Raw genomic sequence first — 57,671 nt, forward strand, 5'->3', positions numbered from 1 at the left:
CGAGTTTTTCCGCCACAAGTGTAGCCCGGCATAGAGCCTGTCAACATAGCCCATCCAGCGAAGGAAAGGTAATCTGGTCTGAACGGGTATGGGATATTCATAAAAAGTTACATGCGATTGCCCTGATTTTCAGTGCCAATAAATTTATTGACACCTCCTTGATAAGGGGGTATTTCAATATAAGCAGATCCTTGGGATAGAAAAATGTCAAATCATTGACACAATGAGCCGACACTAGACGTTAATGGGGTAAAACATGTTGACCACGACATCCGGCATACCTTCTGTAACTGGATACCAGATTCAACTTGATACATCCACCAGCCGCCCCCCATCAACCACACAACCCCCTTTTTCAAACCGCCAGGAAACCGATGACACAGTCAATATCTCCCGCAAAGCAAAAGATCTTCAACAAGACTATCAGAAAAAAAAAACCATTGTGGAACAAAATTACACCAGTGACAAGCAACAACTGGAAAGAGCCTATCACCTGGAAAAAAACAAGCTGGAAAGAGAACTGAATCAAAAAAAACAGGCCCTGGAAATCAACACTTACGCCTGACAGACCCCTGCAGGGTGAGCCTTTCCTACCCTACCCCCCCTTTTTTTTTTACTGCCGCCATGATATTTTTCATCAGCAAAAAGAGGCTGCTCAGAAAAAAAAATTGTGACTATCCAGAACCCAGAATAAATTGGAGGTCACTATTCACCATCTCACTTAAACGCAAAACTTGGCTGTTGACGAATTGCGGGAACGAACAGATGAACGCTTTGAGATTGTTTTCTCTGTATTGGATAAACTTTTAGCAGATGATGAAAAGTCAAAAAAGAAAGTCAGAAACCCCAAAATAAAAAAGCCCTCAGAGAATCTCTGAAAGCCTTGTTATTAAGGTGGCGTCCCCAAGGGGATTCGAACCCCTGTCGCCGGCGTGAAAGGCCGGTGTCCTGGACCAGGCTAGACGATGGGGACGCAGTGTTTTTATTGGTGGTGGGCCGTGCTGGGCTCGAACCAGCGACTCTCTGCTTAAAAGGCAGATACTCTGCCAACTGAGTTAACGGCCCAAGGCCAATCAAAAACAAGGGATATCTATATGATTTGAAAAACAATGTCAATAGTTTTTTTAAACCCCATGAATATCCCCTATAATCTTTTGTCCATTTTACGACCCATAAACACCCTCGCTAAGCTCCCATTGCTGGGAATAAAGCGAGTATAATAGGTTTTTTGATACTATCTTTCTACAAAGGGATATCCATCCATATTATAAATAAGTTTGATTATCTTTTTATAAAAACCATTGGTGTCTCTATGGCAGATATAAACAATTCTTCCCAAATCACAAAAGCAACGGCAATCGTTGCCCATAAAACAAAAACCTACTGAAAAATATACTGGCATGGATATTGCTTTTTTTGGTTAAAGATGCCGAATTAAGGCCAAAGGATAGCCTTTTTTTCCGGGTTGTATATAAAATAGTCAAAGACATAATGAAAGGGGGGACGGAATCTTGACAACAATAAACATATGCCGCAAATGTCATTCAAACCATACTTCATGTTGTACACTGGAATCCGACAACAAGGGTAAAATGCTGATACCGCCGGTTTCAGACGCTGAGATAGAGCGAATACTCAATTTTTCAGGGTATAAAAGAAGAAACAAATTCTTTGTAGTCAAAGATAATTCAAGCTTTTTCATCCATCAGATGCTGAATATTTTTCCGGATATGGAAAAATCAGTCCTTAAAGCATACCCTGAAAATAAAAAGCACTTTGAGCTTAAAACAATCAATAATGCCTGCATCCTTTTAGGAAAGGACGGATGTAGGTTACCGAAAGACGTTCGGCCCCATTTCTGCAGGATTTATCCGTTCTGGTTTTTTGACGCGGAGCCCCAGATTTTTCAAGACCCTGATTGTCTTGCGCTGCGTAACAGCAAGACAATCCCCGAGGTGTTGCTTTCCCTGGGCACAAATCAGGATACGTTAAAACAGATTCATTCTCAAATTTGTCAAGACTGGGGACTTTTTCATTCCATATCACCGGTAAAAAGAAAACGTTCTTTTTAATATACATTTTAAACACTCTTTAGAATATATGCTGCTTGACAATAGACTATTTTTTTCGGCACCATACCTTTAAAACTTGAACTTCGTTTTCTTTGGGCACATAATATGAGCATGCAAATAAAATCATATTTCAAAGATGCTCTTCATGGTTCACAGGAACCTGCGGACACTTAACATAAGGAATTAGATACAATGTTTGACAATAAATCGATACTCATCACTGGCGGCACCGGCTCTTTTGGTAAAAAATTTACCGAGACCCTGCTGAAAAACCACCAGCCAAAACGAATTGTCATTTTTTCAAGAGATGAGCTGAAGCAATTTGAAATGCAGCAAAAGTTCAATCAGCCCTGCATGAGATATTTCATTGGAGATGTAAGGGATAAAGAGCGCCTAACCATGGCCATGAACGGCATAGACTATGTGATCCATGCCGCAGCACTCAAACAGGTCCCTGCGGCAGAATACAACCCCACAGAATGCATTAAAACCAACATTAATGGTGCCGAAAACGTTATCTATTCAGCTCTATATAATAATGTCGGCAATGTCATTGCCCTTTCCACAGACAAGGCAGCAAGCCCCATAAACCTGTATGGTGCCACCAAACTTTGCTCCGACAAACTCTTTGTCGCAGCCAACAATTTTGCAGGCGCTAAAAAGACTATATTTTCAGTTGTCCGCTATGGCAATGTTGTCGGTTCCAGAGGGTCTGTCGTCCCTTTCTTTCAAACCCTAATTGATGAAAAAAAAGACCACTTGCCCATCACCGATGAACGGATGACCCGTTTCTGGATAACCCTTCAACAGGGTGTGGATTTTGTGATCAAAAACTTCCAACGCATGTCTGGAGGTGAAATTTATGTACCGAAAATCCCTTCTGTAAAAATCACAGACCTGGCAACAGCAATGGCACCGGAAATTACTCAGAAGATTGTGGGCATTCGACCAGGGGAAAAACTCCATGAAACCATGTGCCCCGGGGATGATTCTCATCTTACCATTGAATTTGAAGATCATTTTATTATCCTGCCGTCCATCACCTTTCATGGCAGGAAAACAGATCCAACCACGAACAACCTTAGAGAGAAAGGGATTCCTGTCAGACAGGGGTTTGAATATAATTCAAATACAAATCAACGCTTTTTGACCATAGCTGAAATCCTTGACTATAATAAAGTTGGACAAAAATGATGCCCGATGGTGGACTGCTAAAAATTAAGATGTGAGGAAACTAACTGATGGGGAAACAAAAACTTTTAGTTTTAGGATCAACAGGATTATTGGGGCGATCTCTAATCAAGGTATTGTCAGAAGATTTTGAGGTTTATGGAATGGCCCATAAAAGTGCTGATTTTAATATTGATATCACTGATGATAATGCTCTAATTAAAGTTCTCAAAAAGGTTTCTCCTACAATAATTATCAATACTGTTGCAATAGTAGATCATTCTTATTGTGAAAGCAATCCAGCTGAAGCTTATATGGTTAACACGAGACCCATTACGATAATTAATGATTACATCAAAAACTCAGACTGTTATTTTATTCAAATTTCAACAGACCATTATTATAAAAACGATTTAAAAAAAAAACATACCGAACGTCACCCCGTCGTTCTAACAAGTGAATATTCAAAAACAAAATTTTTAGCAGAACAATTAACACTGCTTAACTCAAAAAGTTTGGTTTTAAGGACAAACATAGTCGGCTTTAAAAGAAACTTTACCCAGGCAAGTTTTGTAGATTGGGTTTTTGACAGTCTGAGCAACCACAAACAGATTACTCTTTTTGATGATTTTTACACTTCCAGCATTCATACTGTGCAATTGGCAAAAATATTAAAAAAAATTATTTCAAAGCGCATCCCAGGCATTTTAAATATTGCCTCATCTGAAGTTGTGAGCAAAAAAAAATTTATTGAAAAATTTGCATCCAAATTTGAATTATCATTAAAAAACACCCTAACAGGAAGCTGCAAAAATTTTAAAGATAGTAAAAAAAAGGGAGATTCGTTGGGATTAGACACAAGCAAAGCTGAAAAAATATTGGGTTATCCGTTACCCAATTTAGACGAGGTTATAGACAGTCTTTTTAATGAATATTTATCGCGCTTTGACAGGAGAAAGAAATGAAATTTCAAAAGGAAATATTTATTAATGACAGAAAAATAGGATTTAATTCCCCAACCTACTTTATTGCTGATATTGCAGCTAATCATGATGGAGATATCGAAAGAGCTAAAAGCTTGATTTATCTGGTAAAAGAGATGGGGGGTGATGCCGTTAAATTCCAGCATCATAATGTAGAAAAATATGTCAGTGACTTAGGGTTCAAAAGCCTTGGAAACAAATTTAGTCACCAAAAAAGCTGGAATAAAACTATTTTTGAAGTTTATAAGGATGCAGAGGTGCCTGTAGAATGGACACCAATATTAAAAAAATATTGCGATGAAATTGGTATCAGTTTTTTCTCAACGCCCTATGACCTTGATATGATAGATCACCTGAATCCTTATGTGTCGGCCTTCAAAGTGGGTTCAGGGGATATCAACAGAGATGATATGTTAATCAAGATGGCATTAACGGATAAGCCGGTATTATTTGCTTGCGGAGCATCTACCATGGATGAAGTAAAGCATGCCGTCAATACGTTAAGCGTCCATACCCCTAAAATCGTTTTAATGCAATGTAATACGAACTACACGGCCAGTATTGAAAACTTTAAGTATATTAATTTAAATGTGTTAAACTCATTTAAAAAACTATTTCCCGACTTGATTTTAGGATTAAGCGATCACACCCCTGGAAGTATTACTGCGCTTGGGTCCGTTGCGCTTGGTGCCAGGGTCATTGAGAAACATTTCACTGATGACAATGATAGACAAGGGCCTGATCATAAATTTTCCATGAACCCTAAAAGTTGGGCAGAAATGGTTAAAAATGTTAAAATATTGGAACAATCACTGGGGGATAGTGTAAAAAAAGTTGAAGAAAATGAAAAAGAAACCCTAATTTTACAGAGAAGGGCTATTAGAGTTATAAAAGATCTATCAAAAGGGACAGTCATCTCCAGACAGAACATAGAATTTCAACGCCCCGCACCGTCTGATTGCTTTAGCCCCAATGATTTTGACAAATTAAATAAAAAGCGCCTAAAACATGATATTAAAAAAGGCGACTATCTTAAATACGAAAATTTCGATTGGTAAACCGTGAAAAAAATTTCGATAATAATAAGTTCGTACAATTATGAAAAATATATTGAATCTTGTGTCTTATCCTGTTTGAATCAGGAGGGTTTTGATAATTTTGAAGTTATAGTTGTTGACGATGGAAGCCAGGATGCTAGTCTTGAAATTTTAAAAAAATATGCCCATCTCATCCGGCTTTTCAAGAACTCAAATCATGGACTGGAATATGAATTAAATTATGCCATAAGAAAAGCGGATGGGGACTATATCGTAAGGGTTGATGCAGATGACAAACTCGATAAGCGTTTTCTTAATCTCACCTATCCGAAGATCCATGGTTCTAAGTATGCATTTGTTTATCCTGAATATTCTTTAATAAATGAACAAGATGAAATTATTTCAGACGTAAAATTGCCGGATTTTAATGACGTGGAAATTAAAAAAAGAGGCGATTTTTTGGCAACCGGAACCTTATATAACAAAAAGCAAATAGCAAAAGTTGGGTTGTACAATGAAGCGGTAAAAAACTGTGGCCTTGAAAACTATGAACTTATTTTGAACTTGTTGTCCAATAACTGCAATGGATTGTGTATTCATCAAAAATTATTTTACTACCGGCAGCATAATACCAATTTGTCGATTAAAAGGAAGAAGGATATCATTGCCTATGGAAAAAAACTTGCTATCAAGTTTAATCTTTCAGGTTATCAAACAAATGAATTTCATCCCTGGGGATTAACAATATGAATTTTAAAAAAATATTGATTGTTGCAGCCCATCCAGATGACGATATATTGGGATGTGGGGGAACCATTGCAAAATATTCAAGCCAACAAGATATTCATTTCAGAATAATTTTCATCGCAGAGGGAAGCACATGCAGATATTCATACGACAAGATTGAGTCCATTGAAGCATTAAAAGAAATTAAAAAAAGAAACACTTGTGCAAAAAGCTCTTTGGCCGTTTTAAATATTTCAGACTATAAATTTTATAATTTGCCCTGCGGCAGACTTGATAAAACCCCTTTAATTGATTTAGGTAAAATAGTTGAAAATGAAATCAAGGCATACCAGCCTGACACCATCTTCACTCATAGCCATCGTGATGTTAATAACGACCATAAATTAGTTTTTCAGGCAGTATTGCAAGCTACCCGGCCCGGCGCACAGAATTTGGTCAAAAGGGTATATTCTTTTGAGATATTATCATCCAGTGAATGGGGCTTTATTAAAAATTTCAAACCCAATTTTTTTGTCTCATTGGACTTAGAACATGTAACGGCAAAAACAAATGCATTAAATGAATACACTACAGAAATCAAAGATTTTCCTTTTCCTAGATCCAGCGAGGGGATTTTAACGCTTGCCAAAAGGAGAGGAATGCAATCAGCAAGCCATTATGCAGAAGCATTTCAATTAATAAGGGAGATTATATAATGAGAATCGTATGTGTAAGTTATAGAAATTGGGCATTAAAAATTTATGACACGATTGTCCAGAATACTGACCATACTATATTAATAATCCGGTCGACCAATCAATACCATGAGCAAGCCATCAAAGATTTCAAACCGGACTTAATCTTATATTATGGTTGGAGTTGGATTGTAAGTGATGAAATGATAAACACTTATAAATGTATTATGCTTCACCCTTCCCCCCTGCCAAAATACAGAGGTGGAAGTCCCATACAGAACCAAATAATCAATAATGAAAAAGAATCAGCTGTTACACTCTTCTTGATGGATACGGGTATGGATTCCGGCGATATAATTTGTCAAAAAAAATTTTCATTAGAAGGTCATTTAGTGGAAATTTTTGAACGAATTACCACTATTGGAATTGATCTTACACAAAAATTATTAGATGGGGATTACACATTAATAAAACAACAGGAAAAAAACAAAACCGTATTCAAGAGAAGAACGCCTCAAGATAGTGAGATAACACTAGATGAGCTCCAAACTAAAACCGGAGAATACCTTTTTAATAAAATCAGAATGCTCGAAGATCCATACCCGAATGCATTCTACAAAACAATTGATAAGAAAAAGCTATTAATTAAGCTGGCAGAAATAAGTGATTGATATTGTAACCCATCAATCTTCGAAGGAAATAAGATGTCAAAAAAAGTTGCAATCATTACGGCAAGAGGTGGAAGTAAAAGGATTCCAAGAAAAAACATAAAAGAATTTTGTGGCAAGCCTATTATCGCTTATTCAATTGAGGCCGCAATCACATCTGATATTTTTGACGAAGTTATGGTATCGACAGAGGATGAAGAAATAGCGAAGATTGCGACTTCCTTCGGAGCTAAAATCCCTTTTCTCAGGTCGCAAAAAAATTCTGATGATTATGCAATGACAAGTGATGTTATAAAAGAAGTTATTCTCGAATATCAAAAAAAAAATCAGTCCTTTGAATATTTATGCTGTATTTATCCGACAGCACCATTTGTCACAGCAGAAAAACTAAAGAAAGCAACAAAAATTTTAATTGAAAATAATGTTGAGTGCGTTCTTCCCGTTGTAAAATACAGCTATCCGATTCAGCGGTCTCTGAAAATAGAAAATAACAGGGCGAAAATGCTGTGGCCGGAAAATTATTCAAAAAGATCACAGGATCTGGAATCCATTTATCATGATACAGGGCAATTTTACTGCTTAAAGACAAATAGTTTTTTAGAGCAGCTGGTATTGTTTCCTGAAAACACTTTGCCGTTAATTGTTCCAGAAAGCGAAGTTCAAGACATAGATGATGATGAAGATTGGAAAATTGCAGAAATGAAGTATAAGATTTTGAAAGGAGTTATATAATGCAAAAATTCAATACTGCTCAAGAAGACTTTTGGGCTGGTGAATTTGGTAATAATTATATCGAAAGAAACAAAAGCATAAAATATCTTGCCGCGAATATTGCGATGTTTTCAAAAATAATTAACAAAACAGAAAATATTTCTTCTGTAATAGAATTTGGCGCTAATGTAGGGATGAATTTAAAGGCAATAAAGATGCTTTTGCCTGAAATGATAGCGGAAGGAATTGAAATCAATAAAAATGCGTTTAATGAATTAAGCAAAAATTCTTATATAACCGCTATAAATAGCTCCATTTTTGATTATAAAATTGAAAACCAATTTGATTTAGCGCTTATCAAAACAGTACTCATTCATATCAATCCCGATTTTCTTCCAAAAGCATATGATATATTGTATCAATCCAGTAAAAAATATATTTTAATAGCTGAATATTACAATCCAACGCCTGTTGAGGTAACGTATAGAGGACATAAGGGCAAGCTCTTTAAAAGAGATTTTGCAGGCGAAATGATGGAAAAATACCATGATCTTAGCCTTATAGATTATGGATTTATTTATAAAAGAGACAAAAACTACCCTCAAGATGATATTAACTGGTTTTTACTGGAAAAAAAAGCGCTCCCTGGAAATGATAATGCAAATATTTAACCATGAGATTGATGCTCATGGTGATTTTGAATTTTGCAGTACCAGTCAAAGAAAATTAAATTATTCGATTACCATTCCCCCCCAAAAAACAGAAGGCCTTGTTGTTTATATTGCAGGATTCGGAGCCGATGCCGGATCCTACCGTGAGAATTTTCAAAAACACATCTCCAGCAACTATCCATTGGCCTGTCTAGCTGTTGATTACCATTGTTTGTTTGCACGGCCCCAAAATGGTGCAACTGTCAGTATAGAACCAAATATCATGAAACTTCTACGTTCAATCACGGACTGCATGACTGATGAGACGGTTGAGGAGGTTCTTTTAAAATTAAGTAAAATAAAAGCCAACCCCACAAAACCTCTCACGATTCCGGGAACCATATACCCTAAAAAAAACGAGTATCAAAATTTTGGTATTCTTCCGGCCCTGGATAATATTTATGCCATAAACGATGTCTTCAAAAAATATCCCACTATCCCTATAAAAATTTATGCCATTGGAAGCTCTTATGGTGGATATATAGCCAATTTAGTATCCAAATTCGCTCCTTCCACGCTGAATGCAGTATTTGACAATTCTTCCTGGGCTTCACCCAATGGTAGATATCTTATTGGACATGAACTTGGATATCCAGAGTATTCCCAAGTGCATTCTCCCAACATTATACTCGAATTGAATGTTATATCCCCCTGGTCTCATCTTCCATTCATGCCCAATGCTTTTTGCAAAAATAAAGTACTCATTCGATCTTTTCCCGAAAATCATATAGATATTATGAGTGACATCGGAAAACAAAAAACAATTTACCGTTTTGTTCATGCTGAAAATGATCCTATTGCAAACACAAGCCAAAAGGTTGCATTTGCGGAAAAATTAAAAAAATCAGGATTCAATGTCCAGATCAAGGTATACTCCAAAGCTGATATTGACGGGGTTTATATAAAAACAGCCGATCATGGAATGGGGCTTTCCATGAGAAAATTCTTTTCAAATTATTACGGCAGTACCCAAAAGGATATAAAAAAAGATCAAATGATAGACATTGATTTTGAGCATTCAATTCATTTTAAATGTGACGCACAAAAATATACAATTTCATATAATGGAAAATCTCAGCCTGTCTGTAGCATTTCCGATTGCCATTAGAATAAATCAAATAGCATCAGCATCCATAAAAAAAAATATAATTTTAAAGCAGACTGTTCAAATTCGCCCTGGCTTGAAAATTATCCGGCTTGAGTTCAAGAAATTGCTTATAATATAAAATGGCTTCATCAAGCATACCAACTTCTTGGCAGGCAGCCCCAAGATTATTTAATGCGTCTGCGTAACCAGGATCGATTTCAAGGATCTTTTTATATGAATCCATTGCTTCAAAAAATCTGTTTGATAAATGATAGGCATTGCCAAGGTTGTTTAATGCATTTAAAAAGTCAGGTTTGATTTCAACCGCCCTTTTATATAAAGCAATCGCCTCATCAATTTTTCCTTGATCCTGCAGCACTATCCCCAAATTATAATACGCCGGATAATATTCAGGAACGATTAACAGGGTTTGTTCATAACATGAAATTGCCCTGCTCAGTGCTCCCAGTTCTTTTAATGCAGTCCCCAGATTATGAATGACATATGGGTTAGCAGCATCCAGCAACAATGCTTTTTCATATTTTTTAGCAGCATCTTCAAATTTGCCCTGATGAAAAAACCGATCCCCCTCCCCGGTTAATTTCATACACGCTTCAGTCTTCTTTATTTCATCTGTCTTGTTGTATCTATCTCGGAGGGGACCTTTGATCTTTTTTTGATCTTCAAAAGATTGAGCAAACGCTTTATCAATTTCAAATGCTTTTTTATAATGGGAAACCGCTATATCATTTTTCCCCATATCAAAGAGCACTTCCGACAATAACAGATAATATTCGGGATTATCCTTAGAGCAGACAAGTGCCTTATGAAAATATTCAAAAGCCTTTAGCAACTCATTTGAAACTTGGAAAAATTTTCCACCGTTTTTGTAAAAACTGCCCATGGCCTGGCTGTTCAAATTATTGTACAAGTCCGGCTGATTTTGAAATATCTGCAGCCATTGATCCATAACAGGCGAAATATCTGCAAATTTTCCAGATTCAAACCGAAAATCAACCCCTTCCATATCTTTTTTCAAGATCTCGGATAATTCGACGTTTAACCTTGGGTGATCTGGGCAAAACCTTAACCCTTTTAAAATCATGTTTTTGGCACTGCTTTTATCCTTTTGCCAAAACTGGGTTGCATAAGCCAAGTATTCATTGCCAAGCTCAATCTTAAACCCATTGATTTTTTCTTTGAACTCTGGATCTTTATCCGCTGCTGTTTTAAAATACAGGTCTGCTTTTTCATACTCGGTATGCAGCGCTGAAATTTTTCCAAGATAAAAATTAACCTCAGCATTATCTGGATCAGAGGCAAACAGTTTCGTCAAAACTGGCTTTGCGAGGACAAAGTCACCTGATTCACAATACAGCCGGGCAAGATCCATTATCTGATCAAAATTTTCTTCCGATTGATGTATTGATTTTAAAAGTGACCTTTCTTTTTTATGGTGCTCCACTACATTGGAAAGAATCGTTTTAAACCCTTTAATCAAATTTTTTCTTACCCGATTCACCTCCTCTAATCTTTTTAAATTCTCCAACAGCCACTCAATATATCTGTCAGGGATATCCTGAAGTTTGTTTATCTCATACTTCATTCTCTGTGTTGCTTGAAGTGCAGTCACTGTTGCTTCATCAAAAAGACCCCAGAACCATTTTTTTTTATCTATTTTCTTGTGATATCTATCAATGTCCCCCACCTTTTTTTGAATATTTTGTGGCAAAGCATCGAATGCTGCATACTTTTTAGGGGACGCTTTCAATTTTAACAACTGCTTGCTCAAAAAAGACGATAGATTATCCGCTTTTTTGATAAGCATATTCATCTCATTGACCGTTTTTAAAACCGACTTGATGCTGGTAAGAAACGCATCCAGGTCGCCTATTTTGCTTTCCTTGTTACAGGTTTCCAGGCTTTTTGAAATATTAAACTCTTTTGTACAAAATTGATCCAACACTTCTTTTAAGCGCATCACATTTGTACCTTTTATGAATGCGCCACCCTCGGAGGCATTAATATATTCACCGGGTGTGGAGTGGATCATTTTTTCAAACTGATCAATATAATTAACAAATGCCCTTGAGGTTGGTACTTTCCCACCATTATTTCCGTCTACCCATATCAAACCGTCTCTATTTTTAAGAAATATAGCTGTCTGGTCATCGGATTTAAGCACGGTATGTTTGACATGATCATTCGCGCCTTCTTTTTCTGAAAAGGCAAGGTCCTGGCCTGTAAAAACAATGGGAGAGCATCCCATGATAACGGCGGCCACAAAATTAAGATGCGCCACAGTCCCCGCCCCCGGGGACACGAGATTACCCCCCAAGCCTTTGTTTATCCAATTCTCCATTGCCCCGCCCGTAAATGTCCAGTATATGTTCCGGGCCGGAAAAACCTTGGCAACTTTTTGTCCAACCCAGCTTGAGCAGATCAAGGAAATATTTTGTGATTTTGGTGCACAGGATGCAATTTTTTCATAGGTAATATTCTGATAATCTATTGAGGTGACAAAATCAGGGGTCACCCCATTTGCCTGCAACGCCGGCAGTGCGGCATCAACACTTATGATAACCGCCTTTTCCTTAAATTCACGTATCCGTTGAATATTCTTATCCAGAGAAGGGCCGGCAGCAACCAGTATCGCAGGGATATCCTTAAACCTGCCCTTTAAGCTGTCTATCAATGAGGTGTGATGAATCATGCTCAAAGCGCTGAGTCTGTTGGAAATAAAGGTAGCCCCATGTGACTTAAAGGTATTTGATGAAATATTCAATTGATTGGCAATGCTGTAGATGGTTTTCCCCAGTTTTTCATATCCGTCTTTATCTAAAAGACAAGAAGGGTTGTGGGTCAACATGCTGATCTCTTCAAGACGCATAGACTGTAATGCAGCAGACAGTATTTGTTCGACCTCAGGATCTGGGCCCAGACAGATAATGACTTTTGGATCATCCAATAAACGGGAAAGATCCGTAACCCTGAGTGCCTGAAGAAAAATACCCACACAGAGTTCAAAAACAATGAGATGCTGGATATCTTTTCTTTTTTCTATAATTGCTAAGGGCCCGAATCCAAGCCCCATGCCTTGAAAGATGACGGTCCCTTTTGCAGTTTCAGGCACAATTCTTAAAAAATCCTGTGCATCTTTTCCAGGATCATGGATATCATGGAAAAACAATACCTGTCCGTCTTGGGTTTCAACTTTTAAATTTGGTTTCCCATTCTTCGCCATTACAATCTTTCCAACAGGCATAGAATTGACAGATTGTATTGTCTTCCAGGCATTGGGTTGGTTTTTTTTTAACAGTTTAATATTTGATTCATAAAATTCCTGAAATTCGATCGTCATACCCTCTCCTTGTCACATGCGATGATCGCAGTTTCAATTTTTCTCTTCTGGTAAAAGACGCATTTTGTATGCCATGTTTGAATTAACTTTTTTGTCTAAATAAAAAAACTTTTCATCAAGTTTTTGCGAGGAACACCGATACTAATCAATATTCACCCGTACGAAACGTTTGTGAAACTTTAACAATAAGGAGGTAAGAATTCAACGAATAGTTTTGGATTAAAAAAACAAAAGTAATTTAATTTAGGCACTATCAGGGAAAGGATTCCCGATTAACAAAAAACATGGAGGAACAAACATGGCACTTCGAATAAACACCAATGTGGCTGCATTAAATGCCCACAGAAACATGATCAAAAATGACAATGCATTGTCAAGCTCCCTGGAAAGACTCTCTTCTGGTCTCCGAATCAATAAAGCGGCTGATGATGCAGCCGGTATGTCTATTGCCGATTCATTAAGATCCCAGTCCATGGGACTGGGCCAGGCCATTAAAAATGCCAATGATGGCATCAATATTGTCCAGACAGCAGATGCGGCGCTGGAAGAATCCATCAATATCATCAACACCGTTAAAACAAAATCCATCCAAGCCGCCCAGGACGGTCAGACCACTGAATCCAGGGCTGCCATCCAGGCGGATATCGACAAACTCATGCAGGAACTGGATACCATTGCAAAGACGACATCCTTTAACAATCAGAAGCTGTTGTCCGGTGCCTTTACCAACAAACAATTCCAGACCGGCGCTTACACCGGAGAAACCACCAATATCACCATTGGATCAGCAGAAGCCAATAAAATAGGGCATGTCACCACGTCCCAGCTGACCCTTAAAAATGGTGAGGCCGGAACCGTTGACCTGAGTATTTTCAGTAATGTTCAAAACCAGACCTATAATGTTGAATCCGTGGAAGTGGCCTTTGATAATTCAAGCCAGCACTCCATGTCAGCTGTTGCCGATGCCATCAACCGGATGAGTGACACCTTGGGCGTTTTTGCCACCGCCCAGGTCTCCTCCACCTCGGATTTGAATATCCAGGGCGGCTCCACCAGCAAAGGGTTCAGCATTAACGGAGTGGGCATCGGCCAGGTGGCCGTACAAACCAATGATGCAGATGGGGCCCTGGTAAACGCCATCAACTCGAAATCTTCTTCCCACGGGGTCATGGCCGCTGTTGACACCCAGGGCAAACTGACCTTATCCTCCTTTGACGGCCGGACGATCAAGGTGGAAACCGGGGGGGCTGAAACGGAAGCTGTTCTCAGGAATTCCGACATGACCACTGTGGGACATGTCTCCCTAATTCAGTATGGCGCCAGCGAGATCACGGTCAACAATGTGGGCGGCGGAGATGCAGTTGCCTTAGCCACGGATCTGGAAACTGACGGCAATACCACCACCACCATGGCATCCACCATGGCGGCAGGCTCCACCCTTGCTGAGAACTCCACTCTGGCAGCAGGCTGGACCACAAACCAGACCCTGGGAGGTGATGCCTTCAACAACTCCACCATCACCACAACCCAGGATTCCAGTTTTGCTGCCGGCTCTGTAATCGTCACCGGTAGTACTCTTGGAGCCAATTCTGATATCACCGGATCTGTCCAGATTCAATCGACAAACACGACCACGGGTCAAAGTACGATTGCCAAGGGTTCCATTCTCCAGGGAGGCACTGAAATCGGAGCAGGTACGATTCTTGGCGGTACGTTTCTCTTGAACGATTCAAAAACAACAAAAACTGCAGCGACAAGCCTTCTGAAGGAATCGTCCACGTTAACAGCCGGCTCAATTATTGGAAACGGTTCTACACTTGGCGTGGAAGTAACTGTTGCGAAAACCAGCAAAACAGATGCCCAAAGCGTTGTTGTAGCAGATTCAACCCTGGCAGCCGGCTCACTGATCGCCTCAAACTCAGTAGTGGGTGGAACGGTTAACCTGAGGACCACCACAAGTCAGACAAATTCAAGCAGTCTTTTGAAGACCGGTTCCAGTATTGCCAATGGATCCACCATTGGCGCCAAAGCGGTTCTTGGCGCAGATTTCACACTTGCGGCAGATGCAACCACAACCATCTCCAACAGTCTGATCAAAACTGACTCCATACTGGGAAGCGGTTCTACCATTGGCGCTGAAACTGTTCTTGGGGGAAGAGTGGTACTAAATGCCGACGTTGATACAACCTTAACCGATAGCTTTATAAAAACGGGCTCAGATATTGCGGCAGGATCTATACTGGGCGCTGGTACTATAGTGGGCGGCGACTTTTTGCTGGCCAGAACAAGTGAAACTGATGCAACAACAGCAGAGAGTTTCTTGGCTGACGGGTCAAAAATTGCCGCAGGAACTGTCCTGAAAGCCGGCACAGAGCTTGCCGATGGCCAGTATGTTTCAACAACCAGCGGCATGGCTTCTGGTATTCTTACCAAAGATTACACGACCGATACCTTTACGGTGCTTTCAAATGGCGGCATCAAATCCCTTGCCATGGGATCGAGTCTTGCCAGTGGATCAACCCTGGCACAAGGTTCATACCTTGGCGCCAATGCGATCACAGGCGCAAGCGTAACCCTGACTGAAGACATGACCATGAAAGCCGGGTCTACTTTAAAGGCAGATTCTGCCCTTGAAACAGACTCTTATTTTTCAAAGGCCATTGTCAATAAATGGGGAAATGTTATCAGTGCCGGTAAGGTTTTAACCGGTAACATTACCCTGAATGAAAACTCCAGTTATACCACCATCGATTCCAGCCTGATCTCAGGATCAACACTGGGCTCAGGATCTGTCATTGGCCAGGGATCTTCTTTTGCCGAAACAGCCATCACCCTTGAGAGCACCACCAATGCAACCTACACAACCTCTACCCTGACTGCCTCGTCTTCTTTGGGAGCCGGCACCACTTTGGGCGCCACCACAGAAATGAATGGTGACATGACCGTTACGGCCACAGCAGGTGTTACAGCCGGGACCCTAACAGGCACCACCTTAGTTGCATCAGGTTCAACCCTGGGAGCAGGAATAACATTAACTTCCGGTACGACCCTGGGTTCCGGTACGGTCCTGGGTTCCGGTACGACATTAGGCGCAGGCACAAACCTAGCGTCCGGTGCCACATTGGGAGCAGATACCGCCCTGGGTTCCGGTACGACTCTGGGCACTACGACTGCCCTGGGTTCCGGTACGACTCTGGGGGCCTTAACCGTCCTGGGTTCCGGTACGACTCTGGGCACTACGACTGTCCTGGGGTCCGGTACGACCATGGGTGACACAACTGCCCTGGGTTCCGGTACGACTCTGGGGGCCGGTACGGTCCTGGGTTCCGGTACAACCGTGGGTGCTGCCACTGTGCTGGGTTCCGGTACCATCATAGGATCGGGTTCAGTCCTTGGCTCCGGTACTTCTCTGGGTGCAGGCACTACACTTGTGGCAACCATGACGCTGGGTTCCGGTACGGTTCTGGGAAGCGGCACAAATTTGGGAGCCGGCACAACTGTGGGTTCCGGTACGACTCTGGGGGTCGGTACAACCTTAGGTTCAGGCACTGTGCTGGGTTCCGGATCAGTCCTGGGAGCCGGTACACTCATCGGTTCCGGTACGGTTTTCAATGCAGCCGTTGTCACGTCAGGAGATGAGACGCTTGCAGGAACTGCTACTGGTACAATTGGTGATAATTCAGAACTTCTTGCCGGCAGTTGGCTCAACAGTGGCGCTGTTATTGGTAATGGAGAACAATTTACAATTTCCGGTACTACCGGTAGTGCGCAAGTCAGTGGTGACGGAGCTACTACATTAAGGGCATTGGCCGCCGCACTTGGTACTATTGGGAACGATGCAGTTTATCGTCTTACCGCTGATACGACCCTGTCTTCAGGAAATATAACGGGTTTAGCTGCGGGTGCCATTCTTGTAAGTGGTTCAACACTTGAATCAGGCTCAACTTTATCAGAGAATAATATCAACCTCCAGACAGCCCTTACCCTTGATAACAATCAGTCTTTAACCCTGAAAGGCGGCGGTGCTTTAATCGCAAGTGGTGCCGAATTGAGAGGCGACGATTCTGCAATTGGTTCCGGAGCCTTATTGGCAGGCGCGGCAACGACGATTGGAAGTGGTGCCCTACTGGCAGGGGCCAATGCCATTATCGGCAGCGGTGCCGTAATACATGGGGCTGATCTTACACTTATAGCAAATGCCACCCTCACATTGGTTGGGGACAGCACCATTGGAACCGGGGCCACGCTAAGCAACGGGACTACTCTTGGAACCGGGGCCACATTGCACGGCGCCGGTGCCACCATTGGAAGCGGCGCTGTATTGCATGGGGCAGGGGCGACAATCGCAAGTGGCGCTACATTGCATGGCGCAGGAGCGATTATTGGGAGCGGTGCCACATTGGGTGGGGCAGGAGCAACAATCGCAAGTGGCGCTGTATTGCATGGCGCAGGAGCGACTATTGGAAGCGGTGCCACATTGGGTGGGGCCAATGCCGTTATCGGAAGCGGTGCCACATTGGCCGGCGCCGGGGCCACTCTTGGATCTGATGCGGTGCTCACACTGGTCGGAGACAGTGTTCTTGGCGCCGGTGGAGCCACACTGCATGGAGCAGCCATGGACGTTGCCGGCACAACAACCCTAGCCGGTACCACAGCCCTTGCATCCGGGACCGTTCTTGGAAGCGGATCATCCATCAGCGCAGCTGTCACGCTCGCAACACTTAGTGCCCTTGGATCATCTATGGATCTTGCTGCAGGAACAGCCCTTGTCTCAGGGTCGATACTCGGTTCGGGCTCCACATTTGGGGGTGATTATACCCTGAATGCAAGTGCTATCACACCAACTACCGGCACCACGACGCTGGCTGCCGGTTCAATGCTTACGGCTGGCTCAATACTTATAGCCGACTCCACATTTGGTGCAGCCATCACCGACCAGACAGGGGGAGCCAACTATGCAACCACCCTGACCGATGACATGACCTTAAGGGCAGGGTCCAAACTGATGGATGGCACCAAGCTGACCAATGGATCCTACCTGGATTCCAAAATTGTGGTCAGCGGAACCAATGCCATCATCGATGACATGACACTGCAGGCCGGTTCACGGCTGACTGCAGGGTCCAGTCTTGCCAATGGATCCTTTTTTGATGCGGATATCACCTCAAGCGGTACGTCCACCATGACGGATAATATGACCCTGGCAACCGACTCCAGGCTGGCCAGCGGATCGACACTGACCACCGGAAGCCGGGTTGAAGCAGATTTAACCCTTACGGAGACCACAGGCAGCCTTGAAAAAAATATGACCATGAATGCAGGTTCTCTCCTTGCCAGTGGCAGCACCTTAAGGGCCGGGTCTTCTTTTGATGCCAAGTTGACACTGGCAAGTGCCAGTAATTTGACCCTGACCCAGGGGATGACCCTGGAAACCGGATCAAAACTGATCAACAACTCGACCCTGGAAGCCGGGTCAAAAGTGGCAGCAGAGGTACAGATCAAAAATGATCTGACAATGGAAAAAGCTGGAACCATTGCCACGAATTCCACCCTCAAGGTGTCAGATAACTTCTCGGTGGCTGCCGGCTCGACCATCGGGGGGGGGGTTACCCTTGACAAAAATGTTGCCGTCACGGCTGATTTTAATATTGCCAAGGATTCCGTCATTGCAGACAATTCTGTCCTCACGGACGGTTCCACCATTGGTGGCACCATGACCCTGGCCAATGATGAAACCGTTGATGACACCACGGATCTGCTCATGAAAGCCGGCTCCAGTCTTGCCGCCGGCAGTATGATTGCCCAAAATACCTACCTCACAAACGATGTCACGGGTTCTGACGGCACAGTGTATACGGTCGGCAGCATTCTGCAAGCTGACATTACCACGAAGGGGTCAACTGCCATCACCAATGACATGACCCTGCAGAACGGTTCCATGCTGGCCAAAGGCAGTACGCTGGCGGCCAACAATGAGAATACCACCTTTGCCGACGCTGTTGCCGGTGAAGGCGTAATCAACCGGCTCTCAGACCTGAATGTCCTGACCCAGGAAGGCGCCCAGACAGCCATCTCCATTGCCGATGCCGCCTTGAAATCCCTGGACCAGAACCGGGCAAACCTGGGGTCCATCCAGAACCAGTTGTCATCCACCATCTCCAATATTTCAACCACCCGGACAAATGTTCAGTCTGCTGAATCCTCCATCCGAGACGTTGACTTTGCGGAAGAATCCTCCAACTTTACCAAGATGCAGGTATTGCAGCAGGCAGGCACCTTTGCCATGAGCCAGGCAAATGCCAGTGCTCAGGCCGTATTGAGCCTGCTCCAGTAAGGGATGGCATCATCTTTTAACCCATAAAGGCCTCGGCCTTGAATCGAAAAGCCCTGGAAAATTTTTCCAGGGCTTTTTTTCTTGAGTTTTCTATGGCATGATCCGATAAGTAGAATATTAAAGCATACGCCTTAAGGGAGTCACTATCATGGCAACAGGATCAATTTCAAGCTTGGGACTGGGTTCGGGACTGGAACTTCAAAGCATACTGGACCAGCTCAAAGATGTTGAAACCGCCCCCATCAGGGCTCAGGAAACCCAGAAAGAAACCCTTCAAAAAACCATCACGGCTTTTAACAGCGTGAATGCCCGGCTGTTTTCAATGAAATCCCATGCCCTGTCCCTGTCCCTGGAATCCGATTTTTTAAAGAACAAAATAACCGTGTCCGATGAAGATGTCGTGACCGGCAGGGTGGATGACGGCATTTCCGAATCTGCCACCCGCATTGACGTCACCCAGAAGGCCAGGGCAAATTCCTGGCAGTCCCCGGGGGTTGCCAGCAAGAGTGCCATGATATACCCGGCACCCGGCATTGCCATTGCCGGAGCTGATGTTGGTATTACAGACCAGCCGGATACCATGACCATAAAATATGGTGCGGAAGGCGCGCAGAAAGACATTCATATCAGCCTTGGTATTGACATGAGCCTCAATGAGATGGCAGATGCGGTCAATGCCTCGGCGAACAACCGGGATACAGCCGGTAACCAGCTGGTGACCGCATCCGTGGAAAAAAACTCAGACGGATTGTATTATATCCGGCTTAAGGCAACAAACGGGGGCAATACTGCGGACTCCCAGATCAGCATATCCGGATTTGAGTATGTAAAAAGCGATGCCACCATTGCCATTGCCAAAGCCAGCGACACCACCCAGTCCGCCTACATCAGCATTGCGCCAGGTACCACCTACCAGGCGGCCGCAGATGCCATTAACGGGGCATCGGACAACCCGGGAGTGATGGCCGCCATCATTGATGACGGCAGCGCAGAGACCCCTTACAAACTGATCCTCACTGCCACATCCACCGGGGAGGACAACCGGATCTCCATCCAGAACCTGCCCATGACAGAGGTCACCGGCCAGAACGGCGACTCGCTGAATGCCGCCTTGACCGTCAACGGCATTACCTTTCAGCGTCAATCCAATGACGGTATTGATGATATCCTCACCGGGGCCACCCTGACCCTGAAAAAAACCGGGGAGGCCACCATCAGTGTCCAGAATGATATGGACAGTGTAAAACAACACATCCTTGACCTTGTTGAAGAATTTAATGCGCTGGTCGGAGAGATAAAGGGAACAACCCCGGAAACGGTTACGGAAACAGCGGAGGCGGAAACCGAGGCCCCCCTCAAAGACGTGTATGCGGCCAAAAAAACCATTGCCGACCTGTACACCCTTATCGGGTCCACCATTTCGACAGGGGGGGACTATTCAAGCCTGTATGACCTGGGCATGACCATTGACCGGGACGGCATCATCCACATGGATGAAACCGAACTGGACCAGGCCATTGCCGCTGATCCGGAAGGGGTTAAAACGCTGTTCCTGGGCCAGGCGGACGATGACATAAAAGGCCTGGGGGATACGATCAATGACGGTATTACCAATATGATCAGTATTTCCGGAAGTGTCACCACGCAAATCGATGCAGCAGAACAGAAAATGGAACGGCTGGACAAGGATATTGCCACCGCCACTGAGCGGTTGACCAAACGATATGCAATCATGACCTCTGAATTTGCGCGACTGGATTCCTATATCAACCAGCTCAATAATGAGGCCGCACTGTTAACCTCCATCATTGATTCTTTCAACGATGCAAAGAATACCTAAAGTAGACAACGGAACCGGTCGATAGATGTACACATACATTCATATACAAACAATTTCCAGGAGGTGGTAATGGCACTGGCGGCGCAACTCAATTCATACCTGAACACGCATTATGACGGGATGTCACCGGAACAACTGATCCTGATGCTGTTCAAGGGGGCCCAGGAGCGGCTCAAGCTGGTCAAACAGGGGATTGAAGAAAAAAACATTCAAAAACGCGGGGAAAATTTGAGCAAGGTCATTGCCATCATTTCCGAACTGAACCGGTCGGTTGACCCGACAATGAAGGATGATAGCACCCTTTTTTTACGGGGGCTTTACACGGAAATGTTAACCCAGCTGCCCATGGTATCCCTCAACAACGATATCCAGATCATTACGCGAACCGAATTGTATATCTCAAAATTACGGGACATCTGGGAAACCGATGTCATGGGAAAAGGCCGGCGCACACCGGCTCCAACCAGACCCAAACCCATGGCGATCAGCAGTTCCGGCAATGGGTATGCCCAGGGAAATGCCCCTTCCAGACTGGGATCCATATCGGTGTAACCATGACCATGGAATACAAGCATATCACCCGGGTGATCGACAATCTGGACCATCTCCAGGCACGTCATATCGATTCTTTTGACCATGACCTCTTACCGGACCTGGAGACGCAATGCCGGGAACGGCATCTGGCCATTGAACAGCTTGAAACAGACATCCATATCCTGACCGGGAAAGCGAAACTGGATCAGACAGAAGAATCCAATGAAACCCTCGTTTTTTTGATGACCCGGATATCGGGTCTGTTAAAACAAAACAGGGTATTGGAAAAAAAGGTCCGAACCCATAAAGACGGCATTGAGAACAGTTTAAAAACCCTGGCAACCGGCAAAAAAATCATCCACTCATACGGATCACCGGCAATGACAGCAAACCATCCCAGAGTAATCAGCCATACAGAATAATAAGGAGGGTATCATGGATACCACCAATATCAGCAAATCATCTGACACCTTTATTGCTTCCCCGACAACCGTCAAAAGCGTGTCCGAACCGGAAAAACGGCAGGCGAGTCAGGCAGCCCTGGAATCCGGAAAAGACACCCAGGTTGAAAAAACCAGGGAAATGACCGAAGCCTTGAACGACATCATGGGGGACATGGGAACGAACCTGGGTTTTTCCATCCGGGAAGACCTGGACAACCAGGTAATTGTAGAGGTAAAAAACCGGCGAACAGATGAATTGATCCGGCAGATCCCATCGGAAGAACTGCTGAATATAATGGAGAAAATGGAAGAATTGTCCGGCTTGATCTTTGATCGACGAATTTGATCAACGGATCTGGCGGGAGGGTTTAAAGCAGCCCCTCCCTTTACCCAAGGACATTGTGCTGATGGGAATATGAACTGTCTGACATAACAACCTGTACCGCCTCGTTATTTTTAGAATTGATGATCAACGGTCCCATAAGATTGGCCGTTATCTTCTGTTCTTCCTTTCCATTGGAAATATTCACTACTACATAAATCAGAAAATCCGACACCTGGGTATCCTTCCATCCCCGGGTGACACTAAATTCATTCAGTCCATTGACCTTATAATCGGGCTTAAAGAGCAGCGGATTCATGATCACCAGCGCCAGATCCGGCTCTGTAATGGACTGAAACCAGCTGAACGGGGCGATCTTTTCATCTTCAAGCAGCACAAACCGGTCAAAGCCGGCAAATCCCGGCAGGCCTTCGGGCATGGTAATAATTTTTGTCTCGTCAATTTCAATCTTACCAAATTTTCTGGTCTCAATTTTCACGGTTTTTCACTCCTTGGGAAATTTATGTTTAACAAAAGCCGCTGCCTGGGCAATATCGGACACCTCTTTTACAACAGACTCAATATTCTTATTTTTCACCTGCTCAAGCAGCTCCATCCTCAGGATGGTCACTTCTCTGGGAGCATCAATACCGATCTTGACACTTCCTGATTCGATTTCAAGAATGCTGATGTAAACATGATCACCAATCTTTACTTTCTCTCCTAATTTTCGAGTCAAAACAAGCATTGTCTATCCTTTTATAAATAATCCAGCAGGCTTAAGCTCATTACCTTTGCCGTTGAACTCATGGCGGCCTCATAGGCGGTTTGTAAATTCTGAAGGGCCATAATGGATTCCACCAGATCGGCATCCTCGATGGTGGATTTTCGTTGCATGAGGCTCAGGCCCATCTGGGTAGTGATGGTTTGCCTGACCTCGAGATGATTGTATTTCATCCCCGTATCCACAATTCTGGATGTCATATTATCATAATGGGTTCCCAGCCGCCCCAGTGTTCTTTCTATCCCATCCCTGTCATTATCCGCCAGATACGTTTTTAAATCAATCAACGTATCAAAAATTCCCCAGCTCACCGTATCGGTCCCGGACAGGGGCGTTTTGATATCATCGGATGTGCCGTCAAATCCCAGGAGGGCTCCGATACCCAATCCGGTCCCCCCCTGATCCGTGGGTGCATTCTCACCCGATTGCCACAGCAGACGGAATTCTTCCAGCCGGGTCCCGGCTTCTTTAATGGTAAATCGCTGGGTGTGGTCATCCCAGGATACGGCATAATCTATATCATTTCCCTTGTTATGGGATTCCTGCTCCAGGGCCTGTTCAATTTCCCGGGCCAGGTCAGGATACGTGGTATAGGTGCCGGGTTCAATTAACGCCGTAAGCGTGTCAACGATTTTCCCCTTGCTGCCCTGGACCGTCTCCTGGAAATCAAGTGTATTGTTTGTTTCGTCAATATTCAGCTGAATCACGGTTTGATCGGATTCGGCAAACGCCATGACATCGTCCCGGGCCGGGTCAAACCCCAGCAGCTGAGCCGCATTGCTGTCTGAATGATTACCGGTCTTCCACAATAGGCTGAACGAGGACAGGTCCTGGTCACTTCCCTTGATCAAAAATTTCCCCGTGTCAAAATCATAGCCCACATCATAGGCAATCTGAAGGGGGGATGCCGCTCTCAAGGCGGTCTGGATTTCCTGGGCCACCGCATCCAGGTTGGTGTAGTCGCCCTTGGGAATCTCAATGCTGACCGGGTCGGACATGAGGCCGGCACTGCTCGTTTCCTGGAAATCAATCCAGTTGTTGTCACTGCCAAAGGTCATCAGCACGGGCCGCGTGTCGCTGGTATGGGTGGTATCGCCGGTGGCGGCCAGGTCAAATCCCAGGGTCTGTTTTATGGAATCCACATCACTGTCTGCAAAAAGCCGCAATTCATTCAGCGCCCCCGGCGCACTCTGGATGGTCAGTTCGGAAACAGCGTTGTCATAGGCCACGGTATACCCCACCCCATTGGCGGAAACCGCAGCCATGGCAGTTTCAACAGTATTCAACAAATCGGTCATGCTGGTATAGGTGCCATGGGAGATAAAGGCCCTCAGGGTCCCACTGGAGACCCCGGCATTGTTCACCTCTTCAAAATCCAGGATGTCGTTTGTTTCATCAATGGTAATGGCACACTGAACCGGGGTATTATCAGTCCCGGGATAGGTTAATTCATCATCCGTTTGATAGTACCCCAGGGTGGACCCGATACTGGCATTGCTGTGGGTACCGCTTTTCCAGAGCAGATCCAGTTCATCCAGAGAGGACCCATCCTCCCGGATATTGAACCGGCTGGTTTCGGGATCATAGGAAACCGCATAGTCCACGGTGTTAACACTTTGCTCGGCCATTCGGGTTTGGATTTCCAGACACAGGGCATCCATATCCGTATAATTGCCGGCGGTAATGACCGCGGTCAGTTCCGCACTGGTGCCGCCACCCATGGGGGAGAGGGGACTTTTCTCTATAAAATCAATGGTATCGTTCACACCGCTGACAATGGTTAGATCTGTGATAGCCGTTGCCGGAACCTCAGACACCGGAAGGGTGTACAGGCTGTTCACCCCTGAAAAACCCATCTCGTGGCCGATACTGTGATCCCCTTTTTCAAGCATAATCTCAAAGGCAACATATGCCCCTTCAACCGCTGCCGGTTGTCCCAGTTTCACGCTGATATCCGGCGCGCCGGATTCAGTCAGTTCCAGGGCAAACCCGTGGGCGGTTCCCGGTATTTTAGCCGGGATAATATAGCCGGGATTGTTCTCAACCCGCCAGTTTTCATAACCGTCCCAGACAAAGCGCAGGGGCCCGGTCTGTTCCGTGGTCTCCAGGGTCAATGCCGAAGAATTCAGGACCTGGATATCCAGATTATCAGGATCAATGCCGTTGCCCACGGTCATCTGATCCAGATGGGCATCCTTGCCATCCTCCCACAGAAAAGTGGTCTGGATAAATCCCGGATACCTGCCGTCTGTCTGCAGGGTATATTTTTTTTGGTCGGCATCAAAGGCCACCTGATAATTGACCTGGTATCCCGATGTTTCAGAGGCGCTGTTCAAGACGTTCTCAACCGCCTGTTCCAGGGTTTTAGCCGTATACACCCCATCCGGAACAACCGCTGTCAGCCTTTTTTCAAAGGCACTTCCCCGGCCGATGTCTTCTTGAAACACAAGGGTATTGTTCGAGGCATTAATCTGGATCGTTTGATCCCAGAACGTTTCTTCACCGTCCCTGCCAACAGCCACCCCCACATTTTTATCCGTCCGGATTTCAAAGGGTGTATGATTGCCGTTATACACCACCTGTTCCGGCTGTCCATCCTTGTCATAAGCAAACGGAATAATATTTGAATCCGTACCCCCAAAAACATAATTCCCGTTCACCCTGGTATTGCCCAGGGTGACCATCTGCTCAATAACGCCGTTGATCCGTTCAATGGCATTGGCACGTTCATCAGCGGTGGTGGAATCGTTGGCCAGGCGGGTCACCTCTGTTTTGACCTCAAGCATTAAATTATGAATACTGTCAAGGGCTGTTTCCCCCGTGTCCAGCCATGACTGACCCATGGCCACATTCTGCTCGATCTGTTCAAGATTGCCCATGGTATCTTTCAATGTCAATACCTGATTGAATCCCACGGGGTCATCGGAAATCTCAATGATCCTTTTCTGGGTGCTGACCACCTCGTTGGCATCTTTTAACCCACTGCTCAGGTTACCCAGCAGGTAGGTGGATGTGGTATAGGTTGTAATGGTGGGAACCCTCATGGTTGTCTCTCCTGTTATCTCATGGATATCAGCGTGTTCAGCATTTCATTGGATATGGTCAGCAATTTTGAAGCAGCGGAAAAAGCATGTTGATATTTGATCAGCTTGATCATCTCCTCATCCAGGGAGACAGCAGAAATGGAATCTCTCTGCTCCCTGATATTGTTTACCATAATATCGGCAAATGCTTTTGAATTCTTAATACTTCTGGAATCAATTCCCATGGAACTGACCATCTGGTTATAATAGTCATCCAGGGTGACAGTGGTGGTGCTGGACTGGGACTGGTTTCCCCGGGTGTAGTCCCACACCCGCAGCGTCATTTCCTTGTACTGGACATCGGCCATGGCCAGGGCATTGGTATTGTCTCCTTGGCTGATGTGTCCGGTTTGGCTGTCAATGGTGGCTGATGTGATCAAATTGGTGTTGTGCAGGTCCTCTGACACTGCCATGGTCTGGGCATCCACCCCCTTGAAAAACGTATTGACGCCGGCTGCGGCCACCAGACCGGATGAAGCAGCGGCATCATCGGAAAAAGCAAAACCAATGTCATTGGCACTTTGTTTGCGAAGGTCAAACTGTACAAATCCGTCACCACTGACCCGCTGGGTAAAACAAATGTCCATATCGGCTAGCCCGTCCCCGGTAAGATCCACACCGAATCCGTCATCATCACCCCCGGCCGGCAGCAGTTGCACAGTGCCGCCAGTCGGGTCATTCACTACACCCCACCCGCCCTGGGAGCGGACAAACCGAAGATCATCCACGGCAAAATCAATGGCGCCCCAGTCGTTGACGTCCAGAGAACAATTAACTTCATTAAAGCCGTTCGCCTGGGAGTATTGAATATTCTCCAGGGTATAATAGGTATCTGAAGTCTCGAATTTCAATCGATTGTCGAAAGTGGCAGATGCTTTCAGTCCGGGTGCCTGCCGGTTGAACTGGTCTGCAAAGGAATCAAGGGTCCAGTGCCAGTCAGAGGATTTTCCGCCCGGGGACGGGTTTGAACTGTCTAAAAAAACAGGACTGCCCGTCTCACCGGTGGTGATGGTGAAGACGTCCTTGGCCAACAAGGTCCCGTTATGAAACGCCAGGTTCATCCCATCCACCGCCACCTCCACGGGCATTCCAGGGGTGGTTGGCGGGTCATGCCCTTCAATGGTAAAGGACCCGTTTTTCACCCCATTGCGCCACTCAATCACAAGGGACGCTTCATTGGGTCCGGGCAGGTGCCCGACTTTGCCACCGGAAACAACCGTGAACTGATAGATATCATTAATGGTGTTGGCATGGCCGGTGATCTGTAACTCCAGGGGATCAGGGTTTCCAGAGATATCGGTGTTCACCGTTAAGGTATTTCCCGCCACAAGGCTGCCCTTTGAGATATCAAAGGACAGGGTCTCCAGGCCATCTTCAACAAGGGTCACCCGGCCTTCATCCTCAAGCGTGACCAGACCGGATGCCCCGGTCCGGATCCCATCTTTATCCAGCCGCTCCCACAGGAGGGTTCCCTGGTCATGGTAAAGAGAAGAGGTGGTAAAATTCCGGGCAGGATTGCCCGACTCCAGCAGATCTGTTTCCGGTGGATGGGCCGATTGCCCGGTGCCGGTTCTCACCGCCAGGGTCGCATTATTCCCCTCCCCCAGCCCGTTTGTTTCTGTAAAATCGGTAATCCGGATGGGATCTTCCAACGAGACATCTTTTATGACGGAAACAGCGGTTCCTGTCCGGATGACCTGATAATCCGCCCCCACCCCGCCCGCTGCAAGATCATTATTCAAGGCCGTTTCAAGGGCCTTGGCCAGTTCAATGTCGGTGGTACTGCCGGCTGCAGACCCGATGGTAAAATCAATGGGGGTCCCGTCCAGGTCAAAAGAAAGGGTTTCACCAGCCGTAAAATTTGAAAATCCGCCCTCCCCGCCCAGGGTCAGGATGGAACTGCCTTTTTTGGCCAGCTGGCTGTCAAAGAGCCCGCCGGATCCTGCACCGAAAACAGTGGACTGGACAGACATACCGGGTTCCAGCAGCACCGTCACCGTTCCGGTGATCACCCCGGTTTTATTGACAGCCCCTGCAGCGGATTCATGGAGGGTCACCCCGGTTCCATTGCCGGAAAAACCAAGGGTATCCGTGGTGGTGGGGGTGGCATTGTATCTGGCAGTATCCGTTGCTGCAACTGTAAAATCAAGGGTTGTTCCGCCGGCATTTCCGGCATCCGCAGTGGTGCCGGCCACTTCAGCAAGGGTAATGGTGGCATCATTCCCAATTTCATTGCCCGCATCCCTTAACCGGATGTCGGAGCCATCCGTTGTTCGGACAAGGACAGTGTTGGTGGACAGATCATTTTCCACGGTAAAGGATTTCCCCTCCAGGGCCGTTGACAAGGCATCGCTGAATGCCAGGGCCATCTGTGCCTGGTCCGACGGATCCACGCCAAGAAGGTTGACAGACACGGCAATGCTATCTGTAACGGATGAGCCGGCCATGGCATCCATGGTAAAGGAAACAGTATCTCCGCCATCAAAATTAAAAAAATCAGTGAGCGACACCCCGGCATTCGCCTGCACCGCAAAATCCTGAACCCCCAGGGTCCGCCCTGACTGACTGGTAATGGACAGCCCGTCCACAAACAGATCATCATCTTCATTGATGGTGTTGATGGCTTCACCGGCAGACAAAAGGGCCTCTTCAAACTGCTTCTGCAGGGTTCCCCTGGCAGGGTCCCTGGTGAAGGTCTGCTGGAGAACAATGCCGTCCACATAAAGGGAAAAGCTGACCGTATCCCCCTCTTGCGCATTCACGATACCGGCGGTATCAAAAGATGCCGTGGTGTCGGATGCATGGGCCTCCACCCCGTCAAGCCGGTTCAATGCCGCGGCAATGGATGCGGCAGACCGCTTTGCATCACCGCCGGCATCCGCCACCGTCACGATACCGGTACCGGAAGGGCCGTCATAAACCGTCAGGGTTTGTTCAGCAATGGCCGTATCAAGGGCCATACTCACAGTTGTGGCAGCGCCTGACCCAAGGACAAGGCCCTGGACTATAGCAAGGCCGTCTCCATCGGATTCAGTGACCACCTGGTCACCCAGGACCGCATCCTCCACCACGGTGAGGCTGTAAATCGACTGAACCGCCCCGGGGGTGCCCCCTTGCCAATTGGAAATCGTGGCCTGGGAGATATCCATATCCATACTGATCTTTGTATACTGGGCCTGGGCATCAGTTTTGTCTTCCATCCACATGACAAAATCCTGGGCCGTGTCAATCTTGTCACCGAATTCAAAGCTGGAAAACCATCCGGTATCGTCAGTGGCATAATCCCCGATAACCGGCTCTGAAAAATACGCCAGCCCAACGCCTTGGGATGCCTGATAATTCATGGCCCAGATCATTTCCCGGGACAAGTCGTTTATTTCTGACCGGTAGGTGGGAATAATGTCATCCCGCATTTCCAGGAACCCGCTGATTCTTCCCCCGTCAATTTTATCGGATATATCGGTCTGGGAACCCGTAGAACCATTCCAGACAATTTTTTTATCCACATGGGCCAGTGTATGGGCTTCCACCCCGTTGACAATGCTCAGCCCATTCGCCACATTCACAATCAGCGACCCATTGGACTGTTCAAAGGAATTAATATTAATCAGCTGTCCCAATTCATCGGTCAATCGATTCCGTTCATCCCTTAAATCATTTGCGTTTCTACCGATTTCAGAGGACATGATATCCTGGTTCAAGGCTGCAATCTGGGATGTCACTGTATTTATTTGAACAATGGCCGCATCTATATCCGACGTAATGTCCTGTACCAGTCCATCCATTTCAGACACAGTGGATTGAAATGTCGTGGCCAGAATGTTTCCGTTTTCCAGCACCGCGGCCCGTTCTGCAGACCCCTTGGGGTTATTTGACAGATCGTGCCAGGAATTCCAGAATTCGGTCATGACATTTGAAAGGCTGGTGTCAGCGCTTTCGTCAAAATACCCTTCCAGAATCCGCATATAGGATTCCTGCTCCTCAAAAGAGGCCTGGGTTGACAGCTCATTTGTCAGTTGATCTTCAATGAGCTGATCAACGCTCTGGCGGACCTGGTAAGTGTCAACACCGGTGCCAAAAAGGAATCCGCTATAAAGTGCCGGCTTCATACTCTTTTGATCGGCATTCTGGACACTGTAATCGGGATTGTTCACATTGGCGATATTCTGGCCGGTGATATTCAATCCATACTGCTGTGAAGCGATTGCCGTCTTAGCGATACTCAGGGTGGAGATGATGCCTGCCATAACTTAAACCTCAGCGTTTATCAAACGTTTTTTTTCTTTGCTCCCGGAATAGGACCCGGTGTGATTGTATTGATTCTTGTTAACGGTTTCCACAACCGTAGCAAAAATATCACCAATCACGCCCAGCCGGTGTTGGATATACGCTTTATTTGCAACCGCCATCAGGGAGACTTCTTTCTTGCAAGCTTCCAGGGCCATCTGGTCCCTGCGAAGGCGGGATTTAACCCCCGGAGAAACCGGCAGCTGTTTAATGAAATCAGACAGGTTAACGGCCGTGCTGTCCCTGCCCAGGCCTGGGGCGTTTTGTTCAACCAGATGCTGCAACTGCCGGGTCAATTCCGATAAGGCCGCCGCCATCTGTCGTTTGTGGGCAATTGTTTCCCACAAAGAGTCAACATCCATATCAACAATGTGCTTTTTTTCCTGCTCAAGGACATCGATAAGTTCCTTGTACAAAAAAAGTGTCTCCCCCAGCAGGTTTTCAATTTTATCGGCACGTTTTTCCATGTTGACTCCTCGTTGTTTTTAACATCCATTATTCTATCGGTCCAAGACCACGATTCCTGGATAATTTTCCAGGCAAATGCAGCAATGGTCGTCATTGACCAGGGTAGATATCCCCGAATTAGCGCCAGGCAATATTTTCCCGGTTATGGCTGTTTTTGTCCCTGGAGATTAAAAATAGCAACAAGTATGCCATATTTGAGCAATGGAAAAAAAAAGCAATACGGTTAAAGAGGGGGGGGAGTTAAATTTTATCTTTTAACTGGGCAGCCAGAAATTCCTTGACCCCAATGGATGTTTTGCTGTTTGACAGGTCATCGGCAAGATACTGATCATACATGGACTGATAAATCTCCATTCCGTTGGATTCCGGAAAAATGGCATTCCCGGGTAAGGATTCCCGCATGGAAGAGATCATTGTATTTAAAAAAATCGCTTCAAATCCGGCACAGGCTTCTTTCAGCTCTTTTTCCTTGAGGGTGCCAAAACCGCCATCCGATGTGTGGCTTTTTATCTTTTCCAGACCCGCTGTTGCCGGGTTCTGGTTGATGACCCTGTCAATATCCATAATACCTCCCTTATGCGTATGATATACTCAATCTTCGGTCTTCAGTTTTAATGGCCACCCCCGACGGTTGCGTTATATAACTCAACTTTCGGTCTTCAGCTTTAATGGACGGGGTCAGGCTTTTTTTATTGTGCTTTTTATCATTATTTCATGACTATACGGGTAAAAAGTGCCATAAAGAAAGCCTGACCCCAGGCAGAAATGGCCAACCCCGACGGTTGAGTTATATAATGTCAAGTTCTGCCTGGAGTGCGCCGGCGGCCTTCATGCTTTGCAGGATACTGATCAAATCCCGGGGTTTTACCCCCAGGGAGTTCAGCCCCCTGACCAGTTCTCCAATGGTGGAGGTGCCGGGCAGCGGCATGACACTCTTGGGATTTTGACCGGTATCATTAATGATGACGGAAAGATTCCCATGGGCAATGGCCACACTGGAAATAGTGACATCACTTCCCATAACGATGGTGCCGGTCCGTTCATTGATCACCACTTTTGCCACGGTGTCCGGTATCACGGTAAGGGTTTCAATATCGGCTATAAATTCCGCCACATTCTTTTGCCACATACTCTCCGGAACCTTTAAGCGCAAGGCACTGGCATCAATGGTCTTGGCAACACCGTCGCCAATGGAGGCGTTAATGGTATCTGTCATCCGTTTGGCCGTGGTAAAATCCGGCCGGAACAGGGACAGGATCAGGTCTCTTTTACCATCCAGTTTAAAGGGAATCTCCTGTTCAACAGAGGCCCCGCTCACAAGCCGTGCCACCTGGAGATGACTGTCCCGGTCCCCGGAACCACTGGGGATGGCAAGGGAAACCGGTCCCTGGGCCAATGCATACACCTGGCCATCCACCCCTTTTAAAGGGGTTACCAGCAATGTCCCACCTTTAAGACTTTTGGCATCCCCCAGGGAAGACGCCATCACATCAATTCGATCACCGATCCTGGCAAAAGGCGGGATATTTGCCGTGACCATCACCGCAGCAACATTTTTTACCGTTAAATCGGCCTTATCCACATAGATGTTCATCTTTTCCATCATGTTGGCAAGGGCCTGTTTGGTAAAGTTCACCCCATCTTTATCGCCGGTGCCGTTCAAACCGACCACGAGCCCGTAACCCGTGAGCTGATTGGAACGGATTCCCTGTATGGCTGCAAGGTCTTTAATCCTTGCCGCATGGGTGGTGGCAACCAAGCCCCCCCCCATGAGGAACAGGAGCCCCCAGACAAAACAATGAAACCATCTGTTTACAGGCATGATACTCTCCTTCCTACCAGGGCCACAGGTTATCAATAATCCGGGTTCCCCAGCCTGGCCGCTGCTTGTCTGCAAGGGCACCCTTACCATAATATTCGATTCTCGAATCGGCAAGACTGGTGGATTTCACCCGGTTGGCAGCAGAAATATCCTGGGGCCTGATGACCCCGGCCACGGTGATAAACTGGACTTCATTGTTCACTTTCATGGCCCGCCTGCCAAACAGGCTCAAGTTTCCATTGGGCAGCACTTCTGTAATCCTGGCGGCAATGGACGCCGTCACCTGGGCTGAACGGTCGCTCGTGGCCTCTCCTTCAAACGTGTTTGAAAAATCGGTACTGATCAGACTGGTATCACCCAAAGCAGCCCCAAAATTGGTTGTTTTACCCAAGATGTTGATCTTGGGCACCCCGATGTTCATCCCTGTTTTCCGGGAAGCATCCGTATTCACATCCATGCTGGAGGTTGAATTTTCAATGATATCCACAATCACCGTATCGCCCATATGCGCGGCTTTTGAATCTTCAAACAAAGAGGCGTTTTTATTCATCCATAAAGACCCTTCCTGGGGACGGGCTGATGCGAATTCCGGTTGAAGACTGGGTTGAGGGGAAGCGCCTTCGGGCATCACAAGCCCTGACGTCTTTTCTGGAGACCCTGAAAGGCAGCCCCAAAACCCGGTCAAAAATAGAAACACCATCATGCCATTGATGAGGCGACCCCTGTGTTTTAGTGTCATTTTTTTAATACACAACCTCCACTTTTGATTTTCCTTTAACAATTCCCCGGACAAGCTTACCGGAAGAAATATTTTCAACGGTTATTACCTTATTTTTAAACCCGTCTTCCCTGGAAATTCCCGAGGTAACAATCGACAGGGTTTCATTTTTGGCAATCAGCTGAATCATATCCCCTTTTTGGATTAACGGCGGATCAATGAGAAGGCTTTGTTTTAAAACATCACCTTTCCGGATACTGGATTTTAAAATTTTTTGATCAATTTGTTCAAATGTCGTTATCCCCTTCTCGGTCAGCTCAAACATATTTTTCTTTTCCGGGTATACGGTCTCCGGGGATATGGTTTCGCCTTTTGCGTAAGCCCTTGTGGTATGCAGCACGGTTTCATATACGGCCACAACACCGGAAATGCTCACCCGGTCCTCTTTTTCCCCCTCAATGATCACATCCAGGAAAAAGGACAGTCGTCCCTTTTTGCTGATACTGCCATCCGGGTCCACCAAAAGCCTTGTCTTTCCCCGGGGATAAACTTCCAGGCCTCTAACATCAAAGGACGTCAATTGACAGTCTTTGTTGTTGAAAACCCGGGCAAGATATTGATCCATCACCTGGCGGATATCCTGTTTGGAAATCACCTGACCCCGTCGTTTCACATAGACCCGTTCCGGCGAACGGATCGTTATGTTTTCCGGCAGGTATCTTTGTCCCTGGATAACAGAGAGTATTTTCTTTCTATCAAAAGACTTGATCTGATCCGGTTTTGGGGAGGATCCCAGGACGACTTTCTCCAGAGCTTCCTTTAACAGGCCATTGGCCTGTATGTCGGCGATGTCCCCCAGAAAAATATGAGCCGGCACCACAAGGCTGGTCTCTTTTATGGTAATCCGTATGTCAGCTTTGGGATCCGGGTCATCCCCTGCACCCAGGCCATTTACCCAGACCTGCTGAAGTGCCGTGATACCTACAAGAAACAGAATAATGGCTTTCCCATTGGCACGGAACATCCACATACCCGTCATCTATCTTTTCAGTCCATTGGCAGTGGTGAGCATGCTGTCAGCGGTCTGGATTGACTTTGAATTGGCTTCATAGGTTCTTTGCCCGGCAATCATGGCCACCATTTCTTCAATGACACTGACATTTGAGCCTTCGAGAAAATTATTGGCCACTGTTCCTGATCCGTCTTCGCCCGGTGTTCTTTCTGTGGCATCACCAGACCCTTCTGTGGGCCGGAAAAGGTTGTTGCCCACGGCAAAAAGACCGGCCGGGTTGATAAAGGTATTGATCAGAATGTTTTCCGTTGCCAGTATGGCTTCATCTGCCCCATGGGCGCTCAACGTTCCATTATCCTGGAGGGTAACCGTTATGGTTTCAGTGGGCAACGATATTTCCGGCTGCAACCGATCACCAGCAGGTGTGGTCAAGAACCCCTCACTGTCCAGGGTGAAGTTGCCGGCCCGGGTATATAAATCTTCATCCCCGTGACGTACCTTGAAAAAGCCTGCTCCCTGGACCGCCATGTCCAATTGATTATCGGTCTGGATATAATCCCCCTGGGAAAAAAGTTTTTGCACACTGGTCGGCCTGACGCCCATACCGATCTGTATCCCCGTGGGGACCTGACCGCCGCCCGGGGTGGTCTGACCGGCGACCTGCATGGTTCTATACATGAGATCCTCAAAATTTGCCCTGGATTTTTTAAATCCGGTGGTACTGGAGTTGGCCAGGTTATTGGCAATAACATCTATCTGCACCTGCTGTGCATTCATACCGGTGGCCGCGGACCAGAGGGATCGTATCATATTTTATCTCCTGTTCGTTTATCTGAGTTTTCCAACATCATTGATGGCCTTGTTATCAATGTCATCAAATGTCATCATGGATTTTGTAAAGGTTTCAAACATCCGGTGGTAATCGATCATGCGAACCATTTCATCGACAACGCGAATATTTGATTTTTCCAGGGCTTTGTGCTGCACAACCACCCCTTGTGCCTGGAGTTCATCCCGGGTGTCCCCGGTGTAGTTCAACAAATTCTGCCCCTCCCTTTCCAGCCTGTTCAGGTCCTTAAAGGTGACGATATCAAGCGTATCAAGAATTTCACCGGCCAACAGTATTTCACCATTTTGATTGATGGACAGTCCCTGCTCCAGGTCCTCGTTCTCAATGAGAATGGCCCCATTCTGACCCATTACCGGGTTCCCCGCCTGATCCACCAGGATGCTGTTCATATCCCGGGAAAAATTTCCATTCCGGGTATACCGGATCCCTTCAGGTGTCTCTATTTTAAAAAAGCCTTCCCCGGAAAGGGCCATATCAAGGGTATTCCCGGTTGTCAGCAGGGCACCCTGGGAAAAATCTTTGTTTAACTGGGCTTTGAATGTCGCATCAAAACTGATGGTATCTTTCTTAAAACCGGTGGTATCGGTATTGGCGAGATTGTTTGATACGGTTTCCAACTTTCTTTCCTGCCTCAATCCACCTTGGACCGGCCGGGTCATTTCAAGCAGCATGGGGGTGACATCTCCTGTAAAATAATTGCTTCATAAAGAATGACTTGCAATATGAATGCCATTAATGTTCACACCCTATCTTGACCCTTACAATGGGCCAAAAAAATTCCCCGGGACATTCCAAATCAGAAAAAATTTATTTCAAACCCTTTAATGGCAGAGGTTTTGAAGCTTAAGGCGAACCGATTGGCACGACTTCCAAGATCGAGGAACCCGAACTTAAACAGAACCATCGCCAAAAATCCGACACCGAAAAGGCCCGGGTTTTGACAGGACAAAGCAATATTTTCCTAGCAGGGGCATTCCCCATCAAAAAACACCTCCCCGTCATAACTTTTTTTGAAATACACAAGGATGATCCAAGTTACATCCCTTATTTTTTAACCATTTTTCATTTGGGAGATCGGCGGGAATTCATGGAATAGACAAAGGCCAGAAGCTCTGCCACGGCCACATAAATTTCTGAAGGAATTTCTTCATCAATGTCAAGGGCTGACAACACCTCAATCAGGTCGGGATCATCTTTTAAGGGAACACCATGTTTTTGGGCCAACTCAATAATTTTCCGGGCCACCTTGCCTTGCCCCTTGGCCGTTACTTTGGGTGAACTGTCTGTTTTACGATCATATTTTAATGCCACCGCTTTTTTGGGGTAAGGGGAATCCATTCTATTTTAAATCACAATATTGAATATTGAATCATCATGGTCGTTTACCAGTGCTTCAATAAAGCAGGTTTGCTGGATATCTTCTGCTTTGGCCATGACACATTCTATCTTGCGAACCTGGTAGTCAACCGTTGCCAGACGGGTTTCCAGATCCGGGATCATGGATCGAACATAGGCACAGGACACTTCGTCCTTGAATAAAAATCGTCCGGTAATTTCGTTTTTCAATATTGAAAAATCCCCTCTCAAGGGCCCCAGACGTGTCATGTCCAGTAAAAACGAAATCCGAATCAGGGTGTCTACCGTCTTGTTCTGTTTTTTTCTTTTACGCCCTGTATCTATGAATAATTGCCCGAAACGGAATACGGATTCATTGAAAATGGGGAAGGGCAGCAGCCATCGTCCGGTGTCCGAACTGTGGTGATTGAGCAATTGAAAGTTTTCCAGGGTTTCAGAAAAACCAACAGCACTTTTCATTGTTTCAAATTTCCCGGCATCTGCCATCAACAATTCTTTAAGGATATGACCCTTCATATCCTGTTTGAACATCCTGTCCAATTGGACGTTGATATCGGAAGCAGATGTCTTGCCCAGCAAGGTTTGGGCCACTTTCTTTTCCCACAGCAGACCGCTTTTGTCCATTAATTTCGGCAAAAACCGTTCCTCTGGTTCACCTGATTTTAATGCCATGTCATATAGCAGGTCTTTCACAACGGATTGCTTTATCCCGGTGACATCAGACAGGGGGTCATTTTTCGAAATAAACCGGACAAGGGAAGATATCTGTTGACGGGTCATTTTTTGAACCGGGGCAATGAGCTTTAAGACAACCGCATCCTTTTGGGCAAGAACTTTCAATTGTACTTCCTCACCGGGTTTCAGCAGCATGGATGTTTTTGCCACGACTTTTTGACCGTTTATCAGGAGCTGGGCATTCCCCGGGGGCATCATCTTCAATACCGTTGCCCGGACCTTCTGATTTTTCACAAACAAGGGCAATGGGGGTTTTTTACCCTCGTCCCGGGTAAGGATCATTTCCGAGGACGACAGATGGATACCGGTAATCATCACCCCTTCTTTTCCATTGCCATAAACTTTTTTTTAAGATCAATCACCAGCTGCACTTCTCCTTTTGGAATGGCCAGTCGGTCGGCAATGGCATTGATATCAAGGTTTTGGTTATACATCCCAATAATCTGGTTCTGATGGTCCAGTACCGCGTATGAAGAGGTGTCTGGAATGAATTGACCCTGCCGTTCTTCCAATTTTGTTTTTAATGTCTCTGCCCGGGATAGCACAAGATTCAGGCTGATAATCCGGGAATCCAATGCTGTATTTAATTCTTTTAATACCCGTTTTTTCTCTGTTATCTGTTGATCAAAACTGATGGCCGCATTTCTGGATTCCTGAACCAACGGTTCGAGCAGGCGGATAATATCCCCGGCAGATCTGCCGGCCTGCCCGGCCGCTACCTGCCCATCATCCTCATGGGTATGGGGGGGGGGTGCTTCCCCCAAATTCAGGCGATTGATCTTTTTCACAAAAACAAATAAAAAAATAATCAGGAAAAAATTGACAAAAAAAAGAATCCCCATCCAGAATTCGATTGAAAAGATGTCTATCATATCATCGTATCCAGGAGTCTGCCCGTTGCCCCAGGCTCCTGATCCGTTGTTGTTCTTTTTTTTTCGTTGCGCTTTTTTTTTAACGCGTCTTTCTCTTTTTTGGCGGTTAGCTTTTCAGATGCATCAAACTCCTGCACGGTTGTGTTTTTAACCCGTGCAGTGGCTTCCTGCTGCGCCAGGACCTGTTCCGGGGAAGGTTTGGGCGTATGGGTCTGATGTGCCAATTCCTGGACCGCCACGGACTGCTGGATCACAATATTATGCCCCGGTACGGTTGTCATGTTACCCCCCTTTCTAAGTGGCGCTGAAAGATTTAAAACTGACCCGGGCAATGTCCGACCCGGGCAACACTTTTTTCAACGTGGTTTCGATACTCAGTAAAAGATCTGCTTCGGTCATCAGCTCTCTTTTTTCGAAAACAAGATTTTTATTCAGAGAATCATAGATTAAATCCCGATAAAAGGATAAATTATTCTGAATTTCATGATACACGCGTTGATCTGCATAATCGATGGAGATATCCGCCGCGATATAGACCATGTCGGTTGATTGATCCGATGATAATATGATAAAATCCGTTAAAACTATATTTCCCGGCTTTTTCATATCGCCTTGGGATTTGGCCGGGAGATCCACGGTGGCACGTTCACTGTTCGTTTGTCCCTTCACGGCAAATTGTAAAATGGACTCAGATTGTCCTGTTTCACGGGATTCACCTGATGAAAAGAAAAAATACGCCGCTGGAACCGTAATTCCCAGAACAATCAGTACCGACGCACAGACTATCACACGCTTTGATCGAACCCATGGGGACCCTGCCGGTATTTTTTCCCCCAGTGGGGGTACAGCAGTTTCTTGATCGTCTCCTTCCAGGACAACCGGATGTGTCTCATCCGAAGTTTCATCCGCGTCAAAATCCTCATTTCCCAATATATCTTCGTCCGCAACTGCGTCATCCAGACTGTCATCACCAGCATTGTCCATTAAATCGCCAAGGACATCTTCATCCTCCTGATCGGCTGCCCTTAATAACGTATCAATATCATCCTGGGATATGAGAATATCCTCATCATCCTCTTCCGCCGCACCCGCTTGTTCTTTGTCGTCCTCGGACACATACAGAAGCGCGTCAATATCGTCCTGACTGACCGCCGGGTCTGCTTCATCCAGAATGTCAGGCAGGGAAGACATCTCATCATCTGCCGGTTGCATCAACGCATCCAGTGTTTCCTGGGCAATCAGGCTCCCCTGGATATCCACGGCTTCGGATGCCGCAATGATATCCTCATCCGTTTGGCTGTTACTGCCTTCCCCTGGTTCCGCTGTTTCCTCACCCCCTGGGGTCTGGACCATCTGATCCATACTGTCTGTTTCTATCAGCCGGTCGTCCTGGGGGTCAGGGTCCACCGTATCCCCTTCAACTTCAGTCTCTGCCGTTTCTCCGGCAATCAGATCGTCAAGGTCATCCAAGGAAAGCATTTCAAAGTCTTCATCAGCCGAGGCATTCATGAGGCTGTCAATATCATCCTGGGAAATAAGTTCCATATCCTCCGGGTCAAGGTCACCCTCATCCAGCAAGTCTTTTCCTTCGGACACATCTGAATTCGAAAAAAGGGCCTTGTCTTCCCGGGAAAGCGTGCCCAGCATATCCAGTGATTCGTCATCATCGCTTGATTGCTTTTCTTCAGTGCCGTCAGTGGAAGAAGAAGCGAAAAACTGATCTAACTCATCCTGGGATAATAAATTGTCTTGTTCTAAACCTGGATCTGACATTTGATGACCTCTTTTAATTAAAGTAATCTTGAAGTCTGGTTTTTAACTTCACCAGAACCGCGGTATGAATCTGGCAGATTCGGGATTCCGTCAAGGTGAGGACTTCACCGATCTCTTTTAATGTCAATTCGTCATAATAATAAAGGGACACCACCAGTTGTTCTTTTTGCGTTAAGGTTTTAATGGCCTTTGCCAGAACAAACTTGAGTTCCTCCCTGTCAAAACAATCGGCAGGATTCTGCTGCCCTTGAATACCGGCTTGAAAACTTATCTTTGAATAGGTATCATTTTTCTTTGTCCGGATGAATTCATCCAGGCTTAAAACGGATGCCCCGTGAATCTGGGTCAGCATATCATAATATCCCTCAAGGGAAACCCCCAGTTCCTTACATATCTCTTCATCCGTTGCCGGGGACCCGTTCTGATCTTCAATGGCCTTTACTGCCCGGGTAATATCCTGGATTTTTTTTCTCATGGACCTTGAATAGGTATCCATGCTTCTGAGTTCATCAAGAATCGCCCCTTTTATCCGGTACTGGGCATAGGTCTTTAAACTGACATGTTTGGATGTATCAAACTTATCCACGGCATCAATCAGGCCCAGAGATCCTGCAGAAACCAATTCATCAAAAAAGACACTGGACGGAAGGCGCAGGGCAAATCTTGCCGCGATATGCTTTACAAGATATGCATACTCAATAATGCTTTTTTCACGCCACAGGTCCTTATCTGTTTTTTGGGGTTGAACCTTATTTTTCATATAGAGACACAATATCCCCTCTAGGTTGCAGCCTGAAACGCCTTTTGCATAAAAAACGTCAAGCTGCCATTAAAATCGGTTCTTGCAGGGCTGTTCCCCACGGTCTTTGCAATTTCGTCCAGGGCTTTTGCCGACAGTGAGTCCGGGGCCGTGTCCATGATCAATCCCCTTTTCTGAACCGCCTGCTGCAATTGTTTGTCAAACGGAATACACCCCACGTATTCCAGCACAACATTTTTCAGGAATTTATCCAGGGCCCCGCTTAAGGACGCATATACTTTTTTAGCCTCAGTATCCGAATCCACCATATTGACAATCAGTTTAAAATGTCTTGTCCCATATTCCCGGGACATGACCTTCATCATGGCATAAGCATCTGTAATGGAGGTGGGCTCTCTTGTGGCAATGACAATACATTCATCACAAGCGGCATTAAAATACAGGACGTTTGAAGAGATACCGGCACCCGTGTCCACAAAAATAATATCCGCCTGATCCGACAACCCTTCGAACTCACTTAAAAGGTTGAGTTTTTCACCGTCATTGAGTTGTGTTAAATCAGCAAACCCCGATCCGCCGGGCAAAATTTTAATCCCATGGTCTGATTCGACCATGACCTGGCTCAAGGTTTTCTCCGAACGAATCACATGCCGGATATTATACTCCGGTCTTAAATTAAAAATAATATCAATGTTTGCCAGTCCGACATCCGCGTCAACGATCACCACCCGCCAGCCCATCCGGCTCAGAGAAACGGCCAGATTTCCAACGATATTGGTTTTGCCAACCCCGCCCTTTCCGCTGGTTACTGCGATGACCCTTGGCAGATTTTTTTTATCCGATGCCATACCAGCCTGGCTCCTTGAAAGCCCTTGATTTTTAACAACGCTTCGAAGTCCTTTTGCCTGATCCAACTTAATATGTCTCCTTTGACCCCTTGCCCAGGATAATGTTTAACAACTGCCGCTTATCCGGCACCATCAAATCCTCAGGGACCCTTTGCCCATTTGCAATCAAAGAAACAGGCAATTGTATATGCTTTACCTGATCCAATATTTTACCGCACCGTTTTGTTTCGTCTATCTTCGTAAAGACAACCGTAACCGGATTAAATACTGAAAAAGCTGCTGCTGCATCCTTCATAATAGTCGATTCAGATGTAACACTCAAGACCAAATGAGTTGAAATCTTAAAATCCGTCCGCATCAACTGCAATATCTCATCAATTTTCGGCTTGTCAAACTGGCTGTGCCCGGCCGTATCAATTAATACCATATCCATTGATTTCATTCTATCCAAAGCACTGGACAAATCCTGGGAACTAAACGCAGGAACACATAACAATCCCATGATCGAGGCATATGCTTTGAGTTGTTCAAATGCCCCCACCCGGTAATTGTCGATGGAAATCAGGCCGATTTTCATTTTTTTTTGAAACCGCAGCAGGGCCGAAAGTTTTGCGATGGTGGTTGTTTTGCCCACCCCTGTAGGACCAACAAAAGCGGCCACATGGGGGACTCCCGACCGTCTGTCCCGATCAAAAAAATCCTGGGTCATCAGGTGATGCAGACATTGACGCATCACCCCCTTTCTCAAAGATTTAATTTTGGCATCCGGATCCCGGACGTCCGCCATTAACCCGCTGGCCTTTTGGATCATGTCGCCGGCCAGTGTTTCACTGACACCAGCCCGTAAAAGGGCCGCGAGAACGCCCACTGACTCAACATGATTACAGACCATATGGCGCATCCCATTTCCAAAACCGGCAATGGAAATCATATCTTTAATCTCGGCAATGTCATTTTTTATGCCATGGATCATATGATCTTTCCCTATTTTTACATCCGACTTTTCCGGCAGGGCGGCTTCAACTGCAAACATTGTTTTTGCATAAGGATCAAGGGGTTTTTTAGGAATTTTTCGAGTGCTTAAGATCATGGCATCTGATCCCAGTTCTTCTTTGATGGTGGCAATGGCCAATTGAATATTCTCAGCCTTAAAAATTTTCCTATTCATTCTTCAAACTTACCTTTCCACTTGCCTGTAAATTAATATCATCCACTATTTCTGCGTGGGATACAACAAAAACAGTGGGCAGCGACGGTTCAATCAGTTTCCTGAAATGCCGGCGCAACATTGGCGATGTCATGATGACCGGTTGCGTATTGAACGCCACCTGTTTCTCCACTTCTTTTGACACCGCTTGAACAATTTCTTCGATCAACCGGGGGTCCAGTGCAAGATAGGATCCATGTTCCGTATGTTTTATATTTTTAGACAAAATTTCTTCCAAATTTCGATCAAGGGTCATCACCTGTAACATCTTGCCTTCCTGCAGATAGGGTGCCAGCATCCCTTTTGAAATTCTTTGCCGGACATATTCGGTCAAAAGATCCGGGTCTTTTCCCTTGGGCGAAAAATCCGCCAGGGTTTCTACAATGGTGAGCAGATCCCGGATGGAGATCCTTTCCCGCAACAGATTCTGGAGTACTTTCTGAACAACCCCGAGACTCAACAGGTTGGGAATCAATTCTTCCACCGCCTTGGGACTTGTCTTGGCAAGGTTATCCATCAGATGTTGCACTTCCTGCCTGCCCAGAAGATCATAGGCATTTTTTCTGACAATCTCCGTCAAATGAGTGGCAATGACCGTTGAATTGTCCACCACTGTATATCCGGCAAACTTTGCTTCTTCTTCACGATCCATGGGAATCCATACGGCCGGTAAGCCAAAAGCCGGTTCAATGGTGTCTATTCCCTCGATTTTCCGGGCCGTCCCACCGGGATCCATGGCCAGATAATGATTGACCATCAACTCGGTTCCTGCTGCTTCTACGCCTTTAATCAACAATCGATACTGTGCCGGGCTTAAGTTCAGGTTATCCCGGATATGGATGGGGGGAATGATAATACCCATTTCTGTGGCAAATTGTCTTCTGATCGCCCTGATCCTGCCCAGTAAGGTACCATCCTGCTGTTTATCCACCAGGGGGATCAATCCATACCCCACCTCCAATTCAATGGTATCCAGATTTAACAGGTGATCCACATCTTCCGGGGCACCGGTTGCCTCCTCTTCTGTGTCTGCCTGGGCATCGACCTGACCGTCGTCTCCTTCCGCCTCTTCTCCCCTTAAAAAATACCAGGCAAAGGTCCCCAGGATCAGTCCCAGAGTCATAAACGGGAGAGACGGTAACCCCGGTATCAACCCCATGCAGAACACAATCACCGATCCGATAAACACCGGGGTAGAACTGGCGAAAAGGTGCTTTGCAAACTCTTTGCCCATTTTCATGTCAGATCCTGATCTGGACACCAGAAGGCCTGCGGCAGCTGAAATCAAAAGGGCCGGAATCTGTGAGACCAGACCATCCCCCACCGTCAGAAGCGTATAGACCGTTAATGCTTCCCCCATTTCCATGCCCTGCTGGAGGACACCGATGACAAACCCGCCCACGATATTGATCAAGGTGATGACAATCCCTGCAACAGCATCTCCCCGGACAAATTTTGAGGCCCCATCCATGGCACCATGGAACTGGGATTCCCGGGCAATGGCCAGCCGCCGTTCCCCGGCTTCTATTTCATCAATCATGCCGGCATTCATATCCGCGTCAATGGCCATCTGTTTTCCGGGCATGGCATCCAGAGTGAATCGGGCGGCCACTTCTGCAATTCGGCCGGCACCCTTGGTGATAACCAAAAAATTAATCAGCACAAGGATAATAAAAACAACCAGGCCCACCACATAATTCCCCCCCACAACAAAGCTGCCGAAAGATTGAATAACCCCCCCGGCTGCCCGGGGACCTTCACTGCCGTGCAAGAGAATCAACCGGGTGGACGCCACATTTAAAGAAAGTCGAAACAAGGTCAACACCAGCAGAAGTGACGGAAAAATGGCAAACTCCAGGGGAGTTGTCGTATACATGGTGGTGATCAGTACAACAATGGCAAAGGAGATGTTCAATGCCAGAAAAAAATCCAGGATAATGGGATGCAGGGGTAAAATCATTGCCATTAGAATACCAATAAAGGCCACGACCATCAGAATATCTGACGACTCTCTTTTTAACCCTGCAATAATTCCGGTTTCACTTACTGCCATTAATTCTCCCACTTATACGATAAAAACTTTGACACAAAGCGCCAAATTATTGTCATGTTCTTATCTTGTTCTTCCCTTTAATTTGTACACATATGCCAGCACTTCCGCAACGGCCTGGAACAACTCCATGGGCACTTCCTGGCCGATATCCACACTACCATACAAATTTCGGGCCAAGGGTTTATCTTCAACCAGGGGAACATCATTTTCCCTTGCAATTTTTCTGATATTTTCTGCAACCCGCCCGGCTCCCTTGGCAAGTACCTGGGGGGCTTCCATCTTGCTGCCATCATATTTTATCGCAATGGCCAGGCGGGTCGGATTGGTGACCACCACATCTGCATCCGGAACATCCGCCATCATTCTCTTCCTGGCTGCATCATGCTGGAGCTGCCGGATCCTTGATTTCACCTGGGGATCACCATCGGTCTGTTTGGCTTCATCTTTAACTTCTTTTTTGGTCATTTTCTGATCTTCCAGAAATTTCCATTTCTGATAGGCATAATCCAGCATGGCCACAACAATCATGATCAGGCAGACCTTAATAAAGATCCAGAACGCCACTTTTAAGATAAACAAAAGAAGTTGGCCGATACCATAATCATACAACACGGATATCTCAGTCAGTTCCCCTTTGATTGAATAATACGCCACCATTGTAATCACACTGATTTTTATTATGGATTTAACAAATTCCACAACTGCCCGGGATGAAAATTTCTGTTTAAATCCATTAATCGGGTCAAGCCTGGAAAATTTGGGTTCAAGGGCTTTCCATGATATGGCAAATCCGACCTGGGCAACATTTGCTAGCAATGCCATCACCATCATTGCCAGCATGGCAGGAATACAGATAAATATTATTTTCTCGGTATCAAACGCCAGCAATCTGACCGCTTCAAGAGGGGTTAACAATGGAATTTTTTCAAAATTAAAATGGAAATAAAGCACGGCCAGCAGATTATTATACATATACGCGGCAGTGGCTGATAACGCAATAACACCGGCAAGAAGGACAAATACGGAAGAAATTTCCGTACTTTTAGCCACCTGCCCCTCTTCTCTTGCCTTGGAAAGTTTCTTGGACGACGCATCTTCTGTTTTCTCTCCGCCACTTTCAGCATCTTCGGCCATAGCCCCTTATCCCCCACCTGCAAAGAAAAGCAACTGCATCAATAACCCTTTAAAATCAGTCACATAATTTTTAGTCAGAATGGCAATGATCTGGAGTGTCAAACCAAAAAGAACCAGTCCGGCCACTATCTTTAACGGGAAGGCCACAATCATCACATTCATCTGGGGTGAGAATTTCGCCATCAACCCAAATCCGACACTGACAAATGCCAATGAGGCAATCACTGGTGCACCGATTTTCAGGGCCAGGAAAAAGATCTGAGCCCCCAGATCGATATATTTTGCCATCAGGGCGTCATGCAGCATAAAAAACCCGATGGGGACCAGTTTAAAACTTTCAATCACTGCCAGAAACATAATATGATGACCATTTACGGAAAGAAAAACCAACAGGCAGACCCAGTACCCCAGCTGATCCATAATGGACACGTTTGATCCGGTTTGGGGGTCCAGAACATTGATCATGGAAAATCCCATTTGAAATCCAATGATCTGTCCTGCCAACTGCACCGCGCCAAAAAACATTCGCAGACACAGCCCCATTGTCATCCCGACCAGGCCTTCAGCAAGAATCAACAGTCCGGTTGCCGCAGCACTCATGGGAAACCGCCCCACATCCACGGCTACCACGGAATAAAACAGCAGGGAGACCACCATGGCAAACCCCATTTTAAGGGTATTGGGAAAAACATTTGAAGAAAAAACAGGAAACATGAAAAAAAGGATACTGACCCGTAACAAAACCAGCAGATACGTTCTGAACTCCATGGGATCGATGACATTGAGGATATCCATGGGCGATGCGGGTTACCGGATATACATGGGAATATTTTCAAATATACGGGTGGTAAAAATGGTGATTTTCTCCAGCATCCAGGGCGCTGCAAATAAAAGCCCTAAAAAAACGGCAATAATTTTGGGGACAAAGGTCAGGGTCATTTCCTGAATCTGGGTGACCGCTTGAAAGATACTGACCATGAGTCCGACGATGAGGCCGAGACCCAGCATGGGCATGGAAAGATATATGGTCAGCGTAATGGCCTGGGTGGCAAATTCAACAATAAATTCAGGTGTCATGATTACACTCCAAAACTTTTTAACAGGGAACTGGATATCAAATGCCATCCATCTACCAGGACAAACAGCATGAGTTTAAACGGCAATGAAATCATGACCGGGGGAAGCATCATCATGCCCATGGCCAGAAGGACCGAAGCCACCACCATGTCAATCACAAGAAACGGGATGTACAGAACAAATCCAATGATAAACGCCGTCTTCAGCTCACTGATCACATAGGCCGGGATCAGAACCAATAAGGACACATCCTCCCGGGTTTCAGGCTTTTTCATATCCGCCCCGCGCACAAAAAGAGCAATATCACTTTCCCTTGTATTGAGCAGCAGGAATTTTCGAATCGGCACTTGGGCCGATTCAAATGCTTCGTCATAACTTATCTGCCGTTCCAGATAAGGATTTAAGGACTGCTGATAAATATCCTGGGCCACGGGTTTGATGATAAAAAAAGTCATGAACAATGCCAGTCCCACGATCACCTGGTTGGGGGGGCTTGACTGTGTGCCAATGGCCTGGCGCAAAAAATGAAACACAACGATCAGCCGGGTAAAAGGGGTCATTAAAATTAAAATGGCCGGGGCCAGGGCCAAAACCGTCAGCAGGGCAATAATTTCCAGGACTACGGCAACCTCTTCAGGTGTTTTAGCGGTATCAAGATTCAATTGCAGAGAAGGAATGGGAAACGTCACAGCATGGGCGGCCCCGCTTGCCCATAATACCAGAAAAAAAATCAGGCAAATTCTTCGAATATTCATTCGCCTTCCTTTTTTTCCAGCACACCGGATGCCTTATGGTGAAATGAATGGCCTAATTTTTGAGTTAAAAAATCCGAAAATTTAAACCCGGATTCAGCCACATCGCTTGGCAGGTCCATCTCCCGGTCAAAGGAGGATAGTTTAGAAATCGCTGCCGGGGTAACACCGACCAGAAGAATGTCTCCCAGAACATCCAGCAGCACCAGTTTTTCTTTGGGAGAAAGGTGATGCACCGCAAGGACTTTAATAAATTGCTTTCCCCCTTTTGTCCCTTTTGATGTGGCCATTTTCTTCATCAGGTAAACGGCAATCAGCGCCACCGCCAGAACCAGAAACAGCATGGAAAACGTTCTGGCAAAGGCCACCCATATCTCGGAAGAGGTATTCATGCTTCTGATGCCAGGGACTTGACCCTGTCAACGGGCGTGATAACATCTGTAAGCCTCACACCGAATTTTTCATTCACCACCACCACCTCTCCCCGGGCAATCAATTTCTTATTGATATAAACTTCCAGTGGCTCCCCTGCGAGTTTGTTTAACTCGATAATGGACCCCTGCCCCAGTTGCAATAGATCGTTCACCAGCATTTTTGTCTTGCCAAGTTCAACAGAAAGCTCCAAAGGGATATCAAGAATAAAATCCAGTTCCCTTTCTCCGCGTTCAATTGTCTCTTCACTGCCTGTGGTCTCTGTTTCTTCTGTCATGTTTATCTCTCAAAATCTGTTGATATTATATCTTTCACCTTAAACGCCTGAAGCCCTCGTTGAACCCCCGCATATCCCGTGAGTTTTTTTAACCCGTCCACATAACAGACGAGTGGTTCATCAGCATCATTATCCAGCTGAATGACATCGCCCTTTTGCAAATAGATCAACCGTTCCCCCGTAATTTCAGTTTTGCCCAATTGAATCCTGAGATCAATCTGAGATTCCAGGATAACTTCCCGGATCATTCGGCGCCAGTTTGTATCAATTTCTTCAACTTCAGCCTGAACCCCTGAGGACAATTTGTTTCGAATGGGTTCAATCATGGAATACGGATAACAGACAATAAGGTTACCTGCGGACTGTTCAAGCTCAATCTCGAACCGGGTAACCAGCACAAAATCCGTGGGCAAAGCAATGGCGGCAAACTGGGGATTCATTTCCGACCGGATCAGGGAGGTTTTGATGGGCTCAATGGGCGCCCAGGACGATTCAATATTTTTAAGGACTGCCACAACCGACTTTTTAATCATCACTTCTTCGATGGAGGTAAATTCCCGTCCCTCTACCCGGGCTTTGCCAAGGGCTTCACCACCGAAAAACGTATCGATCAGATTGTAAACAAGCTGACTTTCAAACACAATCAGCCCATGTCCCCTTAAGGGCTCCATCCGGAAAACATGCAAACTTGTGGGGACCGGCAAACTCCTTACAAATTCAGAAAATTTCAATGTATCAAACGGACTGGCACTGACATCGACGTTGGTTTGAAGCAACGAAGAAAATGTAGCCCGAACTTCCCTGGAAAGTCTTTCGTTTATAACATCAAAGGTGGGCATTCTTGCCCGGACAACCTTATCCTGACTGGTAAAATCATAGGTAACAACCCCCTCAACCAATGGTGGCGAGGCAACATCTGTTTCGGTTTCCACATCACCTGAATCCAGCCCGTCTAATAGACTGTCAACCTCTTCCTGGGATAATATTTCACTCATAAGTTCATCACTGCATTATAAAGAATGTAAAATAAATATTTCTAACCGTGGCCTTGGGAAAAAGCGAATTAATCCGTTTGAGTACCATATACTTGAACATGATTTTTCCTTCCGGGGTTCTCAACGAAAGCCAGGTCATCTGTTGTACCTGCCCTGAAATAATTTCCCTGATCCGGTCCGCCATTGCATTCACCGGCTCCTTGAACCGGATGTCGATTAATTCCAGGGACAGGTTCATGCTGACCCGGCTCATTGTTGAACCGGGCCTGAGGGGGAGATGATCAAACGGGTCAAGATCAATCACATCTTCAAATACACTCTCCGCTTCATGGGTCAATATGGCTTGAGGATTTCCCGGGTTGGAAAGGATCTCATTAACTTTTGGCACCCCTTGGGCCATGTCGTTAAAAAAGACGTGCCAGGTTCCACTGGTAAGACCGATCAACAGGACCAGGGATGCTGCCATGATCATTACTTTGGGAGATTTGAATCTCTTTTTTAGATTTATTTTTATGGTAAAGAGTCCCTTGTCTGTTGAGGGTTTTTTAATGATTCAACATGTTTGATACCTTGAAAAGCAATCCTTGTGCCAAGCGTGTTCTGTTTTCATATTTCCCCGTATTTCTGTGACCACAGACACCTTAACCACAAGGATAAATAAATCGTTTCCAATTTGCAAAGTATTTTATTTTTTCAAGGGGGCTTAAAAAGAGTGGGGGGCTTTAGATGTAATAACAGGGTCAAACAAAAAAAACCGTCAAGTGACAGGCCAAACCGTCATAAATATGACAACGGGAACAAAGCGTGCACCGCTTTGTTCCCGTTGAAAGACAACTGCTGGTGAATCCCGTGGTTACCGTTTCATTTGAATGACCGTCTGCATCATTGCATCAACGGTTGTAATGGTTTTTGAGTTGGCCTCAAATCCTCTCTGGTTGGTGATAAGCGAAACAAACTCTTCGGAAATATCCACATTTGAGAGTTCAAGGGAGTTGGGTGCAATGGTGCCCAACCCATTTTCACCGGGTATGTTTGTGATGGCATTGCCACTGTCCCGGGTTTCACTGAACAGGTTGCCCCCTTGATTGGACAGGCCATAATTATTTAAAAATTTGGCAAGGCCCACACGAAACAGCGGAATCAACTCTCCATTGGAATAAATACCGGTGAGGATGCCGTCAGATGCGACGTCTACACTCTGGAGATCGCTGGCTGAATACCCGTCAGAATCTTGAAATACGGTTGATGAAGACTTTGAGTACTGTGTTGTTGACAATGAATTATTTACAAAATTAGTTCCCTTATAAGCGGCTCCCAGATCAAGGGCGATTTTATTTTCAGTGGTGCCGAATTCCCCCTCCAGAAAATCAGTTGTAAAGCTGAAATATCCGGTCTTTTCGATATCACTGGTAGAAATCTCAGTCCATGCAGTAGAGCCGACGATATCAAAATCGATTTTACTTCTATCGTTATACGGATGAGTGTTGCTGCCAAATCTCAGGGAATCCTCAAATACAAATCGAATATCTTCATTGTCTGCCTCATTCCCCGATCCGTCAAGATCAATGATCACTTCATCTTGATCGCCCCTTAATGTGGCATTCCCATACCCTGTGGGCGGCACATCCGGGTTCACACTAAAAACGAATTTAGACCCCCCATTCAACGTGCCCCCGGCTGCCGGATCGAAGGTGATATCCCTGGTATTATCTCCATCAAAATCAAGAGCAAATCCATTCGTGGGGATCGTGCCGGATGTGATAAGTGTTGCATCCGCATACTCCCGGGGCGGTGTTGGATCCATTGCAAAGGAAAGGGATTGTCCGGCATCACTTGTCAAGGCGGACCCAAAGGTATATCGTGCGGTTGTGGCAGCGGTGATATCGTTAAAAAAAATGTCAAACGCCACGCCCATGGAATTGCTGTTTGCCGTATCAATGGTCAGGGTTGCATTGCCGATGGTATCCGTGTACAGCCCTGATGGCAGCGTCCATTCGGTTCCCGTCCAAACCAATGTCGGTGAGAGGGTTGTGGCCATAGCCCCCTCGGCTCCCGGATTTGTAATCTTCAGAGACGGGTCATTTGATGGCACAAAGTTATAGGTACTGATAAAATCTTCTTCTTTTATGGCATCATTCCAATCCCAGGCAGACGTCCCATCAAACCGCAGTTGTATGTCCGTTGCCACCATGATCAGGTCTTCAGCATTGTTAATAACCGTTGTGGCCGCTGGGGTAACCGATGTTCCATCCAGTGTTATGCCGGATACCAGCGTACCAGCGGCCTCTGCAATTGTTGGATTGCTCCAGGACCACTTTCCCGTCCCACCGGCATTGGGATTCCATACCATGGCCAAATCGTTGGCATCATGGGTTATCACACTGGGGTCATTAATTTCCAGGGTTGTATTATCATTTGCCGTATCCCCATAATATTGAGTTCCGGAAATATTCTGTACATGAAGATTATTTTTTCCATTAATATCAAACCCAAACACATCTGTTACCACAGGCGGCTGATCAAGTTTTATTTTAATATCCGGATCTATCTGAGTAGGAACTTCCTGGTTCATCACTATATGAATTTCCTGGTTATCGGAATACACAATGGTGGCATTGGCATAATTTTCCGGTTTTTCACCGGCATCGATGATACCATCCTGATTGACATCCACAAAATCCCATGACGACCCATCAAACACAAACTCAAACCCATATCCATCCAGCGGCATTTCGTCATGGTTAACAATCTGGTAATGAATATTTTCCGTTGTATTCAGCCCATTGGCTTGGAAATTCCCAAGCCGTCCGGTGAATTCACTCATTGTTAAGTTAAGGATATCTCCGCTGCTCTGGTTGAAGGTGATGGTTCCCCTTGCTAACAACCCCTTACTGTCCGTCCCCTGGACAGAATTTCGGTTATCCTCTTCAGGATTACAGGTGACCGTATATTCCCACTCGGTTCCTGACTTTTTATCATAAAACAAGGTAATATCATGGGCACTTCCCAAGGCATCATACACTTTTGTAACGGTCTGATACTCATAATTATTTGCCTCCATATAGGTCTCAGCACTGCTGTCCCAATTGTTGGACAGCACCACTGCATTTCTTTCCGTATCCGCATCCAGATTGGTTATCACCGTCATACTGGAACTTTTTTTAGGCGGACTGGTAAAGGCATTTAACACAAGGTCTTTTATGGCGCCCATATCCTCCGACGTTTCTTCATCCAGATCCCACCCCTGGACAATGTATCCTTCTGGATTGACCAATTGTCCTGTCTTATCAAAAAAGAAATTACCTGCCCGGGAATACAGCTTATTTTCAGAATTTGACTGACGCATGATGAAGAAGCCATCTCCACCAATGGAGAGGTCCGTGGTGTTACCGGTGGACTCGAACGATCCCTGCCCAAAATTCTGGGTCACGTCGCCGATGGACATGCCCCGTCCCACCTGTCCCGTACCCGCCTGGGTCGCCAGACTCTCATACAGGGTATCGGCAAAAATGGACCTTCCTTTTTTAAACCCAACGGTATTTAAATTGGAAATATTATTACCCACCACCTGTAATGCGTTTCCCATATTTTTCAAACCGCTGGTACCGGTAAAAAGTGAACTTGATAAAGACATAATCTCTCTCCTATTTATTTAAACTCAACAGAGTTGATCCGTATGCGAATTGATGCTGAACGGTTAATTAATTCCAATAACCGACGATGGGGCAACCAGTCTTCCGGTATCCTTCAATACAAGATATTGCGACCCATTCATGACTTTAATGCCTGAAACTTCTTCAGATACGGGTGTTCGTACAAATCCGGAGTCTGCTTTTACCGTATAATAATATACCCCGTCGGACGTCTTATATCCGGAATCGCTGCCCCCATCCCACGGAACCATATTTTCTCCTTCAACCGTATCATTGGCAGCCAATGATATGGTCTTGACCTTTTCATTAAAGGCATCATACACGGTCAGGGTGATATCCGCCTGATCCTCCAGGTTGAAGGTTAATGCTGTTCCCGAAACACCGCCCTCTTCAACCAGGACAATGGGGGAAGTGGAACTGACGGTTTTGCCCAGATAGCTTAAAGCAGAATCCACTGACCCGGATCCAATGCCCACCCCGGTATCAACCACAGCAGTCAATGCGTCGGGGTCAAGCAGAACCCCCTGGACAAACAGGTAAGGTTTTCCATCCGTATAGGTAATCCCGTCGACTGTTCCGGTGACCGTTGACGGCACGTTAACATACCCATGGCCGGTGTTGGCCATGACACTATAGGTGTAGGATCCGTCCGTAACCGCTTCACCGGCAGTATTCGTGCCATCCCATGAAATCATGTGCGAACCGGCATTCTGCTGCCCGTCATAGAGGGTTTTGATGGTATGCCCATCCGTATCTGTGACGGCAATCATGACATCTGCCGGTTGGGAAAGTGTATAAAACCCGCTGGACACCGTTCCTTCATCCACCGTCATGGTATCAACTTTGCCCGTAACCTGTTTCCCAATATAGTTCAAAAAGTCCCCTTCCGTCGGCTGGTTCGAAGATGTGGCAACCGTTTCCAGGGTGTCATTCAGGTTAATCAATTGTTCAAGTTGAGAAAACTGGGCCAGCTGGGCTGAAAAATCCGATCCTTCCATTGGATTTAAGGGATCCTGATTCTGAAGCTGGGCCACCAGCATGGTTAGAAAACTATCCATTCCAAGGACGTCATCTTTTTGGGCTTTTTCCTGCTCAGTGGATTGATAGGCATTGGAAATGGTATCCAGCGAACTATTTCCCGAGGATATGATGGACATGGTTATCTCCTTTCATGCGACACAATGAAGTGCGCCATCCTGGCTGAAGGCATCAAGAAGGCCGGCGGGCCCATTCACGCCTTCACCATTCACAGCGTCAAACGCTATTTTTTTTTTGTTTCGATACCGCCTGCCGGAATTTCCGGCCTGATTCCCGGCATCTGCCATGGATTGCCTGAAATCACTGTTCATATCAACATCAAACCGTTCAAGAGTCACACCGGAAGTTGTAAGGACAGTCCGAAGTTCATTTACATTTGATGTTAAAAGGTCCTTTGCTACCGGATTTTCCGTCATGATATTGACCTTCAGGCTGTTTCCGGTGTTGTCGATGGTCATCACAAGCCGTCCCAGTTCCCGGGGCTTTAATTGAATCCTTAAGGTACTCTCACCCTGATTGAGTGCCCTGACAAGGCTTTTCCCCACCTGGTGAGTCACATAGGTCGGCAAATTTTTAAAAGATGATGTTGATTTTTCTTTACCAGAAGGGGAAGCCGCTGGTTTTGTCTCCACCGGTGACATCTGGCTGTGATCAGAAAATGGTTTGCCGGCAGGTTTGATTTGCCTGACCATGTCGTTGGTTTCACTTTTCTTTCCATCCAGCAGGCTTTCCATTTCTTTGACCCTGAATTTTAGACTTGTATCTGCTGTTTTGTTCTCTATTTTCAATCCTTTAAATAGAGCATTCACAAGGTCCAGGGATTTTTCATTGGCAATGGGCTTTTGATCGTTATGATTTTTCCCTTCAGCCATCGGTTGCTGCTGGGATATCTTTTCTCGCAGGTTTTCCAGAGAACGAACGACGTCATCAAGTGTGAGGGGGGATATCCCGGATCCACCCTGTTCTATACCCAGTTGCCTGGCCACCAGCCTGAACGTATCATCCCCTTCCGGGGTTTGATACTGATGCTGGGTATAAAACGACTGTTTCTGAAGGGATTGAAGATGTTTGATAACGCTATCAAGGCTGATGCCGTTATGCCCTTTGTCTGCTTCAACCAGGATCTCCTGAATTCTTTCCCGGGGGATGCCCAGTGAACTGAGGATGGATTCTATAAATGGAATGGCAGAGGATTCCAGATAATTTTCCTGCCCGGTCCCGGAAGGGGACAATTCTTCAAGGGAAAGCTCAAACAGCTTATCAAAAAGCACATCCAACGTCAGGTCCCCGGCTGCCAATTCCCCGGAAATGTCGGTGATGAGGTCATTGATATCCGTCTGGGCAAACCCGGCTTTCAGCAACAATTTTTTCAGTGTATCAAGCCCCTGGGCATCTATTGAAATATTGCTTAAATTTCCACCAGAGGCCGTTAATAAAATGTTTTTCAATGCAGACACAAACCCAACCCCTTTTTCCCGGCTCAATTCTTCTGACAGTCGATTGCTCTGTTTATCATATGCATCTGTGGCCGGATTAAGCGGGGGACAAAACCGCGATTCTTCTCCCAGCGCCTCAGCTTTCTCAAGCATTTCGATGAACCGTTCATCCCCCATCTGCTTTCGCGAATCCGCACCCTGACGATCTAACAGGATTCCCCTGGAATCATCCGGTTGAACCCTGCTTAGAAGCGAACAACCAACGTCTGCGACCGTAAAATTCATACTCCCCCCTATCCATAATTTTCTTTGTGGCCAAATAGAAAAGCAATGATCATGCCATGGACTTGATAGCAAAGGATTCGGATTTGATTTCAATTGGTTATGTTTTTTTAAAATAAAAGCTTCTGGTTATTTGATGGGCTTTTGGAAGTTATTTCCCAACGAATCAATCCGCATGGGAAAATTTTACCATATCATGGGAAAAGGAAAAAATCGGGGGAGGGGCAGATGCGCATTATTTTTTTTTGAAGGCAAGGCGTTCACTTATTTTAGCTGCTCTTTCACTGTCCACAAAGGCCAAAATCTGGGCGGCGGATGCCTCCCGCATTCTTAAAAAAATTTCCTGGGCGACCTCAATGTTCATTTTGTCAACAATCTGGGCGGCATTTTTAGGTTTCATACCGGCATACATTTTGACAAGTCTACCGATCTTGGCCTCATATGCCGCTTCTTTTTCCTGCTCTTTCAGGGTTTTCGTTTTCGTAAGAGCTGCCAGGTCCGATTCAATTTGCTGTTTTAAGTTTTTCAGACGTTCAAGTTTTTCATCAATCTGTTCTTCATATATTTCAAGTTCTTTTTTTTCCTGTAATTGAATTTTTTGCTGTTTTTCGATCATGATGCGTTTGTCTTCAAGGCCCCGCAAAACCACCTTGGCAGGGTCAGGACACTCCGGACATTCAGGGCATGGCTGTTCCCCAGTCGATCCGTCCCCGTTTGGAGCCGGTTCATTTCCCTGGGGGTTATCTTCCTCTGCAAAGGCCGTGCTACCACTGATCACCCGGGCCGCATCGGTTGGATAAAAAATACTGAAACACGCCGCCCCCAGCAGGCAGGCAGCCAAAACCACAAGGGTCTTTTTGTCATATTTCATCGGATCGAGTCCTTGCTGTTTTTATGAATGAAATTTCATCTAATTCTTTTTGTTCTATTTTCATAACATCCTGAGTGTATTCAGTTTTCAATCGTTCACGGTAAAGCTCCATTACCTTTTTATCCACACTTTTTTTCTTTAATTCCAATAATTTTTCTTTGAGGCCTTTGTCTAATTCAATTTTTCTTGATGTTTCCTCTTTTATCCTGCTTTCAACCATATCCAGATAATAATGGTGCTGCCTGAATTCAGACGCACCCACCCCTTTTGTCACCAGGGCATCAATCTTTTTTGCTTTTTGATCATAGGTCTGTTTTAAATGGGTGATTTGCTCCTCACACGCTTTAACCGCCATGTTTGCCCGGGCTGTATTCTGCTGGGCAATCCGTTCCAGATATTCTCT

51 protein-coding genes and 2 tRNA genes (1 of these 53 running past the window's edge) are annotated in these 57,671 nt (G+C 45.8%); 17 read left to right on the forward strand and 36 right to left on the reverse strand.

Translation table 11 applies throughout. The annotated features are described in order from the left end of the window. Together Q1Q15_RS02590 and Q1Q15_RS02595 are read left to right on the forward strand one after the other, a co-directional pair. A partial coding sequence (locus tag Q1Q15_RS02590) for a hypothetical protein (RefSeq protein ID WP_300456239.1) occupies window positions 1–200 on the forward strand: 200 nt, incomplete at its 5' end. 56 nt (window positions 201–256) lie between these two features. Further along, a complete protein-coding gene (locus Q1Q15_RS02595; RefSeq protein WP_300456242.1) occupies window positions 257–565 on the forward strand; it encodes a hypothetical protein in 309 nt (102 codons plus the stop codon). A gap of 330 nt (window positions 566–895) precedes the next feature. On the opposite strand, the gene Q1Q15_RS02600 is transcribed toward Q1Q15_RS02595, so the two are convergent. Together Q1Q15_RS02600 and Q1Q15_RS02605 are read right to left on the reverse strand one after the other, a co-directional pair. Further along, window positions 896–973, reverse strand: a tRNA-Glu gene (locus Q1Q15_RS02600). Window positions 974–989: 16 nt separating this feature from the next. Next, window positions 990–1,065, reverse strand: a tRNA-Lys gene (locus Q1Q15_RS02605). A gap of 527 nt (window positions 1,066–1,592) precedes the next feature. On the opposite strand from Q1Q15_RS02605, the gene Q1Q15_RS02610 reads away from it, so the two are divergent. The 10 genes from Q1Q15_RS02610 to Q1Q15_RS02655 all read left to right on the forward strand — a co-directional run bounded on the left by Q1Q15_RS02610 (window position 1,593) and on the right by Q1Q15_RS02655 (window position 9,880). Next, window positions 1,593–2,072, forward strand: a complete 480-nt coding sequence (locus tag Q1Q15_RS02610; RefSeq protein ID WP_300456244.1) for a hypothetical protein — start codon at window positions 1,593–1,595, stop codon at window positions 2,070–2,072. A 192-nt stretch (window positions 2,073–2,264) separates the two neighbouring features. After that, window positions 2,265–3,266, forward strand: coding sequence for a UDP-N-acetylglucosamine 4,6-dehydratase (inverting) (gene pseB / locus Q1Q15_RS02615; RefSeq protein WP_300456247.1), 1,002 nt, complete (start codon window positions 2,265–2,267; stop codon window positions 3,264–3,266). 47 nt (window positions 3,267–3,313) lie between these two features. After that, complete coding sequence (locus Q1Q15_RS02620) at window positions 3,314–4,207, forward strand: sugar nucleotide-binding protein (protein WP_300456250.1); 894 nt, start codon at window positions 3,314–3,316, stop codon at window positions 4,205–4,207. After that, window positions 4,204–5,283 carry an N-acetylneuraminate synthase family protein gene (locus Q1Q15_RS02625; RefSeq protein WP_300456253.1) on the forward strand — a complete coding sequence of 360 codons (1,080 nt, stop codon included), beginning with the start codon at window positions 4,204–4,206 and terminating at the stop codon, window positions 5,281–5,283. The genes Q1Q15_RS02620 and Q1Q15_RS02625 overlap by 4 nt, the downstream gene beginning before the upstream one ends. A gap of 3 nt (window positions 5,284–5,286) precedes the next feature. After that, entirely contained in the window at window positions 5,287–6,012 is a 726-nt protein-coding gene (locus tag Q1Q15_RS02630) for a glycosyltransferase family 2 protein (protein ID WP_300456256.1), read from the forward strand. Then, window positions 6,009–6,704 carry a PIG-L family deacetylase gene (locus Q1Q15_RS02635; RefSeq protein ID WP_300456259.1) on the forward strand — a complete coding sequence of 232 codons (696 nt, stop codon included), beginning with the start codon at window positions 6,009–6,011 and terminating at the stop codon, window positions 6,702–6,704. The genes Q1Q15_RS02630 and Q1Q15_RS02635 overlap by 4 nt, the downstream gene beginning before the upstream one ends. Continuing rightward, window positions 6,704–7,354 carry a formyltransferase family protein gene (locus Q1Q15_RS02640; RefSeq protein WP_300456262.1) on the forward strand — a complete coding sequence of 217 codons (651 nt, stop codon included), beginning with the start codon at window positions 6,704–6,706 and terminating at the stop codon, window positions 7,352–7,354. The genes Q1Q15_RS02635 and Q1Q15_RS02640 overlap by 1 nt, the downstream gene beginning before the upstream one ends. Window positions 7,355–7,387: 33 nt before the next feature. Further along, window positions 7,388–8,083 carry a pseudaminic acid cytidylyltransferase gene (gene pseF, locus Q1Q15_RS02645; RefSeq protein WP_300456265.1) on the forward strand — a complete coding sequence of 232 codons (696 nt, stop codon included), beginning with the start codon at window positions 7,388–7,390 and terminating at the stop codon, window positions 8,081–8,083. Next, entirely contained in the window at window positions 8,083–8,733 is a 651-nt protein-coding gene (locus Q1Q15_RS02650) for a pseudaminic acid biosynthesis-associated methylase (RefSeq protein WP_300456267.1), read from the forward strand. The genes pseF and Q1Q15_RS02650 overlap by 1 nt, the downstream gene beginning before the upstream one ends. Next, window positions 8,630–9,880 carry a DUF2920 family protein gene (locus Q1Q15_RS02655; protein ID WP_300456270.1) on the forward strand — a complete coding sequence of 417 codons (1,251 nt, stop codon included), beginning with the start codon at window positions 8,630–8,632 and terminating at the stop codon, window positions 9,878–9,880. Before Q1Q15_RS02650 ends, Q1Q15_RS02655 begins: the two co-directional genes overlap by 104 nt. 43 nt (window positions 9,881–9,923) lie before the next feature. Here Q1Q15_RS02655 and Q1Q15_RS02660 read toward each other — a convergent pair whose 3' ends face one another. Next, window positions 9,924–13,220 (reverse strand): 6-hydroxymethylpterin diphosphokinase MptE-like protein, encoded by a 3,297-nt coding sequence (locus Q1Q15_RS02660; protein ID WP_300456273.1) that lies wholly within the window; start codon window positions 13,218–13,220, stop codon window positions 9,924–9,926. A 298-nt stretch (window positions 13,221–13,518) separates the two neighbouring features. Here Q1Q15_RS02660 and Q1Q15_RS02665 point away from each other — a divergent pair, with 298 nt between their 5' ends. The 5 genes from Q1Q15_RS02665 (at window position 13,519) to Q1Q15_RS02685 (ending at window position 22,717) form a co-directional block, all read left to right on the forward strand. Next, window positions 13,519–19,554 carry a flagellin gene (locus tag Q1Q15_RS02665; protein WP_300456276.1) on the forward strand — a complete coding sequence of 2,012 codons (6,036 nt, stop codon included), beginning with the start codon at window positions 13,519–13,521 and terminating at the stop codon, window positions 19,552–19,554. Window positions 19,555–19,702: 148 nt separating this feature from the next. Beyond that, window positions 19,703–21,394, forward strand: coding sequence for a flagellar filament capping protein FliD (fliD, locus tag Q1Q15_RS02670; protein WP_300456279.1), 1,692 nt, complete (start codon window positions 19,703–19,705; stop codon window positions 21,392–21,394). Window positions 21,395–21,463: 69 nt separating this feature from the next. After that, on the forward strand, window positions 21,464–21,946 hold the full coding sequence (gene fliS / locus Q1Q15_RS02675; protein ID WP_300456282.1) for a flagellar export chaperone FliS: 483 nt from the start codon (window positions 21,464–21,466) through the stop codon (window positions 21,944–21,946). A gap of 2 nt (window positions 21,947–21,948) precedes the next feature. Then, entirely contained in the window at window positions 21,949–22,350 is a 402-nt protein-coding gene (locus Q1Q15_RS02680; protein ID WP_300456285.1) for a hypothetical protein, read from the forward strand. Window positions 22,351–22,363: 13 nt separating this feature from the next. Continuing rightward, on the forward strand, window positions 22,364–22,717 hold the full coding sequence (locus Q1Q15_RS02685) for a flagellar protein FlaG (RefSeq protein ID WP_300456288.1): 354 nt from the start codon (window positions 22,364–22,366) through the stop codon (window positions 22,715–22,717). 40 nt (window positions 22,718–22,757) lie between these two features. Here Q1Q15_RS02685 and fliW read toward each other — a convergent pair whose 3' ends face one another. From fliW to fliJ, 33 genes are all read right to left on the reverse strand, one after another. After that, window positions 22,758–23,192 (reverse strand): flagellar assembly protein FliW, encoded by a 435-nt coding sequence (gene fliW, locus Q1Q15_RS02690; protein ID WP_300456291.1) that lies wholly within the window; start codon window positions 23,190–23,192, stop codon window positions 22,758–22,760. Between the two features lie 6 nt (window positions 23,193–23,198). Further along, window positions 23,199–23,441, reverse strand: a complete 243-nt coding sequence (gene csrA, locus Q1Q15_RS02695) for a carbon storage regulator CsrA (RefSeq protein WP_300456293.1) — start codon at window positions 23,439–23,441, stop codon at window positions 23,199–23,201. A gap of 11 nt (window positions 23,442–23,452) precedes the next feature. Then, window positions 23,453–26,521, reverse strand: coding sequence for a flagellar hook-associated protein FlgL (flgL, locus tag Q1Q15_RS02700; protein ID WP_300456296.1), 3,069 nt, complete (start codon window positions 26,519–26,521; stop codon window positions 23,453–23,455). A 14-nt stretch (window positions 26,522–26,535) separates the two neighbouring features. Then, window positions 26,536–30,807 (reverse strand): flagellar hook-associated protein FlgK, encoded by a 4,272-nt coding sequence (gene flgK, locus Q1Q15_RS02705; RefSeq protein ID WP_300456297.1) that lies wholly within the window; start codon window positions 30,805–30,807, stop codon window positions 26,536–26,538. A gap of 3 nt (window positions 30,808–30,810) precedes the next feature. Beyond that, complete coding sequence (gene flgN / locus Q1Q15_RS02710; protein ID WP_300456300.1) at window positions 30,811–31,314, reverse strand: flagellar export chaperone FlgN; 504 nt, start codon at window positions 31,312–31,314, stop codon at window positions 30,811–30,813. A gap of 241 nt (window positions 31,315–31,555) precedes the next feature. Next, on the reverse strand, window positions 31,556–31,879 hold the full coding sequence (locus Q1Q15_RS02715) for a rod-binding protein (protein WP_300456303.1): 324 nt from the start codon (window positions 31,877–31,879) through the stop codon (window positions 31,556–31,558). Between the two features lie 223 nt (window positions 31,880–32,102). Continuing rightward, a complete protein-coding gene (locus Q1Q15_RS02720) occupies window positions 32,103–33,137 on the reverse strand; it encodes a flagellar basal body P-ring protein FlgI (protein WP_300456305.1) in 1,035 nt (344 codons plus the stop codon). Between the two features lie 13 nt (window positions 33,138–33,150). Beyond that, entirely contained in the window at window positions 33,151–33,876 is a 726-nt protein-coding gene (locus tag Q1Q15_RS02725; protein ID WP_300456308.1) for a flagellar basal body L-ring protein FlgH, read from the reverse strand. Window positions 33,877–33,880: 4 nt separating this feature from the next. Beyond that, complete coding sequence (flgA, locus tag Q1Q15_RS02730) at window positions 33,881–34,894, reverse strand: flagellar basal body P-ring formation chaperone FlgA (RefSeq protein WP_300456311.1); 1,014 nt, start codon at window positions 34,892–34,894, stop codon at window positions 33,881–33,883. Beyond that, window positions 34,895–35,677 (reverse strand): flagellar basal-body rod protein FlgG, encoded by a 783-nt coding sequence (gene flgG / locus Q1Q15_RS02735; RefSeq protein WP_300456314.1) that lies wholly within the window; start codon window positions 35,675–35,677, stop codon window positions 34,895–34,897. 18 nt (window positions 35,678–35,695) lie between these two features. Beyond that, entirely contained in the window at window positions 35,696–36,388 is a 693-nt protein-coding gene (locus Q1Q15_RS02740; protein WP_300456317.1) for a flagellar hook-basal body protein, read from the reverse strand. Between the two features lie 391 nt (window positions 36,389–36,779). After that, the gene (locus Q1Q15_RS02745) at window positions 36,780–37,055 is read right to left on the reverse strand and encodes an EscU/YscU/HrcU family type III secretion system export apparatus switch protein (protein ID WP_300456320.1); all 276 of its coding nucleotides are present in this window, start codon (window positions 37,053–37,055) and stop codon (window positions 36,780–36,782) included. A gap of 6 nt (window positions 37,056–37,061) precedes the next feature. Then, on the reverse strand, window positions 37,062–38,123 hold the full coding sequence (locus Q1Q15_RS02750; RefSeq protein ID WP_300456323.1) for a hypothetical protein: 1,062 nt from the start codon (window positions 38,121–38,123) through the stop codon (window positions 37,062–37,064). Further along, entirely contained in the window at window positions 38,123–38,680 is a 558-nt protein-coding gene (locus Q1Q15_RS02755) for a hypothetical protein (protein ID WP_300456326.1), read from the reverse strand. Before Q1Q15_RS02755 ends, Q1Q15_RS02750 begins: the two co-directional genes overlap by 1 nt. Beyond that, complete coding sequence (locus Q1Q15_RS02760) at window positions 38,677–38,961, reverse strand: hypothetical protein (RefSeq protein ID WP_300456329.1); 285 nt, start codon at window positions 38,959–38,961, stop codon at window positions 38,677–38,679. The genes Q1Q15_RS02755 and Q1Q15_RS02760 overlap by 4 nt, the downstream gene beginning before the upstream one ends. Window positions 38,962–38,974: 13 nt before the next feature. Beyond that, window positions 38,975–40,453 (reverse strand): hypothetical protein, encoded by a 1,479-nt coding sequence (locus Q1Q15_RS02765; RefSeq protein WP_300456332.1) that lies wholly within the window; start codon window positions 40,451–40,453, stop codon window positions 38,975–38,977. Between the two features lie 13 nt (window positions 40,454–40,466). Continuing rightward, on the reverse strand, window positions 40,467–41,213 hold the full coding sequence (locus Q1Q15_RS02770) for a FliA/WhiG family RNA polymerase sigma factor (protein ID WP_300456335.1): 747 nt from the start codon (window positions 41,211–41,213) through the stop codon (window positions 40,467–40,469). Window positions 41,214–41,233: 20 nt separating this feature from the next. Beyond that, window positions 41,234–42,127, reverse strand: coding sequence for a MinD/ParA family protein (locus tag Q1Q15_RS02775; protein ID WP_300456338.1), 894 nt, complete (start codon window positions 42,125–42,127; stop codon window positions 41,234–41,236). 1 nt (window position 42,128) lies between these two features. After that, window positions 42,129–43,229 (reverse strand): protein FlhF, encoded by a 1,101-nt coding sequence (locus Q1Q15_RS02780; RefSeq protein ID WP_300456341.1) that lies wholly within the window; start codon window positions 43,227–43,229, stop codon window positions 42,129–42,131. Continuing rightward, a complete protein-coding gene (gene flhA, locus Q1Q15_RS02785; RefSeq protein ID WP_300456344.1) occupies window positions 43,222–45,321 on the reverse strand; it encodes a flagellar biosynthesis protein FlhA in 2,100 nt (699 codons plus the stop codon). The genes Q1Q15_RS02780 and flhA overlap by 8 nt, the downstream gene beginning before the upstream one ends. A 60-nt stretch (window positions 45,322–45,381) precedes the next feature. After that, complete coding sequence (gene flhB / locus Q1Q15_RS02790) at window positions 45,382–46,455, reverse strand: flagellar biosynthesis protein FlhB (protein WP_300456346.1); 1,074 nt, start codon at window positions 46,453–46,455, stop codon at window positions 45,382–45,384. Between the two features lie 6 nt (window positions 46,456–46,461). Further along, complete coding sequence (fliR, locus tag Q1Q15_RS02795; RefSeq protein ID WP_300456349.1) at window positions 46,462–47,250, reverse strand: flagellar biosynthetic protein FliR; 789 nt, start codon at window positions 47,248–47,250, stop codon at window positions 46,462–46,464. 12 nt (window positions 47,251–47,262) lie between these two features. Next, window positions 47,263–47,532 (reverse strand): flagellar biosynthesis protein FliQ, encoded by a 270-nt coding sequence (gene fliQ / locus Q1Q15_RS02800; RefSeq protein ID WP_300456352.1) that lies wholly within the window; start codon window positions 47,530–47,532, stop codon window positions 47,263–47,265. Window positions 47,533–47,534: 2 nt separating this feature from the next. Further along, window positions 47,535–48,287 (reverse strand): flagellar type III secretion system pore protein FliP, encoded by a 753-nt coding sequence (gene fliP / locus Q1Q15_RS02805; protein WP_300456355.1) that lies wholly within the window; start codon window positions 48,285–48,287, stop codon window positions 47,535–47,537. After that, a complete protein-coding gene (gene fliO / locus Q1Q15_RS02810) occupies window positions 48,284–48,676 on the reverse strand; it encodes a flagellar biosynthetic protein FliO (protein ID WP_300456358.1) in 393 nt (130 codons plus the stop codon). The genes fliP and fliO overlap by 4 nt, the downstream gene beginning before the upstream one ends. Beyond that, window positions 48,673–48,993, reverse strand: coding sequence for a flagellar motor switch protein FliN (gene fliN, locus Q1Q15_RS02815; protein ID WP_300456361.1), 321 nt, complete (start codon window positions 48,991–48,993; stop codon window positions 48,673–48,675). The genes fliO and fliN overlap by 4 nt, the downstream gene beginning before the upstream one ends. Before the next feature lie 2 nt (window positions 48,994–48,995). Continuing rightward, window positions 48,996–49,988 carry a flagellar motor switch protein FliM gene (gene fliM, locus Q1Q15_RS02820; RefSeq protein WP_300456364.1) on the reverse strand — a complete coding sequence of 331 codons (993 nt, stop codon included), beginning with the start codon at window positions 49,986–49,988 and terminating at the stop codon, window positions 48,996–48,998. Window positions 49,989–49,995: 7 nt separating this feature from the next. Continuing rightward, the gene (locus tag Q1Q15_RS02825; RefSeq protein ID WP_300456367.1) at window positions 49,996–50,454 is read right to left on the reverse strand and encodes a flagellar basal body-associated FliL family protein; all 459 of its coding nucleotides are present in this window, start codon (window positions 50,452–50,454) and stop codon (window positions 49,996–49,998) included. A gap of 387 nt (window positions 50,455–50,841) precedes the next feature. Beyond that, complete coding sequence (locus Q1Q15_RS02830) at window positions 50,842–53,622, reverse strand: flagellar hook-basal body complex protein (RefSeq protein ID WP_300456370.1); 2,781 nt, start codon at window positions 53,620–53,622, stop codon at window positions 50,842–50,844. Window positions 53,623–53,685: 63 nt separating this feature from the next. Beyond that, complete coding sequence (locus tag Q1Q15_RS02835; RefSeq protein WP_300456372.1) at window positions 53,686–54,798, reverse strand: FlgD immunoglobulin-like domain containing protein; 1,113 nt, start codon at window positions 54,796–54,798, stop codon at window positions 53,686–53,688. 12 nt (window positions 54,799–54,810) lie between these two features. After that, window positions 54,811–56,400: a flagellar hook-length control protein FliK gene (locus tag Q1Q15_RS02840; protein WP_300456375.1), complete on the reverse strand. Its 1,590-nt coding sequence runs from the start codon at window positions 56,398–56,400 to the stop codon at window positions 54,811–54,813. Between the two features lie 232 nt (window positions 56,401–56,632). Continuing rightward, complete coding sequence (locus Q1Q15_RS02845; RefSeq protein WP_300456378.1) at window positions 56,633–57,268, reverse strand: hypothetical protein; 636 nt, start codon at window positions 57,266–57,268, stop codon at window positions 56,633–56,635. After that, window positions 57,258–57,671, reverse strand: the 3' portion of a protein-coding gene (gene fliJ / locus Q1Q15_RS02850) for a flagellar export protein FliJ (protein WP_300456381.1). The gene runs 42 nt beyond the window's last position; the window shows 414 of its 456 coding nt (coding positions 43–456); its start codon lies off the right edge, out of view; it ends in the stop codon at window positions 57,258–57,260. The genes Q1Q15_RS02845 and fliJ overlap by 11 nt, the downstream gene beginning before the upstream one ends.

The sequence above is a fragment of the Desulfobacula sp. genome (genome assembly GCF_030145145.1).
GTDB lineage: Bacteria > Desulfobacterota > Desulfobacteria > Desulfobacterales > Desulfobacteraceae > Desulfobacula.

What these genes read in the sequence shown, in the direction of transcription:
- Q1Q15_RS02595 (WP_300456242.1), top strand. Translation starts at nt 257, where the DNA reads ATGTTGACCACGACATCCGGCATACCTTCTGTAACTGGATACCAGATT.
- Q1Q15_RS02610 (WP_300456244.1), top strand. Translation starts at nt 1,593, where the DNA reads ATGCTGATACCGCCGGTTTCAGACGCTGAGATAGAGCGAATACTCAAT.
- pseB (WP_300456247.1), top strand. Translation starts at nt 2,265, where the DNA reads ATGTTTGACAATAAATCGATACTCATCACTGGCGGCACCGGCTCTTTT.
- Q1Q15_RS02620 (WP_300456250.1), top strand. Translation starts at nt 3,314, where the DNA reads ATGGGGAAACAAAAACTTTTAGTTTTAGGATCAACAGGATTATTGGGG.
- Q1Q15_RS02625 (WP_300456253.1), top strand. Translation starts at nt 4,204, where the DNA reads ATGAAATTTCAAAAGGAAATATTTATTAATGACAGAAAAATAGGATTT.
- Q1Q15_RS02635 (WP_300456259.1), top strand. Translation starts at nt 6,009, where the DNA reads ATGAATTTTAAAAAAATATTGATTGTTGCAGCCCATCCAGATGACGAT.
- Q1Q15_RS02640 (WP_300456262.1), top strand. Translation starts at nt 6,704, where the DNA reads ATGAGAATCGTATGTGTAAGTTATAGAAATTGGGCATTAAAAATTTAT.
- pseF (WP_300456265.1), top strand. Translation starts at nt 7,388, where the DNA reads ATGTCAAAAAAAGTTGCAATCATTACGGCAAGAGGTGGAAGTAAAAGG.
- Q1Q15_RS02650 (WP_300456267.1), top strand. Translation starts at nt 8,083, where the DNA reads ATGCAAAAATTCAATACTGCTCAAGAAGACTTTTGGGCTGGTGAATTT.
- Q1Q15_RS02655 (WP_300456270.1), top strand. Translation starts at nt 8,630, where the DNA reads ATGGATTTATTTATAAAAGAGACAAAAACTACCCTCAAGATGATATTA.
- Q1Q15_RS02660 (WP_300456273.1), bottom strand. Translation starts at nt 13,220, where the DNA reads ATGACGATCGAATTTCAGGAATTTTATGAATCAAATATTAAACTGTTA.
- Q1Q15_RS02665 (WP_300456276.1), top strand. Translation starts at nt 13,519, where the DNA reads ATGGCACTTCGAATAAACACCAATGTGGCTGCATTAAATGCCCACAGA.
- fliD (WP_300456279.1), top strand. Translation starts at nt 19,703, where the DNA reads ATGGCAACAGGATCAATTTCAAGCTTGGGACTGGGTTCGGGACTGGAA.
- fliS (WP_300456282.1), top strand. Translation starts at nt 21,464, where the DNA reads ATGGCACTGGCGGCGCAACTCAATTCATACCTGAACACGCATTATGAC.
- Q1Q15_RS02680 (WP_300456285.1), top strand. Translation starts at nt 21,949, where the DNA reads ATGACCATGGAATACAAGCATATCACCCGGGTGATCGACAATCTGGAC.
- Q1Q15_RS02685 (WP_300456288.1), top strand. Translation starts at nt 22,364, where the DNA reads ATGGATACCACCAATATCAGCAAATCATCTGACACCTTTATTGCTTCC.
- csrA (WP_300456293.1), bottom strand. Translation starts at nt 23,441, where the DNA reads ATGCTTGTTTTGACTCGAAAATTAGGAGAGAAAGTAAAGATTGGTGAT.
- flgL (WP_300456296.1), bottom strand. Translation starts at nt 26,521, where the DNA reads ATGAGGGTTCCCACCATTACAACCTATACCACATCCACCTACCTGCTG.
- flgK (WP_300456297.1), bottom strand. Translation starts at nt 30,807, where the DNA reads ATGGCAGGCATCATCTCCACCCTGAGTATCGCTAAGACGGCAATCGCT.
- flgN (WP_300456300.1), bottom strand. Translation starts at nt 31,314, where the DNA reads ATGGAAAAACGTGCCGATAAAATTGAAAACCTGCTGGGGGAGACACTT.
- Q1Q15_RS02715 (WP_300456303.1), bottom strand. Translation starts at nt 31,879, where the DNA reads ATGGATATTGACAGGGTCATCAACCAGAACCCGGCAACAGCGGGTCTG.
- Q1Q15_RS02720 (WP_300456305.1), bottom strand. Translation starts at nt 33,137, where the DNA reads ATGCCTGTAAACAGATGGTTTCATTGTTTTGTCTGGGGGCTCCTGTTC.
- Q1Q15_RS02725 (WP_300456308.1), bottom strand. Translation starts at nt 33,876, where the DNA reads ATGACACTAAAACACAGGGGTCGCCTCATCAATGGCATGATGGTGTTT.
- flgA (WP_300456311.1), bottom strand. Translation starts at nt 34,894, where the DNA reads ATGACGGGTATGTGGATGTTCCGTGCCAATGGGAAAGCCATTATTCTG.
- flgG (WP_300456314.1), bottom strand. Translation starts at nt 35,677, where the DNA reads ATGATACGATCCCTCTGGTCCGCGGCCACCGGTATGAATGCACAGCAG.
- Q1Q15_RS02740 (WP_300456317.1), bottom strand. Translation starts at nt 36,388, where the DNA reads ATGCTGCTTGAAATGACCCGGCCGGTCCAAGGTGGATTGAGGCAGGAA.
- Q1Q15_RS02745 (WP_300456320.1), bottom strand. Translation starts at nt 37,055, where the DNA reads ATGGATTCCCCTTACCCCAAAAAAGCGGTGGCATTAAAATATGATCGT.
- Q1Q15_RS02750 (WP_300456323.1), bottom strand. Translation starts at nt 38,123, where the DNA reads ATGATTACCGGTATCCATCTGTCGTCCTCGGAAATGATCCTTACCCGG.
- Q1Q15_RS02755 (WP_300456326.1), bottom strand. Translation starts at nt 38,680, where the DNA reads ATGATAGACATCTTTTCAATCGAATTCTGGATGGGGATTCTTTTTTTT.
- Q1Q15_RS02760 (WP_300456329.1), bottom strand. Translation starts at nt 38,961, where the DNA reads ATGACAACCGTACCGGGGCATAATATTGTGATCCAGCAGTCCGTGGCG.
- Q1Q15_RS02765 (WP_300456332.1), bottom strand. Translation starts at nt 40,453, where the DNA reads ATGTCAGATCCAGGTTTAGAACAAGACAATTTATTATCCCAGGATGAG.
- Q1Q15_RS02770 (WP_300456335.1), bottom strand. Translation starts at nt 41,213, where the DNA reads ATGAAAAATAAGGTTCAACCCCAAAAAACAGATAAGGACCTGTGGCGT.
- Q1Q15_RS02780 (WP_300456341.1), bottom strand. Translation starts at nt 43,229, where the DNA reads ATGAATAGGAAAATTTTTAAGGCTGAGAATATTCAATTGGCCATTGCC.
- flhA (WP_300456344.1), bottom strand. Translation starts at nt 45,321, where the DNA reads ATGGCAGTAAGTGAAACCGGAATTATTGCAGGGTTAAAAAGAGAGTCG.
- flhB (WP_300456346.1), bottom strand. Translation starts at nt 46,455, where the DNA reads ATGGCCGAAGATGCTGAAAGTGGCGGAGAGAAAACAGAAGATGCGTCG.
- fliR (WP_300456349.1), bottom strand. Translation starts at nt 47,250, where the DNA reads ATGGATATCCTCAATGTCATCGATCCCATGGAGTTCAGAACGTATCTG.
- fliQ (WP_300456352.1), bottom strand. Translation starts at nt 47,532, where the DNA reads ATGACACCTGAATTTATTGTTGAATTTGCCACCCAGGCCATTACGCTG.
- fliP (WP_300456355.1), bottom strand. Translation starts at nt 48,287, where the DNA reads ATGAATATTCGAAGAATTTGCCTGATTTTTTTTCTGGTATTATGGGCA.
- fliO (WP_300456358.1), bottom strand. Translation starts at nt 48,676, where the DNA reads ATGAATACCTCTTCCGAGATATGGGTGGCCTTTGCCAGAACGTTTTCC.
- fliN (WP_300456361.1), bottom strand. Translation starts at nt 48,993, where the DNA reads ATGACAGAAGAAACAGAGACCACAGGCAGTGAAGAGACAATTGAACGC.
- fliM (WP_300456364.1), bottom strand. Translation starts at nt 49,988, where the DNA reads ATGAGTGAAATATTATCCCAGGAAGAGGTTGACAGTCTATTAGACGGG.
- Q1Q15_RS02825 (WP_300456367.1), bottom strand. Translation starts at nt 50,454, where the DNA reads ATGGCAGCATCCCTGGTCCTGTTGATCGGTCTTACCAGTGGAACCTGG.
- Q1Q15_RS02830 (WP_300456370.1), bottom strand. Translation starts at nt 53,622, where the DNA reads ATGTCTTTATCAAGTTCACTTTTTACCGGTACCAGCGGTTTGAAAAAT.
- Q1Q15_RS02835 (WP_300456372.1), bottom strand. Translation starts at nt 54,798, where the DNA reads ATGTCCATCATATCCTCGGGAAATAGTTCGCTGGATACCATTTCCAAT.
- Q1Q15_RS02840 (WP_300456375.1), bottom strand. Translation starts at nt 56,400, where the DNA reads ATGAATTTTACGGTCGCAGACGTTGGTTGTTCGCTTCTAAGCAGGGTT.
- Q1Q15_RS02845 (WP_300456378.1), bottom strand. Translation starts at nt 57,268, where the DNA reads ATGAAATATGACAAAAAGACCCTTGTGGTTTTGGCTGCCTGCCTGCTG.